Annotated in this window: 57 protein-coding genes, 1 tRNA gene and 1 pseudogene (2 of these 59 only partly in view); 44 read left to right on the top strand and 15 right to left on the bottom strand. The window is 70.2% G+C overall.

The window, feature by feature from the left end:
• The 20 genes from gmk to pyk all read left to right on the top strand — a co-directional run.
• Positions 1-655, top strand: the 3' portion of a protein-coding gene (gene gmk / locus QNO21_RS05770) for a guanylate kinase (protein WP_257518850.1). It extends 242 nt beyond the left edge of the window; only the last 655 of its 897 coding nucleotides appear in the window; its start codon lies off the left edge, out of view; it ends in the stop codon at positions 653-655.
• A 222-nt stretch (positions 656-877) separates the two neighbouring features.
• Positions 878-1,132: a DNA-directed RNA polymerase subunit omega gene (gene rpoZ / locus QNO21_RS05765; RefSeq protein ID WP_257493587.1), complete on the top strand. Its 255-nt coding sequence runs from the start codon at positions 878-880 to the stop codon at positions 1,130-1,132.
• A gap of 105 nt (positions 1,133-1,237) precedes the next feature.
• Positions 1,238-2,431, top strand: a complete 1,194-nt coding sequence (gene metK, locus QNO21_RS05760; RefSeq protein ID WP_257518849.1) for a methionine adenosyltransferase — start codon at positions 1,238-1,240, stop codon at positions 2,429-2,431.
• A 44-nt stretch (positions 2,432-2,475) separates the two neighbouring features.
• Complete coding sequence (locus tag QNO21_RS05755; protein WP_257518848.1) at positions 2,476-4,428, top strand: primosomal protein N' family DNA-binding protein; 1,953 nt, start codon at positions 2,476-2,478, stop codon at positions 4,426-4,428.
• An 8-nt stretch (positions 4,429-4,436) separates the two neighbouring features.
• Entirely contained in the window at positions 4,437-5,357 is a 921-nt protein-coding gene (gene fmt, locus QNO21_RS05750; protein ID WP_257518847.1) for a methionyl-tRNA formyltransferase, read from the top strand.
• Complete coding sequence (locus QNO21_RS05745; RefSeq protein ID WP_257518846.1) at positions 5,354-6,724, top strand: RsmB/NOP family class I SAM-dependent RNA methyltransferase; 1,371 nt, start codon at positions 5,354-5,356, stop codon at positions 6,722-6,724. Before fmt ends, QNO21_RS05745 begins: the two co-directional genes overlap by 4 nt.
• 50 nt (positions 6,725-6,774) lie before the next feature.
• Positions 6,775-7,452: a ribulose-phosphate 3-epimerase gene (gene rpe, locus QNO21_RS05740; RefSeq protein ID WP_257518845.1), complete on the top strand. Its 678-nt coding sequence runs from the start codon at positions 6,775-6,777 to the stop codon at positions 7,450-7,452.
• 16 nt (positions 7,453-7,468) lie between these two features.
• Complete coding sequence (locus QNO21_RS05735; protein ID WP_257517294.1) at positions 7,469-7,732, top strand: phosphoribosyl-ATP diphosphatase; 264 nt, start codon at positions 7,469-7,471, stop codon at positions 7,730-7,732.
• A 42-nt stretch (positions 7,733-7,774) separates the two neighbouring features.
• On the top strand, positions 7,775-8,617 hold the full coding sequence (gene hisG, locus QNO21_RS05730) for an ATP phosphoribosyltransferase (protein WP_257517293.1): 843 nt from the start codon (positions 7,775-7,777) through the stop codon (positions 8,615-8,617).
• On the top strand, positions 8,617-9,396 hold the full coding sequence (gene hisF / locus QNO21_RS05725; RefSeq protein WP_257517330.1) for an imidazole glycerol phosphate synthase subunit HisF: 780 nt from the start codon (positions 8,617-8,619) through the stop codon (positions 9,394-9,396). Before hisG ends, hisF begins: the two co-directional genes overlap by 1 nt.
• Positions 9,393-9,749: a phosphoribosyl-AMP cyclohydrolase gene (gene hisI / locus QNO21_RS05720; RefSeq protein WP_257517331.1), complete on the top strand. Its 357-nt coding sequence runs from the start codon at positions 9,393-9,395 to the stop codon at positions 9,747-9,749. Before hisF ends, hisI begins: the two co-directional genes overlap by 4 nt.
• A complete protein-coding gene (locus tag QNO21_RS05715) occupies positions 9,746-10,339 on the top strand; it encodes a Trp biosynthesis-associated membrane protein (protein WP_257518844.1) in 594 nt (197 codons plus the stop codon). Before hisI ends, QNO21_RS05715 begins: the two co-directional genes overlap by 4 nt.
• Before the next feature lie 60 nt (positions 10,340-10,399).
• Entirely contained in the window at positions 10,400-10,630 is a 231-nt protein-coding gene (locus QNO21_RS05710; protein WP_257517440.1) for a DUF6704 family protein, read from the top strand.
• 2 nt (positions 10,631-10,632) lie between these two features.
• Positions 10,633-11,409: an indole-3-glycerol phosphate synthase TrpC gene (trpC, locus tag QNO21_RS05705; RefSeq protein ID WP_257517439.1), complete on the top strand. Its 777-nt coding sequence runs from the start codon at positions 10,633-10,635 to the stop codon at positions 11,407-11,409.
• Positions 11,406-12,668: a tryptophan synthase subunit beta gene (gene trpB / locus QNO21_RS05700; protein ID WP_257518843.1), complete on the top strand. Its 1,263-nt coding sequence runs from the start codon at positions 11,406-11,408 to the stop codon at positions 12,666-12,668. The genes trpC and trpB overlap by 4 nt, the downstream gene beginning before the upstream one ends.
• On the top strand, positions 12,665-13,459 hold the full coding sequence (gene trpA, locus QNO21_RS05695) for a tryptophan synthase subunit alpha (RefSeq protein ID WP_257518842.1): 795 nt from the start codon (positions 12,665-12,667) through the stop codon (positions 13,457-13,459). The genes trpB and trpA overlap by 4 nt, the downstream gene beginning before the upstream one ends.
• Positions 13,460-13,511: 52 nt before the next feature.
• Complete coding sequence (gene lgt / locus QNO21_RS05690; RefSeq protein ID WP_257518841.1) at positions 13,512-14,501, top strand: prolipoprotein diacylglyceryl transferase; 990 nt, start codon at positions 13,512-13,514, stop codon at positions 14,499-14,501.
• Positions 14,502-14,553: 52 nt separating this feature from the next.
• Positions 14,554-19,131: a glutamate synthase large subunit gene (gene gltB, locus QNO21_RS05685; protein WP_257518840.1), complete on the top strand. Its 4,578-nt coding sequence runs from the start codon at positions 14,554-14,556 to the stop codon at positions 19,129-19,131.
• On the top strand, positions 19,124-20,590 hold the full coding sequence (locus QNO21_RS05680) for a glutamate synthase subunit beta (RefSeq protein ID WP_257518839.1): 1,467 nt from the start codon (positions 19,124-19,126) through the stop codon (positions 20,588-20,590). Before gltB ends, QNO21_RS05680 begins: the two co-directional genes overlap by 8 nt.
• Before the next feature lie 55 nt (positions 20,591-20,645).
• The gene (gene pyk, locus QNO21_RS05675; RefSeq protein WP_257517160.1) at positions 20,646-22,094 is read left to right on the top strand and encodes a pyruvate kinase; all 1,449 of its coding nucleotides are present in this window, start codon (positions 20,646-20,648) and stop codon (positions 22,092-22,094) included.
• A 61-nt stretch (positions 22,095-22,155) separates the two neighbouring features.
• Here the strand turns inward: pyk and QNO21_RS05670 are convergent.
• A tRNA-Leu gene (locus QNO21_RS05670) sits at positions 22,156-22,236 on the bottom strand.
• Positions 22,237-22,322: 86 nt separating this feature from the next.
• On the opposite strand from QNO21_RS05670, the gene QNO21_RS05665 reads away from it, so the two are divergent.
• Entirely contained in the window at positions 22,323-22,910 is a 588-nt protein-coding gene (locus tag QNO21_RS05665) for an ANTAR domain-containing response regulator (protein WP_257518945.1), read from the top strand.
• A gap of 111 nt (positions 22,911-23,021) precedes the next feature.
• Here QNO21_RS05665 and QNO21_RS05660 read toward each other — a convergent pair whose 3' ends face one another.
• Entirely contained in the window at positions 23,022-23,444 is a 423-nt protein-coding gene (locus QNO21_RS05660; protein WP_257518838.1) for a hotdog fold thioesterase, read from the bottom strand.
• Positions 23,445-23,492: 48 nt separating this feature from the next.
• On the opposite strand from QNO21_RS05660, the gene polA reads away from it, so the two are divergent.
• Positions 23,493-26,132, top strand: coding sequence for a DNA polymerase I (polA, locus tag QNO21_RS05655; RefSeq protein ID WP_257518837.1), 2,640 nt, complete (start codon positions 23,493-23,495; stop codon positions 26,130-26,132).
• A 45-nt stretch (positions 26,133-26,177) separates the two neighbouring features.
• The gene (locus QNO21_RS05650) at positions 26,178-27,851 is read left to right on the top strand and encodes a DUF885 domain-containing protein (RefSeq protein ID WP_257518836.1); all 1,674 of its coding nucleotides are present in this window, start codon (positions 26,178-26,180) and stop codon (positions 27,849-27,851) included.
• A 23-nt stretch (positions 27,852-27,874) separates the two neighbouring features.
• Here QNO21_RS05650 and QNO21_RS05645 read toward each other — a convergent pair whose 3' ends face one another.
• Positions 27,875-28,510, bottom strand: coding sequence for a phosphoribosyltransferase (locus QNO21_RS05645; RefSeq protein WP_257518835.1), 636 nt, complete (start codon positions 28,508-28,510; stop codon positions 27,875-27,877).
• 88 nt (positions 28,511-28,598) lie between these two features.
• Between QNO21_RS05645 and QNO21_RS05640 the strand changes: the two genes are divergently transcribed.
• Together QNO21_RS05640 and QNO21_RS05635 are read left to right on the top strand one after the other, a co-directional pair.
• The gene (locus QNO21_RS05640) at positions 28,599-29,969 is read left to right on the top strand and encodes an MFS transporter (RefSeq protein ID WP_257518834.1); all 1,371 of its coding nucleotides are present in this window, start codon (positions 28,599-28,601) and stop codon (positions 29,967-29,969) included.
• A 24-nt stretch (positions 29,970-29,993) separates the two neighbouring features.
• Positions 29,994-30,764, top strand: coding sequence for an SGNH/GDSL hydrolase family protein (locus tag QNO21_RS05635; RefSeq protein ID WP_257517150.1), 771 nt, complete (start codon positions 29,994-29,996; stop codon positions 30,762-30,764).
• On the opposite strand, the gene QNO21_RS05630 is transcribed toward QNO21_RS05635, so the two are convergent.
• A complete protein-coding gene (locus QNO21_RS05630) occupies positions 30,746-31,306 on the bottom strand; it encodes a dihydrofolate reductase family protein (protein WP_257518833.1) in 561 nt (186 codons plus the stop codon). The two genes, QNO21_RS05635 and QNO21_RS05630, sit on opposite strands and share 19 nt — an antisense overlap.
• A gap of 120 nt (positions 31,307-31,426) precedes the next feature.
• Here QNO21_RS05630 and QNO21_RS05625 point away from each other — a divergent pair, with 120 nt between their 5' ends.
• Both QNO21_RS05625 and QNO21_RS05620 read left to right on the top strand, forming a co-directional pair.
• Positions 31,427-31,687 (top strand): DUF6458 family protein, encoded by a 261-nt coding sequence (locus QNO21_RS05625; protein ID WP_257518832.1) that lies wholly within the window; start codon positions 31,427-31,429, stop codon positions 31,685-31,687.
• Between the two features lie 50 nt (positions 31,688-31,737).
• Positions 31,738-32,481, top strand: coding sequence for a formylglycine-generating enzyme family protein (locus tag QNO21_RS05620; RefSeq protein WP_257518831.1), 744 nt, complete (start codon positions 31,738-31,740; stop codon positions 32,479-32,481).
• Positions 32,482-32,489: 8 nt separating this feature from the next.
• On the opposite strand, the gene QNO21_RS05615 is transcribed toward QNO21_RS05620, so the two are convergent.
• Entirely contained in the window at positions 32,490-33,593 is a 1,104-nt protein-coding gene (locus QNO21_RS05615) for a saccharopine dehydrogenase family protein (RefSeq protein ID WP_257514704.1), read from the bottom strand.
• 184 nt (positions 33,594-33,777) lie between these two features.
• On the opposite strand from QNO21_RS05615, the gene QNO21_RS05610 reads away from it, so the two are divergent.
• The 7 genes from QNO21_RS05610 to QNO21_RS05580 all read left to right on the top strand — a co-directional run bounded on the left by QNO21_RS05610 (position 33,778) and on the right by QNO21_RS05580 (position 37,786).
• Positions 33,778-34,284: a DUF2087 domain-containing protein gene (locus tag QNO21_RS05610; protein WP_257514703.1), complete on the top strand. Its 507-nt coding sequence runs from the start codon at positions 33,778-33,780 to the stop codon at positions 34,282-34,284.
• Between the two features lie 39 nt (positions 34,285-34,323).
• Complete coding sequence (locus QNO21_RS05605) at positions 34,324-34,563, top strand: hypothetical protein (RefSeq protein WP_257514702.1); 240 nt, start codon at positions 34,324-34,326, stop codon at positions 34,561-34,563.
• Between the two features lie 103 nt (positions 34,564-34,666).
• Positions 34,667-35,377: a purine-nucleoside phosphorylase gene (deoD, locus tag QNO21_RS05600; protein ID WP_257514701.1), complete on the top strand. Its 711-nt coding sequence runs from the start codon at positions 34,667-34,669 to the stop codon at positions 35,375-35,377.
• A 146-nt stretch (positions 35,378-35,523) separates the two neighbouring features.
• Positions 35,524-35,877 carry a DUF222 domain-containing protein gene (locus QNO21_RS15415; protein ID WP_257518830.1) on the top strand — a complete coding sequence of 118 codons (354 nt, stop codon included), beginning with the start codon at positions 35,524-35,526 and terminating at the stop codon, positions 35,875-35,877.
• A complete protein-coding gene (locus QNO21_RS05590) occupies positions 35,874-36,854 on the top strand; it encodes an HNH endonuclease signature motif containing protein (RefSeq protein WP_257518829.1) in 981 nt (326 codons plus the stop codon). The genes QNO21_RS15415 and QNO21_RS05590 overlap by 4 nt, the downstream gene beginning before the upstream one ends.
• Before the next feature lie 362 nt (positions 36,855-37,216).
• The gene (locus tag QNO21_RS05585; protein ID WP_257514699.1) at positions 37,217-37,426 is read left to right on the top strand and encodes a hypothetical protein; all 210 of its coding nucleotides are present in this window, start codon (positions 37,217-37,219) and stop codon (positions 37,424-37,426) included.
• Positions 37,427-37,474: 48 nt separating this feature from the next.
• A complete protein-coding gene (locus QNO21_RS05580; RefSeq protein ID WP_257514698.1) occupies positions 37,475-37,786 on the top strand; it encodes a hypothetical protein in 312 nt (103 codons plus the stop codon).
• 12 nt (positions 37,787-37,798) lie between these two features.
• On the opposite strand, the gene QNO21_RS05575 is transcribed toward QNO21_RS05580, so the two are convergent.
• From QNO21_RS05575 to QNO21_RS05565, 3 genes and pseudogenes are all read right to left on the bottom strand, one after another.
• Positions 37,799-38,308, bottom strand: coding sequence for a DoxX family protein (locus tag QNO21_RS05575; RefSeq protein ID WP_374113639.1), 510 nt, complete (start codon positions 38,306-38,308; stop codon positions 37,799-37,801).
• 91 nt (positions 38,309-38,399) lie between these two features.
• Complete coding sequence (locus QNO21_RS05570) at positions 38,400-39,245, bottom strand: alpha/beta hydrolase (protein WP_257514707.1); 846 nt, start codon at positions 39,243-39,245, stop codon at positions 38,400-38,402.
• Between the two features lie 220 nt (positions 39,246-39,465).
• Positions 39,466-40,217: pseudogene (locus QNO21_RS05565) on the bottom strand (alpha/beta hydrolase).
• A gap of 413 nt (positions 40,218-40,630) precedes the next feature.
• Between QNO21_RS05565 and QNO21_RS05560 the strand changes: the two are divergent.
• The 6 genes from QNO21_RS05560 to QNO21_RS05535 all read left to right on the top strand — a co-directional run bounded on the left by QNO21_RS05560 (position 40,631) and on the right by QNO21_RS05535 (position 44,973).
• Positions 40,631-40,801: a hypothetical protein gene (locus tag QNO21_RS05560; protein WP_257514697.1), complete on the top strand. Its 171-nt coding sequence runs from the start codon at positions 40,631-40,633 to the stop codon at positions 40,799-40,801.
• Between the two features lie 228 nt (positions 40,802-41,029).
• Positions 41,030-41,722 carry a hypothetical protein gene (locus QNO21_RS05555; RefSeq protein ID WP_257514696.1) on the top strand — a complete coding sequence of 231 codons (693 nt, stop codon included), beginning with the start codon at positions 41,030-41,032 and terminating at the stop codon, positions 41,720-41,722.
• Between the two features lie 280 nt (positions 41,723-42,002).
• Positions 42,003-42,593: a fasciclin domain-containing protein gene (locus tag QNO21_RS05550; RefSeq protein WP_257514695.1), complete on the top strand. Its 591-nt coding sequence runs from the start codon at positions 42,003-42,005 to the stop codon at positions 42,591-42,593.
• A gap of 172 nt (positions 42,594-42,765) precedes the next feature.
• Positions 42,766-43,356, top strand: a complete 591-nt coding sequence (locus tag QNO21_RS05545) for an N-acetyltransferase (protein ID WP_257518828.1) — start codon at positions 42,766-42,768, stop codon at positions 43,354-43,356.
• A gap of 55 nt (positions 43,357-43,411) precedes the next feature.
• Positions 43,412-44,332, top strand: coding sequence for an AEC family transporter (locus tag QNO21_RS05540; RefSeq protein WP_257518827.1), 921 nt, complete (start codon positions 43,412-43,414; stop codon positions 44,330-44,332).
• A gap of 89 nt (positions 44,333-44,421) precedes the next feature.
• Positions 44,422-44,973: an HdeD family acid-resistance protein gene (locus QNO21_RS05535; RefSeq protein WP_257514692.1), complete on the top strand. Its 552-nt coding sequence runs from the start codon at positions 44,422-44,424 to the stop codon at positions 44,971-44,973.
• A gap of 61 nt (positions 44,974-45,034) precedes the next feature.
• On the opposite strand, the gene QNO21_RS05530 is transcribed toward QNO21_RS05535, so the two are convergent.
• Together QNO21_RS05530 and QNO21_RS05525 are read right to left on the bottom strand one after the other, a co-directional pair.
• Complete coding sequence (locus QNO21_RS05530) at positions 45,035-47,026, bottom strand: S9 family peptidase (RefSeq protein WP_257518826.1); 1,992 nt, start codon at positions 47,024-47,026, stop codon at positions 45,035-45,037.
• A 4-nt stretch (positions 47,027-47,030) separates the two neighbouring features.
• Positions 47,031-47,795, bottom strand: a complete 765-nt coding sequence (locus QNO21_RS05525; protein WP_257517494.1) for an SDR family oxidoreductase — start codon at positions 47,793-47,795, stop codon at positions 47,031-47,033.
• Positions 47,796-47,913: 118 nt separating this feature from the next.
• Between QNO21_RS05525 and QNO21_RS05520 the strand changes: the two genes are divergently transcribed.
• The 4 genes from QNO21_RS05520 (at position 47,914) to QNO21_RS05505 (ending at position 50,600) form a co-directional block, all read left to right on the top strand.
• Positions 47,914-48,399 (top strand): NfeD family protein, encoded by a 486-nt coding sequence (locus QNO21_RS05520; RefSeq protein ID WP_257514866.1) that lies wholly within the window; start codon positions 47,914-47,916, stop codon positions 48,397-48,399.
• The gene (locus QNO21_RS05515) at positions 48,392-49,330 is read left to right on the top strand and encodes an SPFH domain-containing protein (RefSeq protein ID WP_257514864.1); all 939 of its coding nucleotides are present in this window, start codon (positions 48,392-48,394) and stop codon (positions 49,328-49,330) included. Before QNO21_RS05520 ends, QNO21_RS05515 begins: the two co-directional genes overlap by 8 nt.
• Positions 49,327-50,103: a glycerophosphodiester phosphodiesterase family protein gene (locus tag QNO21_RS05510; protein WP_257518825.1), complete on the top strand. Its 777-nt coding sequence runs from the start codon at positions 49,327-49,329 to the stop codon at positions 50,101-50,103. Before QNO21_RS05515 ends, QNO21_RS05510 begins: the two co-directional genes overlap by 4 nt.
• Positions 50,104-50,219: 116 nt before the next feature.
• Entirely contained in the window at positions 50,220-50,600 is a 381-nt protein-coding gene (locus QNO21_RS05505; RefSeq protein WP_257514861.1) for an RNA polymerase-binding protein RbpA, read from the top strand.
• Positions 50,601-50,602: 2 nt separating this feature from the next.
• On the opposite strand, the gene lnt is transcribed toward QNO21_RS05505, so the two are convergent.
• The 5 genes in view from lnt to QNO21_RS05480 are tightly spaced (at most 59 nt apart) and all read right to left on the bottom strand, a layout consistent with a single transcriptional unit that may run on beyond the window.
• Positions 50,603-52,207 carry an apolipoprotein N-acyltransferase gene (gene lnt, locus QNO21_RS05500; protein ID WP_257518824.1) on the bottom strand — a complete coding sequence of 535 codons (1,605 nt, stop codon included), beginning with the start codon at positions 52,205-52,207 and terminating at the stop codon, positions 50,603-50,605.
• Positions 52,204-54,690 (bottom strand): DEAD/DEAH box helicase, encoded by a 2,487-nt coding sequence (locus QNO21_RS05495; protein ID WP_257518823.1) that lies wholly within the window; start codon positions 54,688-54,690, stop codon positions 52,204-52,206. The genes lnt and QNO21_RS05495 overlap by 4 nt, the downstream gene beginning before the upstream one ends.
• Positions 54,687-55,448, bottom strand: coding sequence for a twin-arginine translocase subunit TatC (tatC, locus tag QNO21_RS05490; RefSeq protein WP_257518822.1), 762 nt, complete (start codon positions 55,446-55,448; stop codon positions 54,687-54,689). Before tatC ends, QNO21_RS05495 begins: the two co-directional genes overlap by 4 nt.
• 59 nt (positions 55,449-55,507) lie before the next feature.
• Positions 55,508-55,750, bottom strand: coding sequence for a twin-arginine translocase TatA/TatE family subunit (tatA, locus tag QNO21_RS05485; RefSeq protein ID WP_257514857.1), 243 nt, complete (start codon positions 55,748-55,750; stop codon positions 55,508-55,510).
• 47 nt (positions 55,751-55,797) lie between these two features.
• Positions 55,798-56,082, bottom strand: the 3' portion of a protein-coding gene (locus QNO21_RS05480; protein ID WP_257514856.1) for a helix-turn-helix transcriptional regulator. Its footprint extends 675 nt past the window's final position; only the last 285 of its 960 coding nucleotides appear in the window; the start codon falls outside the window, past its right edge; its stop codon occupies positions 55,798-55,800.

Here is a 56,082-nt window from a genome sequence, read left to right as displayed (position 1 = left end):
GCTGGGCATCTCGCCCGTCAAGCGCCTGGGCGGCCTCGGCACGCGCCAGCGCGTGGCGCTGCAGCGCTTTCTCGACGAGCGCTGGCCGGAGCCGGCCGCCCGTGACGGTCGCAGCCGGCTGATCGTGCTGGCCGGCCCCACGGCCGTGGGCAAGGGGACGGTCGCCGCGTACATCAAGGAGCACCACCCCGAGATCATGCTGTCCGTCTCGGCGACCACGCGCGCGCCGCGACCGGGCGAGGTCGAGGGCGAGCACTACTTCTTCGTCGACGACGCCGAGTTCGACCGGCTGGTGCGCGACGGCGAGCTGCTCGAGCACGCCACCGTGCACAACCACCACCGCTACGGCACGCCCCGCGCGCCGATCGACGCGGCGCTGGCCGAAGGGCGCACCGTGCTGCTGGAGATCGACCTGCAGGGCGCCCGCCAGGTGCGTGCGGCCGAGCCGAGTGCGACGCTCGTCTTCCTGCTGCCGCCGAGCTGGGACGAGCTGGTGCAGCGCCTGGTCGGGCGGGGCACCGAGGGCGACGAGGAGCGCGCCCGGCGCCTGCGCACCGCCAAGGTGGAGCTCGCCGCGCAGGGCGAGTTCGACTACCGCGTGGTCAACGACGACGTGGCGCACGCCGCCGCGGAGGTCGCGAAGATCGCGCACTGACGGTGCGGGGGCGGGTGTCCCGCGGCGTCCGGTCGTCGCATATGCGCCCTCTCGCCGCGCCCAGCGGGCCCTTTGCGACCACCGAAGCGCGCGCGCGGCGCGAGCCCGGGGCGCGCCCAGAACGGCTCACCGCGCGACAAGGTAGACTGGGGGGATGCCTCGGCCCGCCGAGCGCCCAGACTTTTTCTCCCCGATCAAGATCACGACCTCAGGAGGTCCCGCATGGCCACTCGCGACCAGGGAATCATCGACCCGCCCATCGACGCACTGCTGGAGAAGGTCGACTCCAAGTACCAGCTCGTGATCTACGCATCCAAGCGCGCGCGCCAGATCAACGACTACTACTCCGACCTGCATGAGGGCAACCTCTTCGACAACGTCGGCCCGCTCGTGGACTCCACGGTCGAGGACAAGCCGCTGACCATCGCGCTGCACGAGATCCACGAGGACAAGCTGCGCCTCCGTCACGTCGACTGAGCCTCACACACACCCGATGACGCCGTGCGGCGGCCCGCTTTCGAGCGTGTCCGCCGCACGGCGCATACTTGTGTCCACCCCCGCCGCCCTCGACCTGGAGCATCGATGACCGACCTGCGCCTGTTCACCTCCGAGTCCGTCACCGAGGGTCACCCCGACAAGATCTGCGACCAGATCTCCGACAGCATCCTCGACGCGATCCTCACCGAGGACCCGAACGGCCGCGTGGCCGTCGAGACGCTGGTGACGACCGGTCTCGTGCACGTCGCCGGCGAGGTGTCCACGAGCGCATACGTCGAGATCCCCGCGATCGTCCGCGACGTGGTCAACCGCATCGGCTACACCTCCAGCGACGCCGGCTTCGACGGCAGCTCGTGCGGGGTCAGCGTATCGATCGGCGCGCAGTCCTCCGACATCGCCGCGGGCGTCGACAAGGCGTTCGAGCGGCGCGAGGACGGCTCCGAGGACCCGCGCGACCTGCAGGGCGCGGGCGACCAGGGCATCATGTTCGGCTACGCCACCGACGAGACCCCGCAGCTCATGCCGATGGCCATCTGGACCGCCCACCGCATCGCCGAGCGGCTCGCCGCCGTCCGCCGCTCGGGCGAGCTGCCGTTCCTGCGCCCCGACGGCAAGACGCAGGTCACCCTCGGCTACGACGGACATACCCCGCGCACGGTCGAATCGGTCGTGCTGTCCACCCAGCACCAGGCCGACATCTCGCAGAAGGCCCTCCGCGCGGCGGTGCGGGCCGAGGTCATCGACCCCGTGCTCGAAGAGACCGGGCTCGAGCTTCCCGACGTCAAGTACTTCATCAACCCCGCCGGTCCCTTCGTCACCGGCGGCCCCAAGGGCGACGCCGGGCTCACCGGCCGCAAGATCATCATCGACACCTACGGCGGCGCCGCCCGGCACGGCGGCGGGGCGTTCAGCGGCAAGGACCCGTCGAAGGTCGACCGCTCTGCGGCCTACGCCATGCGCTGGGTGGCCAAGAACGCCGTCGCCGCGGGCCTCGCCGAGCGCGTCGAGGTGCAGGTGGCCTACGCCATCGGCAAGGCCAAGCCGGTCGGGCTCTACGTCGAGACCTTCGGCACCGGCCGCGTGTCGGACGAGACGATCCGCCGCGCGATCCGCGAGGTGTTCGACCTGCGGCCCAAGGCGATCATCGAGCACCTCGATCTGCTGCGCCCCATCTACGCGCAGACCGCGGCGTACGGACACTTCGGCCGCGAACTGCCCGACTTCACGTGGGAGCGCACCGACCGCGTCGAGGAGCTCCGCACGGCCGCAGGCCTGTAGTGGACGCCGCAGGCGCCGGCGCGACGACCCGTCGCGTCGCACGCGTGCTGATCGATTCGCCGCTGCCACAGCTGGACCGCCTGTTCGACTACGAGGTCCCCGACGAGCTCGCAGAGACGGTGACGCCCGGCATCCGCGTGCGCGTGCCTCTGCGCACCGCGGGCCGCGTCGTCGACGCCTACGTCGTCGAGACCGGCGAAGCGGATGCCGCCGGGCGCCCGCTTTCTCTCGTGGAATCGGTGATCTCCCCGGTCGCGGTGCTGCCGCCTGGTCTGTACGCGCTCGCGCGGCGGGCCGCCGACCGTGCCGCCGGCTCGGCATCCGACATCCTGCGGCTCGCGGTGCCCAAGCGCATGGTGCGGGCCGAGAAGGCGTGGTTCGCACGTGAGCCCGTGACGGCGCCCGAGGTCGCGCCGGCGGATGCCGCGTGGGCCGACGCCGTGCTCACGGCGTTCCCCGGCCTCGCCGACGCGATCGCCGCGGGGGAGCGGCTCGCGGTGGACGCGCCGCCGCACCCGGCCCGCCTCGCTTCGGGCGACGACGTCGGGGCATGGGCCGAGCTCCTCGCGGCAGCGGCGGTGCAGACGCTCGCCTCCGGCCGCAGCGCCGTACTGGTCGTCCCTGACCACCGCGATCAGGCGCAGCTGGAACTCGCCCTGGCGGGACGCGTGCCCGACGACGCCCTGGTGCGCGACGACGCCCGCCGATCGGGACCCGAGCGCTACGCCTCGTACCTGCGGGTGCTGGCCCCGCAGCCGTGCGTCGTCATCGGCAACCGCTCCACCGTGTACGCCCCGGCGCACGAACCCGGACTCGTCGCGATCTGGGACGACGGCGACCCGCTGCTGGCCGAGCCCTTGAGCCCCGGCGTGCACGCCCGTGACGCAGCCCTCGTGCGACAGGAGCTCGACGGCGCGGCACTGCTGTTCGCCGGTCACACCCGAACCTCCGACGTCGAGCGCCTCGTCGCGATCGGCTGGGTGCGCGAGGTCCCCGCCCGCCGCCGCACCAGTCCACGGGTCGTCCTCTCGGCCACGCGCGAGGGCGAATCCCACGGCGCCCGCGTGCCCTCGTCGGCGTTCGCCGCCGCCCGCGAGGGCCTGGCATCGGGGCCGGTGCTCGTGCAGGTCTCGCGCCCCGGATACGCCCCCGTGCTCGTCTGCGCCGACTGCCGCACGCCGGCGCGCTGCCCGCATTGTGCCGGACCCCTGCGCGCACGCCGGCCCGGCGCGACCCCCGAGTGCGCACTGTGCGGACGCAGCGCTCCGGCCTGGAAATGCGCCAACTGCGAGAGCACGCGGCTGCGCATGGCCTCGTCGGGCAGCGAACGCACCGCCGACGAACTCGGCCGCGCGTTCCCCGGCACGCGCGTCATCGTCGCCGACGGGGTGCATCAGGTGACACAGGTGGATGCCAAGCCGGCGCTCGTCATCGCCACCCGCGGCGCCGAACCGATCGCCGCCGGCGGCTACCGCGCCGTCGTGCTGCTCGACGGCGACCGCATGCTGATGGCCGACGACCTGCGCATCGGCGAGTCGTGCCTGCGGTGGTGGTCCAACGCCGCCGCGCTGGCCGCCCCCGGCGCACCGGTGCACCTCGTCGGCGTCACCGGAGCCGTCGCCCGGGCGCTGGCGACCTGGACGCAGTCCGCCTATGCCCGGAGCGAACTGGCCGAGCGCGCGCCCCTGCACATGCCGCCGGTGGTGCGGGTCGCCGCGATCCACGGGTCCACCCAGGCCGTCCGCACCTGCCTCGACACGCTGCGCGAAGACGTGCCGACACTCGGCGACGACGCCGTGCTCGGCCCTGTGAGCGCCGAGGACGGCGCCCGTGCGGTGGTGCGCTTCGACTACGGCGTCGGCCGTGCCGTCGCCGAGAGCCTGCGCTCGGCGATCATCGCCGACGCCCTCCACGCCCGACGCCCCGCGAAGGGACGCCCGGGCCCGACCCGTGCGACCCTGAGAGTGCGGGTCGACGTTCCCGATCTGGATCTGTAAGGAGCCCCATGCGCCTCGTCTTCGCGGGTACCCCCGAACCCGCCGTCCCCTCGCTGCGTGCCCTGGCCGCCTCCGGCCACGAGCTGGTCGCGGTCGTGACCCGCACCGACGCCGTGCTGGGCCGAAAGCGCGTGCTGACCCCGTCGCCGGTGGCGCAGGCCGCCGAAGAGCTCGCCATCCCCACCATCAAGACCGACCGGCTCGATGCCGCCGCGACCGAGGCGATCGAGAGGTTGCAGCCCGATCTCGGCGTGATCGTCGCGTACGGCGGTCTCGTACGCGAACCCCTCCTGTCGATGCCGCCGCACGGATGGATCAACCTGCACTTCTCGCTGCTGCCGCGCTGGCGGGGGGCGGCGCCCGTGCAGCATGCGCTCATCGCGGGGGACCGCACGACCGGGGCCAGCGTCTTCCGCCTCGTGGCAGAGCTCGACGCCGGTGACGTGTACGGCGAAGTCACCTACGAGGTGCCCGAGACCGCGACCGCAGCGGACGTGCTGAGCGACCTGGCGGATGCCGGAGCGCACCTGCTCGCCGACGTCGTCGACGACATCGCCGCGGGCACCGCGCGCGCTGTGCCGCAGGTCGGGGACCCCACTTACGCCGGCAAGCTGACGCTCGCCGACGGCGCCCTGGACTGGAGCCTGCCCGCGCGACGCGTCGTCGACCGCGTGCGCGGCACCACGCCCGAGCCCGGAGCGCACACCACGATCGGGGGAGTGCGTCTGAAGGTGCTGGCGGCGAGCACCCTGGCGGATGCCGCGGGCCTCGAGCCCGGTCGCATCGCGCTGGTCGGCCGCGACGTGACGGTCGGCACCGGCGAGGGCGCGGTGGTGCTTCACCGCGTGCAGCCTGCGGGCAAACCCGCGATGGATGCCGGGGACTGGTGGCGCGGCGCGCGCCTGACCGATGCGGTGGCCGGCTCATGAGCGACGCGACCCTGGCCCGCCGCGTGGCCTTCGAGACCCTGCGGGGCGTGCACGAGTCCGACGCGTACGCCAACCTGCTGCTGCCGCGCGAGATCCGCCTGGCCGGCCTCACCTCCGCCGACGCGGGCCTTGCCACCGAGTTGACCTACGGCACACTCCGCCGGCAGGGCACCTACGACGCGATCATCGCCGAGGTCGCGGGGCGCTCGCCCGATGACATCGACCCCCCGGTGCTCGACGCCCTGCGCCTCGGGGTTCATCAGCTGCTGTCGACCCGCGTCGCCTCGCACGCCGCCGTCAACGAATCGGTCGCGCTCGCGCGATCGGCCGCCGGGCAGGGGGCCGCGGGGTTCGTCAACGCCGTGCTGCGGCGCGTCTCGCGCGAGACCCCCGGCACGTGGATGGAGCGCATCACCGCCGCGGCGCGCTCCGACGACGAGCGCCTCGGCCTGACGTACGCCCACCCGGTGTGGGTCATCCGGGCGCTCCGACGGGCGCTGGCCGCCGAGGGCCGCGCCGACGAGCTCGAAGACCTGCTGGCCGCCGACAACGCCTCACCCCAGGTGACCATGACGGCATTGCCTGGGCTCGCCGAGATCCCCGCAGACGCCCAGCGCACGCCGTACTCGCCCTACGGGTTCCGCCTGGGCGGCGGCGCACCCGATGCCATGATCGCGGGCGCGGGCGGCCGCATCCGCGTGCAGGACGAGGGTTCGCAGCTGGCGGCTCTCGCCCTGGTCGGGGCGGCCCCGGTCGCAGCGGGGGAGCGCTGGCTCGACCTCTGCGCTGGTCCCGGCGGCAAGACCGCCATCCTGGCGGCCGAGGCGCTCGAGCGCGGAGCACGGCTGGAGGCCAACGAACCGTCGGCCATCCGGGCGCGGCTCGTGCGGGACTCCGTCGCGGGCGTGCCCTTGGAGGTCCCCGTCAGCGAGGTCGACGGCCGCGAGCGGGCGGCATCGGCCCCCGGGCAGTACGACCGCGTGCTCGTCGACGCCCCCTGCACCGGGCTCGGTGCCCTTCGCCGCCGCCCCGAGGCGCGGTGGCGCAAGAGCCCGGCCGACATCCCGCAGCTCACCGATCTGCAGCTGGGGCTGGCCACCGCCGCGGTGCAGGCGCTGCGTCCGGGCGGCATCCTCGCGTACGTCACCTGCTCGCCGCATCTGGCCGAGACCGCGGCCATCGGCGCCGAGCTGCGGCGCACCTTCGGCGACGAGGTCGAAGAGCTCGACGCGCGCGCCGTGGTCGAGGACGTCTCCCGTTCCCCGCTGGATCTGCCCGAGCAGGCAGACGGCTCCGGCCGTGCGCAGCTGTGGCCCCACCGCCACGGCACCGATGCGATGTCGATCACGCTCCTGCGGAGGCGCTGACCGCCGCGAGGCGTGGCTGCGCGGGCCGCGGCGGCCCGGATAATGGGACCGTGACCGACACCACCGACGTCCGCATCAACCCGAGCATCCTGGCCGCCGACTTCGTCAACATGCAGAGCGAGCTCGCCCGTATCGCCACGGCGGACTTCGTGCACGTCGACGTCATGGACAACCATTTCGTGCCGAACCTCACCTTCGGCCCTCAGATGGTCGCACGTATCCAGCAGACGAGCCCCGTGCCGCTGGACGTGCACCTGATGATCGACAATCCGGAGCGCTGGGCCCCGGAGTACGCCGAGATCGGTGCGGCTTCGGTGACGTTCCACCTCGAGGCTGCCGCGAACCCCGTCGCGCTCGCCCGCCAGCTGCGGGCGATCGGCGCCCGCGCGGGCGTCGCCGTCAAACCCGCCACCCCGGTGGAGGGGCTCTTCGACAGCCTCGACGAGTTCGACCAGATCCTGGTGATGACGGTGGAGCCGGGCTTCGGCGGTCAGTCGTTCATGCCCGAGACCATGCCGAAGCTGCGTCTTCTGGCCGACGAGGCCCGCCGCCGGGGGAGCGCGGTGTGGCTGCAGGTGGATGGCGGCATCGGCGAGTCCACGATCGCGCAGGCGGCCGAGGCCGGCGCCGACACGTTCGTCGCCGGCTCGGCGGTCTTCGGTGCCGACGATCCGGCGGCCGCGATCGCGGCTCTGCGCACGTCTGCCGGCCGCGCCCACCGGCACTGACCGGTAGCCTGTCAAGGTGAAGACGTTCGACGCCCTGTTCGCTGAGCTGTCCGCCAAAGCGGAGCAGCGCCCCGAGGGATCGGGCACCGTCGCCGAGCTCGATGGCGGGGTGCACGCGATCGGCAAGAAGATCGTCGAAGAGGCCGCCGAGGTGTGGATGGCCGCGGAGTACGAGTCGCAGGAGGCGGCAGCCGAGGAGATCTCCCAGCTGCTGTACCACCTGCAGGTGATGATGCTCGCCAAAGGGCTCACCCTGGCAGACGTCTACCGACATCTCTGAGCCCACCTCGTCGTCCCCTCCACCCCCACACGAAAGCCACACATGCTGCGTATCGCCGTGCCGAACAAGGGCTCGCTCGCCGACACCGCCGCCGAACTGCTCGCCGAAGCGGGCTACATCGGCCGCCGTGACCCGAAAGACCTGCACGTCATCGACCCCGTCAACGAGGTCGAGTTCTTCTACCTGCGCCCCAAGGACATCGCCACCTATGTCGGCTCCGGCGCGCTGGACGTCGGCGTCACCGGCCGCGACCTGCTGCTGGACGCCCGCATGCCCGGCGCCCGCGAGATCGAGGCGCTCGGCTTCGGCGCGTCCACCTTCCGCTTCGCCGGTCCTCCCGGACGGTTCTCCGACCTGACCGACCTGGAGGGGCTGCGGGTCGCCACTGCTTACCCGGGGCTGGTCGACGCCTACCTCGACGAGCACGGCGTGGCCGTGGACCTCGTGCCGCTGGACGGCGCCGTGGAGTCGGCGGTGCAGCTGGGCGTCGCCGACGCCGTCGCCGACGTGGTCTCCACGGGAACGACCCTCCGCCAGGCGGGTCTGGAGATCTTCGGGCCGGTGCTGCTGCAGTCCGAGGCCGTGCTGATCGGCTCGCCCACCGAGGCGGAGGGCACCGAGACGCTGCTGCGGCGCCTCCGCGGCGTCATGGTGGCCCGCCGGTACGTCATGGTCGACTACGACCTGCCCGCGTCGCTCGTCGACGCGGCCGTCGAGATCGCGGGCGGCATCGAATCGCCCACCATCTCGCCGCTGCGCGACCCGTCGTGGGTCGCGGTGCGCGTCATGGTCGAGCGCCGCCGCGTGAACCAGATCATGGATGCGCTGTACGCCATCGGCGCCCGCGCGATCCTGGTGACCGCCATCCACAACGCGAGGCTCTGATGGCTTTGGCGTGCCGCGTCATCCCGTGCCTCGACGTCGCCGCCGGCCGGGTGGTCAAAGGCGTCAACTTCGCCAACCTGCGCGACATGGGCGACCCGGTCGAGCTCGCACGGCTGTACTACGGGCAGGGCGCCGACGAGATCACCTTTCTCGATGTCACCGCCACGGTCGACGAGCGCGCGACGACGTATGACGTCGTGCGCCGCACGGCCGAGGAGGTCTTCATCCCGCTGACGGTGGGCGGGGGCGTGCGCTCGTCCGACGACGTGGCGCGCCTGCTCGGCGTCGGCGCCGACAAGATCGGCGTGAACTCCGCCGCGATCGCGCGCCCCGCGCTCATCGACGAGATCGCCGACCGCTTCGGTGCCCAGGTGCTCGTTCTCTCGCTCGACGTCAAGCGGTCGGCCGCAACGCCGTCGGGTTTCGTCGTCACCACCCACGGCGGGCGCACCGAGACCGAGCTCGACGCCCTCGGCTGGGCGCGCGAGGCGATCGAACGGGGTGCCGGCGAGCTGCTGGTGAACTCCATCGACGCCGACGGCACCAAGGAGGGTTTCGACCTCGAACTCGTCCGTCTCATGCGCGAAGTCTCCAGCGTGCCGGTCATCGCCTCGGGGGGAGCGGGCGCCGCCGCCCACTTCGCCCCCGCCGTGCACGCCGGTGCCGACGCGGTGCTGGCAGCCTCGGTCTTCCACACCGGCCAGCTCACCGTCGGCGACGTCAAGGACGCGCTGGCAGCCGACGGAATCCTCGTGCGCGCCAGAGAGGCCGTGTCATGACCGACACCGTGGACGAGCGCATCGCGCGGGTGAGGTTCGATGACGACGGGCTGGTGGCCGCCGTCATCCAGCAGTGGGACACCCGCGAGGTGCTCATGCTGGCGTGGATGGATGCCGAAGCCCTCCGCCGCACCCTCACCACCGGCCGGGTGACGTTCTGGTCGCGCTCGCGGGGCGAGTACTGGCGCAAGGGCGACACGTCCGGGCACATCCAGCTCGTGCGCGGCGCGCGCCTGGACTGCGACGGCGACGCCGTGCTCATCTCCGTCGAGCAGGTGGGCGCCGCCTGCCACACCGGCACCCGTACGTGCTTCGACGCCGACGACCTGCACCCCGTGACGGCGACGCCATGACCCGCCGCGCACGCCTGCTGGCGGTGCTGGCGTTCATCATCGCCGGCGGCACGGCCGTCATCTCCTCGACCCAGACCTGGCTCGACGTCACCCTGAGCGACGGCGCGGCGCACGTCCTGGCCGTCCCGGGTGCCGCAGCCCTGCCGGTGCTGGCCCCCCTGGGACTGGCAGCGCTCGCGCTCGGGCTGGCGCTCACGATCGTCGGTCGCGTGCTGCGGTACGTCTTCGGCGCAATCGCCATCGCCATCGGCGGCCTGCTGCTGACCCTCACCTGGCCGGTGGCCGTCGACCCGCCCGTGACGGCCGCCGCCTCCACCGTGACCGAGACGACGGGGCTGAGCGGCACCGAGGCGGTCGCCGCCCTCGTGGCCGCCATCACCGTGACACCGTGGCCGTGGGTGACGGTGGTCGCGGCCGTGCTGCTCGTGCTCGGGGGCCTCTGGACCCTCATCTCGGCCCACCGCTGGAAGGGCGCCGGCCGCCGCTATCGCACCGACGCCACGGCCGCCGCCGGCCCCGCCTCGTCGCGACCGCACGACGCCATCGACTCATGGGACGACCTGTCGCGCGGCTCGGACCCGACAGCCTGACCCCGCTAGACTGAGGAAGGCATGCGGCCGCCCTGCCGCCTGCGTACGCGAAGGAGACAGATGAGCAACCACATCGGCGACCCCGGCCACGGACACTCCCCGGCAGCGTGGACCGCCGTCGTCATCATGCTGCTCGCGTTCGTGCTGGGCACCCTGTTCTTCTGGCTCGACATGCCGGCGCTCGTCTGGGCCTCCGCCGGTCTGCTCGTCGTCGGCGCCATCGTCGGCTGGGCCATGTCCAAGGCCGGCTACGGAGCCTACGGCGACAAGTACGCCTCGAAGCAGCATTGAGCATGCTCGCGGGCCTGACGGCCGGCGCGGTCGAGGACGCCGAGGAGCGCGCGCTGCGGCGACCGCTCGCCGAGGTGGAGAAGCTCGCGCTGTCGCAGCCTGCGCCGCGTGCCGCCCTCGACGCGCTGGCACCCGCGGACCGCGTGAGGATCATCGCCGAGGTCAAGCGCGCGAGCCCCTCTCGCGGCGACCTGGCGGCGATCCCCGATCCCGCCCACCAGGCCTCGCTCTATGAGACCGGGGGAGCGAGCGCGATCTCGGTACTGACCGAAGGGCGCCGCTTCAAGGGCAGCCTCGCCGACCTCGAAGCGGTCAAGGCCGCCGTGTCGGTGCCGGTGCTGCGCAAGGACTTCATCGCGACGCCCTATCAGGTGCTCGAAGCACGCGCCTCGGGGGCCGACCTCGTGCTGCTCATCGTCGCAGCCCTCGAGCAGCCCCTGCTGGCGCAGCTGCACGCTCTCGTGCTCGAGCTCGGCATGACGCCGCTGGTCGAGACGCACTCGCTCGACGAGGTGCACCGCGCCGCAGACGTCGGCGCCCGGCTGATCGGCGTGAACGCCCGCGACCTGTCGACCTTCGACCTCGACCGCGACCTCTTCGGCCGGCTCGCCGAGCACATTCCGGCGGATGCCGTGAAGATCGCCGAGTCCGCCGTTCTCACCCCTGCCGACGTCGCGCACTATCGCGGCGCCGGCGCCGACGTGGTCCTCATCGGGGAGGCGCTGGTCACCGGCGACCCCGTGTCGACCCTCACCGCTTTCCTGGAGGCCGGCTCATGAGTCTGCGCGACGCTGCAGGGCCCTATTTCGGCGACTTCGGCGGGCGCTACATGCCCGAGTCGCTCATCGCCGCGATCGACGAGCTGACCGCGGTATACGAGGCAGCCAAGGCCGACCCCGCGTTCGAGGCGGAGTTCCAGAGCCTGCTGCGCTCGTACGCCGGGCGCCCGTCGCCTCTCACCGAGGTGCCGCGGTTCGCCGAGCACGCCGGCGGCGCCCGGGTCTTCCTCAAGCGCGAGGACCTCAACCACACCGGGTCCCACAAGATCAACAACGTCATCGGTCAGGCGCTGCTCACCAAGCGCCTGGGCAAGACGCGCGTCATCGCCGAGACCGGCGCCGGCCAGCACGGCGTCGCCACGGCCACCGCGGCGGCGCTGTTCGGGTTCGACTGCACGATCTACATGGGCGAGGTCGACACCGAGCGTCAGGCGCTGAACGTCGCGCGCATGCGGCTGCTGGGCGCCGAGGTGATCCCGGTCACGACGGGATCGCGCACGCTGAAGGATGCCATCAACGAGGCGTACCGCGACTGGGTCGCGAGCGTCGAGACGACGAACTACATCTTCGGCACCGCTGCCGGCCCGCACCCCTTCCCCTCGATGGTGCGCGACTTCCAGAAGATCATCAGCGAAGAGGCCCGCGCGCAGCTGCTCGACGAGGTCGGCCGCCTGCCCGACGCGGTCATCGCCTGCGTCGGCGGGGGCTCGAACGCGATCGGGATGTTCGATGCGTTCCTCGACGACGAGAGCGTGCGCCTCTACGGCGTCGAAGCGGCCGGCGACGGCGTCGACACGCCGCGCCACGCGGCATCCATCGAACGCGGTCGCCCCGGCGTGCTGCACGGCGCGAAGACCTTCGTGCTGCAGGACGAGGACGGCCAGACCGTCGAGTCGCACTCGATCTCGGCGGGCCTGGACTATCCCGGTGTCGGCCCCGCGCATGCGTGGCTGTCGTCGATCGGCCGCGCCGAGTACATCCCCGCCACCGATGCCGAGGCGATGGAGGCCCTGCGGCTTCTCAGCCGCACCGAGGGGATCATCCCCGCGATCGAGTCCGCCCACGCCCTGGCGGGCGCCATGCGCCTCGGGCGCGAACTCGGTCCGGATGCCGTGATCGCCGTCAGCCTTTCGGGCCGCGGCGACAAGGACATGGACACCGCGGCGCGGTGGTTCGGCCTCTACGGCGACGAGAACCCCGCCCCCGTCGTCACGCCACCAGAAGACGAAGCCGCCGCCGGCGAGGGGATCGAACTGTGACCTCCCGCGTCGCCGCCGCCATCGACGCCGCCGCCGCCCAGGGGCGCGGCGCGTTCGTCGGCTACCTTCCACTGGGGTTCCCCGACCTGCACACGAGCATCGAGGCCGCCGTGACCCTGGCCGAGAACGGTGCGGACATCCTCGAGCTCGGGCCGCCGTACTCCGACCCGGTGATGGACGGCACGGTCATCCAGGAGGCGACCCAGACGGCCCTCGCGGCGGGTTTCCGGCTGCGCGACATCTTCACCGCGGTCCGCGAGATCACGGCCCGCGTCGATGTGCCCGTGCTCGTCATGACGTACTGGAACCCCGTCATGCAGTACGGCGTCGATCGCTTCGCCGACGACCTGCTGGCTGCAGGGGGAGCGGGCCTCATCACGCCCGACATCACGCCCGATTCCGCCGCGGAGTGGATCGCCGCGTCCGAGCGCACCGGACTCGACCGCGTCTTCCTTGCCGCCCCGACCTCGACAGACGAGCGCCTTGACCTGATCGTCGGGGCCTCCACCGGGTTCGTGTACACGGTCTCGACCATGGGCATCACCGGAGAGCGGGCCGATCTGGACGCCGCGGCGCGCACCCTGGTGGGGCGCCTGCGCGACCGCGGATGCGAGCGCGCATGCGTCGGCATCGGTATCTCCACCCCCGAGCAGGTGGCGGGAGTGCTCGAATACGCTGACGGCGCGATCGTGGGCACCGCCCTGGTGCGGGCGCTCCGCGACGGAGGCCTCGACGCCCTCGCCGCCACCGCACGCGCACTCACCGCCGGCTCGGCGCCGGTCGCGAACTAGACTTTCCTGGCCGGCCGCCGCCGGTCATCTGAACGCAAGGACACGGATCCCCATGATCACTGCCGTCGCGCACGTCGTCGCCAGCATCCCGAGCCCCTCCGTCAGTTACTGGGAGCTGGGCCCGCTGCGCATCCACTTCTATGCGCTGTGCATCATCGCCGGCATCATCGCCGCGGTCCTGCTCACCAACCACCGACTCACCAAGCGCGGCGGCGAGCCCTGGGTCGTCATCGACGTCTCGCTGCCCGCAGTGATCCTCGGCATCGTCGGAGCCCGCATCTTCCACGTGCTCACCCACCCCGGTTTCTACTTCGCCGAAGGCCGTGAGTGGTGGAATCCGTTCGAGCAGGACGCCATCTGGAACGTCTGGGACGGCGGCATCGCCATCTTCGGCGCCCTCCTCGGCGGCGCCGTGGGCGCGTGGATCGGATGCAAGTGGACCGGCATCCGGTTCTGGAGCTTCGCCGACGCCCTGGCCCCCGGCCTGCTGCTGGCCCAGGCCCTCGGCCGGTTCGGAAACTGGTTCAACCAGGAGCTCTACGGCGTCCCCACCGACCTGCCGTGGGGACTGGAGATCGACTACCCCAACGCCGCATGGCCCGCCGGCCTGCCCGAGGGAACCCTCTTCCACCCCACGTTCCTGTACGAGGTGCTGTGGAACCTGCTGGGCGTCGTCGTGCTGCTGTGGGCCGGCCGCAAGCTGCGCCTGCAGTGGGGACGCCTGTTCGGCCTCTACCTCGTCTGGTACAGCGCCGGGCGCATCGTGTGGGAGTCGATCCGCATCGACCCGAGCGAGGTGCTGTTCGGGTTGCGCACCAACGTCTGGGCCTCGATCCTCGGCATCGTCGTGGGGCTGGCCATCATCATCGTCCAGAAGCGCCGCCACACCGGCATGGAGCCCTCGGTATACGTGCCGGGCAGGCAGTGGACGCCCGATGGGGCTGTACAATCGCAGGACAACGAAGACTTCGTCGACGTGAGCGCACCCCCCACGTCCGATGTCCCCGAGGAGACAGCCACAAGCGCAGTTCCCCGCACATAGCTTTCAGGGCCGACGTCGTCCCGTCTTGAGACTCAGAGTGAGGACGGCAGGTATGCCTTCGAGCCCCCGTCGCGACGCCGGATCATCCTCGGCGTTCCCGCCCCGTCAGGGCATGTACAACCCGGCGTTCGAGAAGGACGCCTGCGGTCTGGCCATGGTCGCCACGCTGCGCGGTCACGCCGGGCACGACATCGTCGAGCTGGCACTGACGGCGCTGCGCAACCTCGAGCACCGCGGCGCGATCGGGTCCGATGCCGGCACCGGCGACGGCGCCGGCATCCTCACCCAGATGCCCGACGCCTTCCTGCGCGCGGTCGTCGACTTCGACCTGCCGCCGGTGGGGGAGTACGCCGCCGGAATGGCGTTCCTGCCGCGGGAGCGCGATGCCCGCGAGGCGCTCAAGACCGGCATCGAGGAGCTCGCCGCGCGCGAAGGGCTGACCGTGCTCGGCTGGCGCGCGGTCCCGACCGCCGACGACAACCTCGGCAAGCTGGCGTATGACGCCCGTCCCGCGTTCGAGCAGCTGTTCCTCTCGCGGCCCGCCATCGGCGGTGCGCCGGCGTTGTCGGACATCGCCCTCGACCGGCGCGCCTATCGGCTGCGCAAGCGCGCCCAGCACGAGCTGGGCGCGTATTTCGTCTCCCTGTCGTGCCGCACGCTCGGCTACAAGGGCATGGTCACGACACTGCAGCTCGAGCCGTTCTACCCCGACCTGCAAGACGAGCGCTTCGCGTCGGAGCTGGCGGTGGTGCACTCGCGCTACTCGACCAACACCTTCCCGTCCTGGCCGCTCGCGCAGCCGCTGCGCATGCTCGCCCACAACGGCGAGATCAACACCGTCAGCGGCAACCGCAACTGGATGCGCGCCCGGCAGTCCCAGCTGGAGTCCGAGCTGCTCGGCGACATGCGCCCGCTGCTGCCGATCTGCACCGAGGGTGCCAGCGACTCGGCCTCGTTCGACGAGGTGCTCGAGCTCCTCACCCTCTCGGGTCGCAGCCTGCCGCACGCCATCATGATGATGGTGCCCGAGGCCTACGAGAAGCAGGCCGACATCGCGCCCGACCTGCGGGCGTTCTACGACTATCACTCCATGCTCATGGAGCCCTGGGACGGACCGGCCGCGCTGATCTTCACCGACGGCACGCTGGTCGGCGCGACGCTCGACCGCAACGGCCTGCGCCCCGGACGCTGGACCGAGACGACCGACGGCCTCATCGTCATCGGGAGCGAGACCGGCGTGCTCGACTTCGAGCCCTCGCGCATCAAGCGACGCGGGCGGCTGAGCCCTGGACGGATGTTCCTCGTCGACACTGCGGAGCGACGCATCGTCGAGGATGCCGAGATCAAGGCCCGGCTGGCTGCGGCGGAGCCGTGGGAGCTGTGGCTGCGCCAGCGGCTGCAGCTGTCGGAGCTTCCCGAGCGCGAGCACATCGTGCACCCGATCGCCTCGATCACCCGCCGTCAGCGCACGTTCGGCTACACCGAGGAGGAGGTGCGCATCCTGCTGACCCCGATGGGGCAGAACGGCGCCGAGCCCATCGGCGCCATGGGATCCGACACCCCGATCGCCGTGCTCAGCGAGCGCCCTCGCCTGCTTTTCGACTACTTCGTCCAGCAGTTCGCGCAGGTCACGAACCCGCCGCTGGACTCCATCCGCGAAGAGGTCGTCACGAGCCTGCGGGCGGGCCTCGGCCCCGAGCGAAACCTGCTGTCGAACGGCCCCGATCACGCCCGGCAGATCACCCTGGACTTCCCGGTCATCGACAACGACGAGCTGGCGAAGATCCAGAACATCGGGCGCACCATGCCCGGGAGACGCTCCGTCACCCTCCGGGGGCTGTACCACTTCGACGCCGGCCCCGGCACGATGAAGGCGCGGCTCGACGAGCTGTGCGCCGAAGCGGACCTTGCCATCGAAGAGGGTGCGGAGTTCCTCATCCTCTCGGACCGCGACTCGAACAAGGATCTCGTCCCGATCCCGTCGCTGCTCATGGTCTCGGCGATCCACCACCACCTGATCCGCAAGCAGAACCGCATGAAGGTGGGCCTCGTCGTCGAGGCCGGCGACGTGCGGGAGGTGCATCACGTGGCGACGCTCATCGGCTACGGTGCGTCGGCGGTGAACCCGTACCTCGCGATGGAGAGCGTCGAGTATCTGGTGCGCGCGGGCTTCATCACCGGCATCACGCCCGAGAAGGCCGTCACCAACGTCATCTACGCGCTCGGCAAGGGCGTCTTGAAGATCATGTCCAAGATGGGCATCTCCACCGTGTCGTCCTACGCGGGAGCGCAGGCGTTCGAAGCGGTCGGGCTCTCGCAGGAGTTCATCGACGCGTACTTCACCGGCACCGAGAGCAAGCTCGGCGGCATCGGCATCGATCACATCGCCGCCGAGAACCAGGCGCGGCATGACTTCGCGTATCCCGAGGACGGCGCCGCCCGCGCGCACGAGCGGCTGTGGACCGGCGGCGAGTACCAGTGGCGTCGCGACGGCGCACCGCACCTGTTCAACCCCGACACCATCTTCCGGCTGCAGCACTCCACCCGCTCGCGCCGCTACGACATCTTCCGCGAGTACACCAAGCTCGTCGACGAGCAGGCCCACGAGCTCAAGACCCTGCGCGGACTGTTCACCCTCCGCAGCGGCCTGCGCCCACCGGTGCCGATCGACGAGGTCGAGCCGGTCTCGGCGATCGTCAAGCGCTTCTCCACCGGCGCGATGAGCTACGGCTCGATCTCGAAAGAGGCGCACGAGACGCTGGCGATCGCGATGAACCGTCTGGGAGGGAAGTCCAACACCGGCGAGGGCGGCGAAGACGTCGAGCGGCTGCTCGACCCCGAGCGGCGCAGCGCTGTCAAGCAGGTGGCATCCGGCCGGTTCGGCGTGACGAGCATGTACCTCACGCATGCCGACGACATCCAGATCAAGCTCGCCCAGGGCGCGAAGCCCGGCGAGGGCGGGCAGCTGCCCCCGGCGAAGGTGTACCCCTGGGTCGCCCGCACCCGCGGCGGCACCCCCGGCGTCGGCCTCATCTCGCCGCCGCCGCATCACGACATCTACTCCATCGAAGACCTCAAGCAGCTGATCTTCGACCTCAAGCGCGCCAATCCGGCGGCCCGGGTGCACGTCAAGCTCGTGAGCCAGTCGGGCATCGGCGCGGTCGCCGCAGGCACGGCGAAGGCCCTCGCCGACGTGATCCTCATCTCCGGACACGACGGCGGCACCGGCGCAAGCCCCATGAACTCGCTGAAGCACGCCGGCACGCCGTGGGAGCTGGGCCTGGCCGAGACGCAGCAGACCCTCATGCTCAACAACATGCGCGACCGCGTGGTGGTGCAGGCCGACGGTCAGCTCAAGACCGGGCGCGACGTCATCATCGCAGCGCTCCTGGGCGCCGAGGAGTTCGGCTTCGCCACCACCGCCCTCGTGGTGGAGGGCTGCGTCATGATGCGCGTCTGCCACCTCGACACCTGCCCCGTGGGCGTGGCCACCCAGAACCCGGTGCTGCGTGCGCGCTTCACCGGAAAGGCCGAGCACGTGGTGACCTTCATGGAGTTCATCGCGCAGGAGGTGCGCGAATACCTCGCCGAACTCGGCTTCCGCTCGCTGGACGAGGTGGTCGGGCGCAGCGAGCTGCTCGACGTCAACGGGGCGGTCGCGCACTGGAAGGCCGGGGGCCTCGACCTCGAGCCGATCCTGCGCGGACCGGCGTTCGCCCCGGAGGTCGCGCGCCGCAACACCCGCGCTCAGGACCATGAGCTCGAGGAGCACTTCGACGTGCAGCTCATCGAGCGCGCTCAGGACGTCATCGCGCACGGCGGGCAGATCACGATCGACCTGCCCATCCGCAACACCGAGCGGGCCGTGGGCACCATGCTCGGCAACCGGGTGACGCTCGCGCACGGCGTGAACGGCCTGCCGTCGGGGTCGATCGTGGTGAACCTCACCGGTTCGGCAGGGCAGTCGTTCGGCGCGTTCCTGCCCGCCGGCATCACCCTGCGACTCGAGGGCGATTCCAACGACTACGTGGGCAAGGGCCTCTCGGGCGGCCAGATCGTCGTGCGCCCCCCGAAGGATGCCGCCTTCGACGCGTCCCGCAACGTCATCGCCGGCAACGTCATCGGCTACGGCGCGACGCAGGGCACCATGTTCCTGCGGGGGGTCGTGGGGGAGCGGTTCTTCGTGCGCAACTCCGGCGCCACCGCCGTCGTCGAGGGCGTGGGCGACCACGCGCTGGAGTACATGACCGGCGGGCTCGCCGTCATCCTCGGCTCCACCGGCCGCAACCTCGGCGCCGGCATGTCCGGCGGCAACGCCTACATCTACAAGCTGGACCGAGCCCTGGTGAACCGCGAAGCACTGGCATCCGGCGAACTGGCGTTGCTGGAGATGGGCTCCGGCGACGTGGAGATCCTGCGCGACCTGCTGCTGCAGCACCTCGCCGAGACCGAATCCGCTCTGGCTGCGTCGCTGCTGGAGAACTTCGACACCGAGGCGGCGAACTTCGTCCGCGTCGTGCCCCGCGACTACGCCGCGGTGCTGCAGACCCGCCAGCAGGCGGCGGCAGAGGGACTCGACCCCGACGGCGATGTCGTCTGGAACCGCATCATGGAGGTGACGGGTGGCTGACCCGAAGGGCTTTTTGAAGGTCACCGAGCGCGAGCTTCCGCCGCGTCGCCCGGTGCCGGTGCGCATCCTCGATTGGAAAGAGGTCTACGAGCCGGGCGACTCCGCGGTGCTGCGTCGCCAGGCCGGTCGCTGCATGGACTGCGGCGTGCCGTTCTGCCACAAGGGCTGCCCGCTGGGCAACCTCATCCCGGAGTGGAACGACCTGATGTGGCGCGGGCAGGCGCGCAGCGCCAGCGAGCGGCTGCACGCGACGAACAACTTCCCGGAGTTCACCGGGCGGCTGTGCCCGGCCCCCTGCGAGAGCTCGTGCGTGCTGGGCATCAACCAGCCCGCCGTGACCATCAAGCAGGTCGAGGTGTCGATCATCGAGGAGGCGTTCGCCCGCGGCTGGGTCGAGCCCGAGCCGCCCGAGCGCCTCACCGGCAAGACCGTCGCCGTCGTGGGCTCCGGCCCCGCCGGCCTCGCCGCCGCACAGCAGCTCACGCGGGCGGGTCACACCGTGGCCGTGTTCGAGCGGGACGACCGCATCGGCGGGCTGCTGCGCTACGGCATCCCCGACTTCAAGATGGAGAAGCGCCACCTCGAGTATCGGCTCCGCCAGATGCAGGACGAGGGCACGCGCTTCCGCGCCGGCGTCGAGATCGGCCGGGACATCACCTGGGACCAGCTGCGCGAACGGTACGACGCGGTCGTGATCGCCACCGGGGCCACCGTGCCCCGTGACCTGCCCATCCCGGGGCGGGACCTTGCCGGCGTGCACTTCGCGATGGAGTACCTCGTCGAATCCAACAAGGCCGTCGCGGGCGACCAGGTGCCCCACCAGATCAGTGCGGCAGGCAAGCACGTCGTCGTCATCGGCGGTGGCGACACCGGGGCCGACTGCATCGGCACCGCGCACCGCCAGGGTGCCCTCAGCGTCACCAACCTCGCCATCGGCAAGCAGCCTCCTGCCGAACGCCCCGACACGCATCCGTGGCCTATGACCCCGACGCTGTTCGAGATGACGTCGGCCCACGAAGAGGGCGGCGAGCGGACGTTCCTCGCCTCCACCGTGGAATTCCTCGGCAACGACGTCGGCGAGGTGCGCGCGCTGCGCGTAGCCGAGACCGAGTTCGTCGACGGCCGGCGCCTCCCCAAGAGCGGCACCGAACGCGAGATCCCCGCCGACCTCGTGCTCATCGCCATGGGGTTCACCGGACCCGAGCGCGAGAAGCTCGAAGACCAGCTCGACACGCAGTTCACGCCGCGCGGCATCCTCGCCCGCGACGGGGACTATCAGGCCACCCACCCCGGCGTCTTCGTCGCCGGCGACGCCGGCCGCGGGCAGTCGCTCATCGTGTGGGCCATCGCGGAGGGTCGGGCCGCTGCCGCTGCAGTGGACCGCTTCCTCATGGGCACGACAGAGCTTCCTCAGCCCGTGCGACCCACTGACATCGCTATCGGACTGCAGCCCGCGTAGGCTGAACACGGCAGCACTCGACAGCCATCCCCCCAAAGACCGGAGCACACCCACGATGAGACGCGCGAAAATCGTCGCCACTCTCGGCCCCGCCACATCCACCTACGAGATGGTCCGCGCGATCATCGACGCCGGTGTCGACGTGGCGCGATTCAACCTGAGCCACGGCGACTATTCCGTCCACGAGAACAACTTCGCCAACGTGCGCAAGGCGGCCCAGGATTCCGGCCGCGCCGTCGCCGCGCTGGTGGACCTGCAGGGCCCCAAGATCCGACTGGGCAAGTTCGCCGACGGGCCCCACCAGCTCGCCGTGGGCGATGTCTTCAAGATCACCACGGACGACATCGAGGGCACCAAGGAGATCGTCTCGACGACCTTCAAGGGCCTTCCCGCCGACGTCCGCCCGGGCGACTTCCTTCTCATCGACGACGGCAAGGTGCGCGTCGAGGTGACCGAGGTCGACGGTCCCGTCGTCACGACGAAGGTCATCGTCGGCGGCCCGGTGTCCAACAACAAGGGCATCAACCTGCCCGGCGTCGCCGTCAGCGTGCCCGCTCTCTCCGAAAAGGATGAGGCGGACCTGCGCTGGGGCCTGCGCGCCGGCGCGGACCTCATCGCGCTGTCGTTCGTGCGCAGCGCCGAGGACGTCACCCGCGTCCACGAGATCATGGCCGAAGAGGGGCGCCGCGTGCCCGTCATCGCCAAGATCGAGAAGCCGCAGGCCGTGGAAAACCTCGAGGAGATCATCGACGCCTTCGACGGCATCATGGTCGCCCGCGGAGACCTGGGCGTCGAGCTGCCGCTCGAGGCCGTTCCGATCGTGCAGAAGCGCGCGGTCGAGCTCTGCCGCCGCATGGCCAAGCCCGTCATCGTCGCGACGCAGATGCTCGAGTCGATGATCAACAACCCGGTGCCGACCCGCGCCGAGACCAGTGACGTCGCCAACGCCGTGCTCGACGGCGCCGACGCGGTCATGCTCTCGGGCGAGACGAGCGTGGGGGACTACCCCGTCGTCGTCGTCGAGACCATGGCGCGCATCATCGAATCCACCGAAGAGCACGGCATGGAGCGCATCGCGCCGCTGAACACCAAGCCGCGCACGCAGGGCGGGGCCATCACGCTCGCCGCGATGGAGGTGGCGGAGTTCGTCGAGGCGAAGTACGTCTGCATCTTCACCGAGTCCGGCGACACCGCCCGCCGCATGTCGCGCCTGCGCCCCAAGTTCCCCATGATCGGGTTCACCCCCGAGCCGGCGATCCGTCGCCGCATGGCGATCACGTGGGGCGTCCAGTCGGCCATCGTCGAGCACGTGGCCCACACGGACCTCATGTTCATCCAGGTCGACGACTACCTGCTCACGAACAAGCTGGCCGAGGTCGGTGACCGCGTCGTCGTGATCTCCGGTTCCCCTCCCGGAATCATCGGCTCGACCAACGACATCCGCATCCACAAGGTGGGCGACGCCGTGCACGGCAAGGCGCCGATCTACAAGGCCGAGCAGTAAGGCCGGAAGCGAAAAGGAGAGGGATGCCGCGATGCGGCATCCCTCTCCTTTTTCGTGTGCGTACCGGTGGTGGGAGTCGAACCCACACGTCCGAAGACAACCGAGTTTGAGTCGGTCGCGTCTGCCATTCCGCCACACCGGCAAGTGCCTCCACGACGATACCGCAGGGAACGGCCCCGCCTGACCTAGAATGGTGTCGTGACTGAGCTCGACGATACCGCCACCCCCATGGCCACAGCCCCGCGACGCGTTGTCGTCGCCGAGGACGAATCGCTGATCCGCCTCGACATCGTGGAGATTCTCCGCGACGCCGGGTTCGACGTGGTCGGCGAGGCCGGTGACGGTGAAACGGCCGTGCAGCTGGCCACCGAACTGCGCCCTGACCTTGTGATCATGGACGTGAAGATGCCCGTGCTCGACGGCATCTCCGCCGCCGAGAAGCTCAGCAAGGCGCACATCGCGCCGGTCGTGCTGCTGACGGCGTTCAGCCAGAAGGAGCTCGTGGAGCGGGCGACCGAGGCCGGTGCGCTCGCATACGTCGTGAAGCCCTTCACCCCCAACGACCTGCTGCCGGCGATCGAGATCGCCCTGGCCCGCTACGAGCAGATCATCACGCTCGAGGCCGAGGTCGCCGACATGGTCGAGCGCTTCGAGACCCGCAAGCTCGTCGACCGGGCCAAGGGCCTGCTCAACGAGAAGATGGGCCTGACCGAGCCCGAGGCGTTCCGCTGGATCCAGAAGGCGTCGATGGACCGTCGCCTGACCATGCAGGACGTCGCCAAGGCGATCATCGAGCAGCTGGCCCCCAAGAAGTAACGAGACACCACTTTTCCGATGAGACCCCTCGCGATGCGGGGGGTCTCATCCGTTTCATGGTGTCTCGCCGTCGCGCGGGCCCGTATGCCGCGCCGCCGCTCGGGCGGGGGGTCAGCGGTCCTTGATCAGGTTCGTGATGCGCACGGTCGAGCAGCGCCTGCCCGCCTCGTCTGTGATGGCGATCTCGTGCACCGTCATCGACCGGCCGAGGTGGACGGGCGTGCACACCGCCGTGACGCGGCCGCTCGTCGCCGACCGTGTGTGCGTTGCGTTGATGTCGGTGCCCACCGCCAGGCGTCCGGGCCCCGCATGCAGGTTGGCCGCCATCGACCCCAGCGACTCGCCGAGCACGACGTACGCGCCCCCGTGCATCAGCCCGACCGGCTGCGTGTTGCCCTCCACCGGCATCGTGGCCACGCAGCGGTCGATCGCGAACTCCGTGAACTCGATCCCCATCTTCTCGGCGAGGGCGCCGATGCCGCGGCTGGCGACCCATTCGAGGCCGGTTTCGGTCGCGGTCCGCTGGTCGGTCATGTCCTGCTCTCGGTTCGGGCTGTCCCACCTGCTCGTTAGGCTGGATGGGTGACGGATGCCGCAAAGCCTACCCTTCTGATCGTCGACGGCCATTCCCTGGCATATCGGGCGTTCTTCGCCCTTCCGGTGGACAACTTCACCACCAAGGACGGTCAGCACACCAACGGGATCTACGGGTTCCTGTCGATGTTCGTGAACCTGTTGAAGGCCGAGAAGCCCACGCACGTGGCGGTCGCCTTCGACACCTCGCGGCAGTCGTTCCGCACCCGCGAGTACGCGGAGTACAAGGCGAACCGCTCGGAATCGCCGGCGGAGTTCAAGGGGCAGATCCCGCTGCTGCAGGAATGCCTGCAGGCCATGAACATCACGGTGCTGCAGAAGGAGGACTTCGAGGCCGACGACATCCTCGCCACCCTCGCCACCGAGGGGGCCGCCGCCGGTTTCCACGTGCTCGTGTGCTCCGGCGACCGCGACACCATCCAGCTCGTGAACGACGACATCACCCTGCTGTACCCGAGCGTGCAGGGCGTGTCGCAGCTGAAGCGCTACGACCCCGCAGCGGTGGTCGAGAAGTACGGTCTGCCGCCGGAGAACTACCCCGACATCGCGGCCCTCGTGGGCGAGACCAGCGACAACCTCCCCGGCGTGCCGAAGGTGGGGGAGAAGACGGCGGTCAAGTGGCTCACCCAGTACGGCACGCTCGACGCGCTGCTCGAGCGCTCGGGAGAGATCAAGGGCGTCGTCGGGGGGAACCTGCGCGACCACCTCGACGATGTACGCCGCAACCGCACCCTCAACCGCCTGTTGCGCGATGTCGAGCTGCCCGTCACTCCGCAGGACCTCGCGGTGCAGCCCATCGACGCCCAGGCCGTGCGCGACATCTTCGCCCGCCTGGAGTTCCGCACGCTCCTGCCGCGGGTGTTCGAGGCCGCCGGCGCCATCGACCCGGGGCCGGGCCCCGACGCCGTGCCCGCAGCCACCGCTCCGACGCCTGCCGAGACCGATGCAGCGGGACTCTCGGAATGGCTGGATGCCACGAGCGGCGAGGTGGCCGTGACCGTCACGGTCTCCGGCGGCCTGCCGCAGCGAGTGGGTCTTGCCACCGCCGACGCCGCCGTCGAGGTCGCCTGGAACGACGAGACCGCCGCCGTGCTGACCCCGTGGCTGGCCTCGGACGCGCCGAAGGTGCTCTCCGACGCCAAGCCCCAGGTCAAGGCGCTCCGCCGCGCCGGTGCCGCGCTCGGCGGTCTCGTGTTCGACGCGATCGTCGCCGGATGGCTGCTGCGCCCGAGCTTCCCCGACAAGAACCTCTCGGACCTCGTCGACCGGTACCTGGGCGAGAAGCTCCCGGAGGCCGATCCCACCCAGCTGGTGCCCGAGACCGAGGGCGCGACCCCCGGTCAGGTGTCGTGGTTCACGCTGCGGGTGGCCGATGCGCTGCGTGACGAGCTGCCGCAGAGCGTGGCATCCGTCCTCGCCGACATCGAGCTGCCGACGCTGCTGACCCTCGCCGACATGGAGCTCGCCGGCGTCGCGGTCTCGCACGAGAAGCTCTCCGCGTTCTCGGGCGAACTGGCTGCCCGGGCCGACGCCATCGCTCAGCAGGCCTACGCGACCATCGAGCGCGAGGTGAACCTCGGCTCGCCCAAGCAGCTGCAGGAGGTGCTGTTCGAGCAGCTGCAGCTGCCGAAGACCCGTAAGACCAAGACCGGGTACTCCACGGATGCCGCCGTGCTCGCGGACCTGCAGGAGACCAATCCGCACCCGTTCCTCGACCAGCTGCTGCAGCACCGCGAGGCCACGAAGCTGCGGCAGATCATCGAGTCGCTCGACACCGCGATCGCCGCCGACGGACGCATCCACACGACCTACGTGCAGACCGGCAGCCAGACCGGGCGCCTGTCGAGCACCGACCCGAACCTGCAGAACATCCCGATCCGCACCTCCGAGAGCCGCCGCATCCGCGCCGCCTTCCAGGTGGGGGAGGGATACGAGACGCTGCTGACGGCGGACTACTCGCAGATCGAGATGCGCATCATGGCGCACCTCTCCGGCGACCCCGGCCTCATCGAGGCCTTCAACTCGGGCGAGGACCTGCACCGCTTCGTGGGTGCCCGCGTGTTCCACGTCGCGCCCGAAGACGTCACGCCGGCCATGCGCACCAAGGTCAAGGCCATGTCGTACGGGCTCGTGTACGGCCTGTCGGCGTTCGGCCTGTCCAAGCAGCTGCGCATCGAGCAGTCCGAGGCGAAGGGCCTCATGCTGGAGTACTTCGCCCGTTTCGGCGCCGTGCGCGATTACCTGCGCTCGTCGGTCGAGCAGGCAAAGATCGACGGCTACACCGAGACGATCTTCGGCCGCCGCCGCCCGTTCCCCGACCTCTCGAGCCCCAACAGGGTGCTGCGCGAGAACGCCGAGCGCGCCGCGCTCAACGCCCCGATCCAGGGGAGCGCGGCGGACATCATGAAGATCGCCCTCTTCCGCATCCACGCCGAGTTCGCCCAGCAGCAGCTGCGGTCGCGGGTGCTGCTGCAGATCCACGACGAACTGGTGGTCGAGGTGGCTCCGGGGGAGTGGGATGCCGCCGAGCGGATCGTGCGCGAGCGCATGGGCGATGCCGCAGAGCTCTCGGTGCCGCTGGACGTGCAGATCGGCCGCGGCGCGGACTGGGACGAAGCAGGTCACTGACCGCCCGGTTCGTGTGCACGCCCCCGGGCGTTCTAGGCTCAAAGGATGACTGACACCTCGCGCCCCACGACCCGGATCGACGAGATCGCGGACGCGTGGGTGGACACCCTCGCCGAACTGTCCCCGATGCTGGCCACCTACATCGGCCGCACCGAGTACAACGACCGCTTCGACGACCTGTCGCCGGCCGGCACCGAGCGCGCCGCCCAGGCCGCGCGCGCCACCCTCGCCGAGCTCGAGACCGCCGACACCGTCGACGAGATCGACGTCGTCACGAAGGCGGACCTCAGCCGCGAGCTGCGCCTGCAGCTCGAGCTGCACGATGCCAAGGCGCACCTGCGCGACCTCAACGTCATCGCCTCGCCCGCCCAGGATCTGCGGTCGGCGTTCGACCTCATGCCGACCGACACGGTCGAGGACTGGGGCGTCGTCTCGGCACGTCTGAAGGCGCTCCCGCAGGCGATCACCGGGTACATCGAGACCCTGCGTGAGGGCATCGCCACCGGCGTTGTGCCGGCACGCCGCCAGGTGCTCGAGGTCGTCACTCAGATCGGCCGTTACACCGAGGACCGCGGCTTCTTCTCGACCTTCGCCGCCGAGGCCGCTCCCGCCGAGGGGCACCTGCCGGCATCCCTCGCACGGGAGCTCACCGACAACGCCAACGCCGCCCGCGTCGCCTATGAGCGGCTGTCGTTGTTCCTGTCCTCGGAGCTCGCCCCCGAGGCGAGCGAGCAGGATGCCGTGGGCCGCGAGCTCTACGCCCTGCACTCGCGCCGCTTCCTCGGCGCCGAGATCGACCTCGACGAGACGTACGAGTGGGGGATCGAAGAGCTCGCGCGCATGGTCGCCGAGCAGGAGTCCATCGCCCGGCAGATCTCGCCCGACGCCACCGTCGAAGAAGCGGTCGCCCTCCTCGAAGCAGACCCCGCGCGCCAGCTGCACGGCACCGAAGCGCTGCAGCGGTGGATGCAGGAGACCAGCGACCGCGCCGTCGAGGAGCTCGGACGCACCCACTTCGACATCGCCGAGCCCATCCGGCGCCTGGAATGCATGATCGCCCCGACCAACGAGGGCGGCATCTACTACACCGGGCCGACCGACGACTTCTCCCGTCCGGGCCGCATGTGGTGGTCGGTGCCCGAGGGCGTGGACCGCTTCGACACGTGGCGTGAACTCACGACGGTGTACCACGAGGGGGTCCCGGGTCATCACCTGCAGATCTCGCAGGCGGTCTACAACCGCGCGCAGCTGAACAGCTGGCGGCGCCTCTTGGCCGGCACGAGCGGCCACGCCGAGGGCTGGGCGCTGTACGCCGAGCGCCTCATGGAGCAGCTCGGATACCTCGATGACCCGGCCGACCGCCTCGGCATGCTCGACGGACAGCGCATGCGCGCGGCCCGCGTCGTGCTCGACATCGGCGTGCACCTGCAGAAGCCGCGCCTGGACGGCACCGGTACATGGGACTACGACTACGCGCTGGAGTTCATGATGCGCAACGTCAACATGCCCGAGGAGTTCGTGCGGTTCGAGGTCAACCGGTACTTCGGCTGGCCCGGCCAGGCGCCGGCGTACAAGGTCGGTCAGCGGATCTGGGAGCAGCTGCGCGACGAGGTCGCCGAGCGCGAGGGCGAGGACTTCTCGATCAAGCGGTTCCACAAGCGCGCCCTCGACATCGGCGGCGTGGGACTGGACACGCTGCGGGCCGCCCTGCGCGGCTGAGTGTCCGGAGCGCCGACCGGGCGTCAGTGACCGCGGGCGCGGGGGTCGTGCAGCAGAGCCACGACCTCCGCGTCATCGGTCTGCGCGAAGTCGTCGTAGTGCGCACCCACCGCCCAGAAGTCGCGCGGCTGAAACGGACACACCCACTCGTCGGCCGCGTCGGCCGGCGGACGCCATCGTGCCGGCGCGACCGGCGCCGCCAGCACGATGCGCGCTGCACCCCGTGCGCGCAGCGCGCGGCAGGCTGCCAAGGCCGTCGCGCCGGTGGCGACGCCGTCGTCCACGACGATGGCAGTGCGTCCTGCGACGGCCGCGACGTCAGCGCCGTAGCGCGCCGTGCGCCGCTGCAGCTCCGCCGTCTCGATGCGCTCGATGTCGGCCAGCTGGCCGGGAGTCACCCCCCCGGCGCGAACCGCGTCGGGGTTGATGACCCTCGCATCGGCGGCGATCGCTCCCGCCGCGACCTCTGGCTGCGACGGGATGCCGAGCTTGCGCACCGCCACCGCGGTCAGCGGCAGGCCGAGCGCCCGGGCGACGGCCGCAGCCACCACGATGCCGCCGCGGGGGATGCCGACGACTATCGCGTCGGAACCACGCCATGCGGCGAGGCTCTGCACCAGGGCGGCGCCCGCTGCTGCCCGGTCGGCGTACTCGGCCACGCGCCCACCGTACGCCCGCCGCATGGTTCGGGAACACCGCCGTCGTCATACGTGCATCGCTGCCCCGCTGCCTCCGTACGATGTCGGTATGACCGACGCGCCCACCACTCCCGCAACCGCGTCGGAGCGCCTGGACCGTCTGCCGTTCACCCGCCCCCACCTGCGGGTGCTCACCGGATCCGGCATCGGCTGGGCTCTGGATGCGATGGATGTCGGCCTCATCTCGTTCATCATCGCGGCGCTGGCGGTGCAGTGGTCGCTGGAGCCCGGCGAGACGGCGTGGATCGCGTCGATCGGGTTCGTCGGCATGGCCATCGGCGCGAGTCTGGGCGGCCTGCTGGCCGACCGGTTCGGGCGCCGGCAGGTGTTCGCCCTCACTCTGCTGGTCTACGGCATCGCCACCGGCGCGAGCGCCCTCGTCGGCGGCCTGGCGATGCTGCTCGTGCTGCGGTTCTTCGTCGGCCTCGGCCTCGGCGCCGAGCTGCCGGTGGCGAGCACGTACGTCAGCGAGTTCGCGCCGGCGCGCATCCGCGGTCGGCTGATCGTGATCCTCGAGGCGTTCTGGGCCGTCGGTTGGACCGCCGCCGCCCTCATCGGCTACCTCGTGATCCCCGGGTCGGACGACGGCTGGCGCTGGGCGTTCCTCATCGGCGCGATCCCCGCCGTCTACGCCCTCATCGTGCGGTGGCGTCTGCCCGAATCGCCCCGCTGGCTCGAGCGGCGGGGGAGGACCGAAGAGGCCGACGCGATCGTGCGGACCTTCGAGGATGCCGCAGGCGTCCCTGCCGACTCGGCTCCCGTCCCGACGAGCCGCCCCGTCGCCGGCTCGTCCGTCCCGGCTCCGGCGGCCGTGGGTACCGGGCAGCGCCTGGCGGGGCTGTGGGCACCGGAGTTCCGCCTGCGCACCGCGAGCCTGTGGGCGGTGTGGTTCTGCGTCAACTTCTCGTACTACGGCGCCTTCATCTGGATCCCGACCATCCTCGTCGCCCAGGGGTACGACCTCGTGCGGTCCTTCGGCTTCACTCTGCTGATCACCCTCGCTCAGCTTCCCGGCTACGCCGTCGCGGCGTGGCTCATCGAGGTGTGGGGGCGGCGCATGACGCTTTCGGTGTTCCTCGTGGGCTCGGCCGTCTCCGCGGTGCTCTTCGGCACCGCCACGGGTGAGGTCGCGATCATCGCCACCGGCATGGCACTGTCGTTCTTCAACCTGGGCGCATGGGGCGCGCTGTACGCCGTCACACCCGAGATGTATCCCACGTCGCTGCGCGCGACAGGATCCGGCTGGGCCGCCGGAGTCGGCCGCATCGCGTCGATCATCGCGCCGCTCACGGTCCCGCTGCTGCTGGGCCTGGGCGGAGCGCCGGTGCTGTTCGTCGTGTTCGCGGCCTTCTTCGTCATCGCCGCCGCGGCCGCGTGGGGGCTCGCGGACAGACGCGGACTCGCCCTCGACGACCGGTGACGCCGCGCCGCGTAGGCTGAGCCGATGGCATCCGTACGCTACGTCGCAATCGGCGATTCATTCACCGAGGGAGTCGGCGACGACCTGCCCGACGGCCGGCCGCGTGGCTGGGCCGACCTCGTCGCTCAGGGGTGGGCGGATGCCGTGGGGCAACCGATCCAGTACGCCAACCTGGCCATCCGCGGCAAGCTGATCGACCCCATCATCGCCGAGCAACTGGAGCCGGCGCTCGCGCTGAAGCCGACGCATCTGTCGTTCAACGGCGGCGGCAACGACATCCTGCGGCCGCGCGCCTCTGTCACGCGCGTGGTCGATTCCTTCTCACAGGTGCTGCGCCGCTGCGACGAGGAGGGCGTGCAGGTCATCCTGCTCTCCGGCGCGAACCCGTCGGGTCAGCTTCCCCTCAGCCGCGTGATCCAGCGCCGCGGGGACCTGCTGTCTGCGGCCGTCGTACAGCGCGTCGCCGATCGGCCCGACATCATCCGGGCGCTCAACTGGCCCGACCGGGAACTGTCGACCCCGCCGTACTGGTCGGAGGACCGGCTGCACATGAACCATCGCGGACACCACCGGGTTGCCGCCCGCGTACTGGACGCCCTCGGCCTCGCCGTTCCCGACGACTGGTGGTCGCTGCCCGACCTGCCGCCGCCCGGGCTGAGCGGGGCGGCCTACTACCGCGCCCACGTCGCTCCGTGGGTGCGCCGTCGGCTCACCCGCACGTCCTCCGGAGACGGCCGCCAGCCGAAGTACGCGGAGTGGACCGAGATCAGCCCGACTCAGGACCGCACGGCGTAGGTCAGCTCGGCGAACTGGCCCGCGCGGCGCACCCCGGTGAGCGTGAGCCGGTCGGGTCCCAGCCGGCGGGGAAGCAGCGGCTTGCCCTCACCCAGCGTCGCAGGGGCGACCGATACCCGGATCTCGTCGAGCAGCCCGGCGTCGGCGAACTGGCCGGCGAGATCTCCACCCCCCACCACCCAGACGTCCAGGTCGCCTGCCGCGTCACGGATCTGCGGCCAGGCGTCGGACACCGGGCCGGATGCGAACCGGATGTCGGCACCGGGTACGTCGGGAAGGGTGCGCGAGGTGAACACCCAGGTCGGGCGCGGCCCGTAGAACGTGGGCCAGCGCTCGGGGTGGTCGAGCAGGTCCTCGTGCCCCAGTACCCATTCGTAGGTGGCCGAGCCCTGCACGAGCACGCCGATGCCGTCGAGGAAGGCGTGGAAGTCGGCGTCGCCGCCCTCGCCGCCGGGGACGGCGAAGAGCCAGTCGAGGGAATCGGACGCGTCGGCGAGGTACCCGTCGAGCGTCGTCGCCGTGTAGAAGATCACGCGTGCCATGAACGCAACGCTAGCGCTCGGGCCCGGCAGGGCACATCACCGGTGCCGGTGTCAAGTAGTCCTTGCTCCCGCAGCGCCTCGGCCAGTATTCGGAAGTCACCTGACCCGAAAGGAACTGCCATGAGCATCGGAGCCGGAATCGCGCTCTTCGCCATCGGAGCGATCCTCGTCTTCGCCGTCAACGTCGAGATCGACTTCGTCAACCTCGACATGATCGGCTACATCCTGATGGGCGCCGGGGCGCTGGTCTTGCTCATCGGCATCGTGCTGCTCGCGCGTCGCCGCTCGACCGAGACCGTGTCGCGCACGGCGGTCGACCCCGCCGGCGGCAAGCGCGTCACGCGCCGCTCGACGACGACCTCGGGCGACGAGGTCCTCTGACCCATCCTGCACGACCGGTGCCCCCGCGCGACCGCCGTTAGAGTGCCCCTGTGGGCGACATCGAAATGGCACGGATCGCCGGGGGCACCGTCATGCTCCACGACGCGCGGCGCGAGCGCCGGTGGACGATCCGGCTCGAGCCGTTCGAGATCGGGGTGTACCCGGTCACCCGCGAACAGGTCGCCGAGCTGCTGGGGGAGCAGGCGCCCCACCCGCGGCGGCCGGCGACCGATCTGAGCTGGCTGCGCGCGGTGCGACTGTGCAACGCGGCATCCGAGTGGGAGGGCCTCGACCCCGCCTACACGTTCGAGGGCGAAGACGTGACGTGGCACGTCGACAGTGACGGCTACCGCCTGCCTACCGAGGCGGAGTGGGAGTTCGCCTGCCGCGCCGGCTCGACCGGGCCCCACTACGGGCCGCTGGCGGAGGTCGCGTGGACCGCTGCCGACGGCTGCACGACCCCGCAGAACGTCGGCGGCAAGCTGCCGAACCTCAACGGCCTGTTCGACACCCTCGGCAACGTCTGGGAGTGGTGCTGGGATCTGCTCGATCCCGCCCGCTACGGCGACTACCGGGTCTTCCGCGGCGGCGGGTTCGCCGACGACGCATGGAGCGTGCGCGCTTCGACGCGCCGCGGCGGCGCCCCGCGCATGCACCACGACGACGTCGGTCTGCGCCTCGCGCGCGGCGGGTTCGACGCGGTGGATGCCGCGCAGGGCTGGTCGGCCGCGGCAGACCGTGAGCGCGCGCTGACGGACGAGCCGCTGCCGCCGGGGTGGACGCCGCGGCGGTAGGCAATGCGTCAGCGGGGGAGCTCCGCCAATCCCACGTCGCGGCACAGGCTCTCGAGGCCCGACAGACCGTAGGCCTGCAGGGGGCCGGTCACCCCGGCGGCGTTCACGCGCCCGTCCAGCAGCGACTCCGCCGCCTTCGCCATGAGCTCCGCGGTCAGGCTGTAGGCGCTCGGCCCCTCCAGGTGCACTTCGGCCACTGTGGCGTCGTTCTGGTCCGCAGCGATCGCGACGACGTGACTGCGGGTGCGCGCGCGCTCCTGCTCGTCGGGCCCGGGGGAGGCGTCGTCGTCCGCGGAGGTGAGGCGCTCGATCAGCGGGCGCCCGCCGGGAATGGCGGCGACAGCACCGAGCACGCGCGAAGCCACCGGCATGACCCGCGCCATGCCCGAGAACCAGCCGTTGTAGTCCTCCACCGTCTGCACCCCGGGGTAGTGCTCGGGGAGGAACAGCGCCTCGGTTCCTGAGACGAGGATGCCGGTGCGCTCGTCACCGCGCACCTGGAAAGGCTGCGTGCGGCTGCCGGTGCGCACCTCCTGCAGTTGACCGTCGCGGCGCACCACCGTGGGCAGCAGCATGCCCTCGGCCATCGTGGCCCGCGTGCCGCGGCTGATGCCGTTGCGCATCGATCCGGTCGCGAAGTAGCCGATGCGCACCGCGGTCGCCGCGACACCGGCTCGTTCCAGGGCCAGCGCGCCGGCCAGCATGCCGGGAACGTAGTCGTAGCCGAACGCCGGCAGCATCGCGATGCCGGCGGCACGCGCCCGCTCATCGTGGCGGCGCTGCAGCTCGCGCACGAACCCGACCTCGCCGGTGGTGTCGATGTAGTGGGCGCCGGCGTCGACTGCGGCCTCCGCGGCTGCCCAGCCGAGGCGCTCGAAGGGGCCGACCGTCGTGATCAGCACGTCGCCCGGTTCCAGCAGCCTCGTCACGTCGGCGGCGTCGGTCGCATCCACCGTCTGCGTCGGAAGGTCTGCATGCCGCGCCGACAGCGCCGACAGCTTCGCGGCATCACGGCCTGCGAGCAGTGGCTGCTCGCCGCGGCGCACCAGCGCCTCGACGATGAGCGCCCCGGTGTATCCCGTCGCTCCCAGAACCACGATCTTGGACGACATCGATCCTCCTCGTCGGCGGCTCACGAGACGACGGCGTCGTGAGTCCCGCCCTCCGGGAATCGTGCCCGCTCCGGTGCGTGAAGTCCAGCGTCGCCCGCGGATCGGGGGCTGTGGTTGCATCCGCGCTGGCCTGAGTCGACCGTCCGGTTCTCGGGCCGCCGCTCCTCGCCGCTATCGTCGCAGGATGGCGAACGACGCAGCCGATCCCGATATCCGGCCGGTCCTGGCCGCCCTCAACAACCCCGCCACACGCCGTGTGTACGCCCAGATCGTGCTCGAGCAGGGCGACCCCGGCGATGACCTCAGCCCGTCCCGGCGGAAGAGCGCCCTGGAAACGCTGCTGTCGGCCGGGTTGGTCGCTCACGGCGAGGGCCGCTGGACCGCGACCGACGTGTTCCGGGGGCTGCTGGCGGCCGCGCCGCGGCGGGCTCGTCCGACGGGGGTCGAACGCTTTCTCACCCCGAACGGAGTGATCGACCGCTACCCGGCCAATGCGAAGGATCGTCGGGATCTTCTGGCCCACGTCGCCGAGCAGATACTGCCGGGGGGTGAGGTGCTGACCGAGCGCGAACTGAATGAACGGCTGGAGCGGCATTCCACCGACGTCGCCACGCTGAGGCGCTACCTCGTGGACCACGATCTCGTCCGAAGGTCCCCGGACGGGTCGCGCTACACCGCAGCACCCGCGTAGCGTGGCGACGGTCGGGACTGTGGAGATCAAGGGATGCCGATGAACCGGGACCATCGCAGGCGCCTGCTGTTCATCGTGGTGCTTGTCTTCACGGGGCTGGGGAGTACCGCCGTCGGCATCGGCAACAGCCAGGGCGCGCTGGTGGGGCTCACCGTATTCGTCGTGGCCGCTGTCTTCCCCGCGGCGCTGTTCGCTGTCTTGGCATACGTGTGGTCGGCGAACGACAGGGAAGTTGCCGCGCGCGGCCTGCCGCCGCTGGACCCCGACCACCTGCCCTGACCCGGCGGGGCGATCGCGACACGTCCTTGCGGGTCGGCGCACGGGCTGGCGTGGCATTCGCGGCTCTGCCGGGGCGTCCAGGTCGACTCGCTACGGTGAGCGGATGAGCACCCACATCGCGGCCGAACCCGGCCAGATCGCCCCCATCATGCTGTTTCCCGGAGACCCGCTGCGGGCGAAGTGGATCGCCGAGACCTTTCTCGACGGCGCCGAGCTGTACTCGCAGACCCGCGGGATGCTCGGCTTCACCGGCACGTGGGAGGGGCGTCGCGTCTCGGTACAGGGTTCGGGGATGGGGCAGCCGTCGATGGCGATCTACGCCAACGAGCTGATGGAGTCCTACGGCGTGGAGACGATCGTGCGCGTGGGGTCGTGCGGAGCGCTCACCGAGCGGGTCGCGCTGCGCGACATCATCATCGCCAACGGAGCCAGCACCGATTCGGCGATCAATCGGGTGCGCTTCCACGGACTCGACTACGCCCCCGTCGCGGACTTCGGTCTGCTGCGGGCCGCCGTCGCTGCGAGCGAGGCAGAACCGCCGGCATCCGCCGTGCACGTCGGCCCCCTCTTCTCGAGCGATCAGTTCTACACGACACGTGCAGAGCTGACAGAGCCGTTGGTGCGCCACGGCGTTCTCGGTGTGGAGATGGAGACGAGCGGCCTGTACACCCTCGCCGCGTACTACGGACGGCGCGCGCTGAGCATCTGTACCGTCTCGGACCATCTCGTCACCGGCGCGGAGACGACGGCCCACGAGCGTGAGCAGACGTTCGGGGACATGATCCGCATCGCCCTGCGGGCGGCTACGAGCTGAGGGTTGGCGGGGCGGCTCGGGGCTCGGGGCTTCGGGTCGTCGGCGTTTCCTCCACAGGCGGATGCCGAGAGAAGTTATCCACAAACCCGCGTTGGCCTGGGCTTTAGCGCCGTCCAATGTCGGTGGCCCTCGGCAGAATTGTGGGTATGAGCACCCGACCGGCAGCCCCCAGGAGACGCGATACGCGGTCGCGTGGTGCGGTGCTGCGGGAGTTGGAGCGCATCCGGGCGCGGATCGCGGCGTTGCAGGCCGAGGAACTCGGATTGCTGGCCCGGGCGGACGCGATCGCCGCCGAGCAGACCGCCCGGGTGCCGTCCAGCGCGGGCCGGGAGCGGGAGATGCCGCTGCGGGAGATGGCCGCCGAAGTCGGCACGGTGCTGCGCCGGTCCGACCGTGTGATCCAGGACCGGTTGCATGACGCCACCGTCCTGGTGACCGGGTTCCCCGCGACCGTCGCGGCGCTGCGGTCGGGGGCCATCGACACTTCGCACGTGCGTTGATTCAGGATGCCGGCGCCCGCATCACCGACCCCGACGCGCGCGCCCGATTCGAACAAGCCGCCCTGGTGGTGTGTGAGCGGGAGACCCCGGGGCGGGCGAAGCCGATCATCGCGATGATCGCGCAGAAACTGCACCCCGTACCCCTCGCCGAGCGTCACGCCGAGGCCGCCGCCGGGCGCCGGGTGTGGGTGCGGGACCTCGACGACGGCATGGCGGAACTTGCCGCGGTACTCCCCGCGGCGCTGGCGTACGCGATCCGCGACCGGCTCACCCAGCACGCCCGCGAGGTGATTGCCGCCCGGCGCGCCACGGCGGATCCTGTGGCGGAAGAGCCGGCGGACACCGTCTCTGCAGCGACGGATGCCCGCACCGCCGACCAGGTCCGGGCCGACGCCCTCACCGACCTGCTGCTCACCGGCCACGCGACCACACCCGTCTCCTCGAGCAGCACCCCCGCCGGGCAAGCTATCACCGCCCACGTGCAGATCATCATCCCCGTCGACACCCTCACCGGCGAAGGCACCGCACCGGCCGAACTCATCGGATACGGGCCCATCGACCCCGACACCGCCCGCCGCCTGGCCGCGACCGCCGACCTCTGGGAACGGGTGTTCACCTCCCCGACCACCGGCGCCGTGCAGCACGTCGACACCTACCGGCCCAACCGGGCACAGCGCAGGCACCTCGACGCCCGCGACGAGCACTGCCGGTTCCCCGGATGCCGAAGGCCCGTGTACTACTGCGACCACGACCACACCCTCGACCACGCCCGAGGCGGACCCACCGACGTGTGCAACCTTGCCAACCTCTGCGTCCGCCACCACACCCTCAAACACGCCAGCGCCTGGACCGTGACCCAGAAACCCCACGGCATCCTCGAATGGACCAGCCCCACCGGGCGGATCCACCTCGACATCCCACGACGCGTCCTCGAATTCACCGCCCTGACGGCCACCGAAGACCCACCCCCGTTCTGAGGTCCGGGCGCCCGAGACGGTACCTTCGCACCACGGACGACGACGTCACAGGTCTGACACGAGAGGGCTCGCCCAGCGCTGCGCGAGAGTTCGTTCCGCGATCACACCGCGAACTGCCGATGCTGAGGCTTTTTCTGCCGTTCACCGATCTCCACCGGCCGCAGGGTCAGCTGCACAACGATCCGCGGCTGGACGTCGTCTCCGTGCGCGGGGAGCGGGACGTCCTGCCGCCGAGCGCGGGGGACTGACCGAGCCGGCAGGGGAGTGGGCTGCGTCAGCGCGTCGACGCCCACCGCCAGTACGGTGGCCGGGTGGGTCAGCAAAGGCGCGAGATCGAGGTTTCCGTGGTGCATGCTTGTGCCATGGCGGGGAGACCGAGCGGTTTCGAGTTCACGGTGCGCGGCGACCAGGTTGTGATCCGGCATAACGGCCGGCTCGCGACGACGCTCCGAAAGTCGGCTGCCAGCAGATTCCTTGACGACGTCCAGCGGTCGGACCCCCAGCAGCTGATGGCTCGGGTCACCGGCAACTACAAGCACGGCAACGAGCGTGCGACGAGCGGCCGGAAGTGACGGCATGAAGGGTCACCCCGCGCGACCGGCGGTCGCTATCGTTGCGCCATGCCTTCGGTGACGGACTGGATCTCGAGCATCGGCTCCTTGGTGGGCGCCCTGACCGGCGTCGGCGCGCTGATCGTCGCTGTGCTCAGCTATCGCAAGTCGAACAGGGCTCTGGCCGCCGACGCGCAGACCAGGGGAGCGGTCACCTCGACCGTGGACGCGATCGAGGCGCTCGGGCGGACCGAGGTGTTCGTCGCCGAACCAGGTGCCGAAGGCTATGGCATCCGTCGCGAACGGCCCGAGGCTCGGGAGCAGAAGGAGGCATACGAGTCAGCGTTGAAGGCCGCCCGACGCGAGCTGGGGCGAACGTAGGGAGCGGGGGAGTCAGAGCTCTCGTGCTTCGTGGTCCGAACGATGGACGCGTGGCCTCGTGCGTCGGGCACGCCACGCTCGCCACGCGCCGGTGGACCAGAGCGCCCAGATCACCAGCAACGGCTGGAAGAGCAGGCGGATGCCACGGGAGAGATCTGTGTCCAGCCCGAAGGCATCCGTGCCGCTGACGAACTGTTCGATGTTTCCGGGGAAGATCGCGACGAAGAAGGCCGCGGTGAGCCACCCGATCAGCACGCGCTGGCGCGCCCACACCAGCAGCGCGAGACCCAGCGCGATCTCGACGACGCCTGACGCGAGGACTACGAAATCGACCGGCAGCGGGAGCCACGTGGGAACCTGCGCGACGAACGACGCGCGGGCGAAGGTGAGGTGGCCGACTCCGGTGAAGAGAAGAAACGCGCCCAGCATCCATCGGGCGATCATCCGCGGAAGGCTCGTGCCCGGGCGCTCGCCTGTGGGCGACGCGGACTCGCGATCTGCGCGACGGCGCGCTGCGTTCATGTCATCACCTCACGATCCGCTCGGTGCCGCGTTGGTACGCCCAACATACGGTGGGACGCGGCTCGGCGAGAGACGTGGTTCCCTACCGCCCTCAGCGCGCGGCCCCAGCCCAGAGCCAGCGCAACGCGTCGGGGAGCAGCACGCCGCCGTGGTTGGGGGAGTGTCCGCCGTCTCCGACGACGAGCCGAAAGTCGTATCCGGCACGGGCGAGCGCCGCAGCTGTTTCGAGGTTCTCGGCGAACCAGTTGTCCTCGGGAGCGTTCCAGTTCAGGTCACGGTGAGCCGCGTGCAAGAAGATCCTCGTCGGTCTGCGCGGTTCGGTCTTCAGCAAGGCGGGGAAGGGGTTGCCGTCAGGCATCTGAGCGAAGCTTGCGTTGAAGGCGACCACCCTTCCTATTCCGTCTGGGCGGCACCATGCGGCTGTCATGGCCGCGTTGCCACCGCTGCTCCCGCCGCAGATTCCACGCATCATCGGGTCCGACGAGACCGCGAAGCGGTCCTCGATCAAGGGCAGTACCTCCTCGAGGAGGAAGCTGCCGTAGGCCTCGTCGAAGGAGTCGTACTCGGCGTTGCGGTGCTTCATCGGCACAGCGTCGACGTGGAGAACCCCGGGGTCAACGAACACACTGACCATCGGCGGGAGGTCGCCTGCCGCAGAGAGATTGTCGAGAACGGTCGCGCCACGGACATCCCCGTCGGGGTCCAGATACCACCAACCGTCATTGAAGAACATCACGGCGCACTCGGCGGAGGTGCGCACACCGGCCGGACGGTGCACCCAGATGGTCCTGGATGTTCCGGGGAATCTCGCGCTCGTGTCGATACGGATCGCCTCGATGGAGCCAGGCTGGACACCGAGTCGCGTGAAGGAATCAGGACCGTACACGTAATCGACGTCGGCCTGCTCAAGAGGCAACGGAACGAACGGCATCATCATCGGCACGCCATGACCTTACGACGACAGGGCATTGCTCTTGGGCGAGGCGGCGTGGATTCGGGACTTCGCCGCGGCGAGGGCGCCAGCCGTTCGGGTTTCTCTTGGCGCAGCCGGTCAGCGGGACCAGCGGGTGAGCCGCGCCGGAGCCGGACCAGGGCGCGCGCCGGAGAAGGCGAGCACCCCGCCGACGCCCCACGGTGCCGTCACGATGGGTCACCGGTCAGGCGAGTGCGACGCCCTGGGAGTCGATGACGGCCTGGATGCCCCGTTTCCCATCCTTCGCGAACCGCGGGAAGTTCAGGAATCCGTGCGGCATCGCGGGGAAGTTCACCAGCTCCACGGCGACTCCCGCATCCCGGAGCGCTTCCACATAGAGAACTCCGTCGTCGTGAAGCGGGTCGTGCTCGGCGACCTCGGTGATCGCGGGTGGCAGCCCGGCGAGCGAGGGGGCGAGGATCGGCGCATACCGCCAGTCGGCGCTGTCTGCCGCGTAGTACTCTCCGAACTTGGTCATGTCCGCGTTGCTCAGGATGAACGCATCCGCATTCACGCGGCGAGACTCCGTGCCGGCGGTGCCGATGGCCGGATACAGCAGCGCCTGATGACGGATGCTCGGATCCTGCGCATCCCGTGCCATCAGTGCGACGACTGCGGCAAGGTTTCCGCCAGCGCTCTTGCCCATCACACCGATCCGGGCGGCATCCGCTCCCAGTTCGTCCGCACGGCGCGCTGCCCACATCAGGCCCGCGTAACTGTCGTCGACGGCGGCGGGGACGGATGCTCCGGAGCCAGCCGATACCCGACCGACACCACGACGGCGCCGACGCCCGCCGATACCGAACCGCAGATCCAGTCGCCACCTCGGAGGTCGCCGAACACGAAACCGCCGCCGTGTAAATAGACGATGAGCGGACGGGGTGCGGCCGGGGCGTTCGCGGGTGCGGATGTGGGCGTGTAGATCCGAACCGGCATTCCGTCGACAGCACGGCTCGCCGAGTCGCCGCATTCCGGGGGCATGAGGCTCCATGCGACCACCCTAAGTGGGAGCCTGCTTGCCGGCGTCGGCGTGGTGGAGACGGCTCGCCCTCGTGTGTAGACGTCAGGGCCAGTGCTGCCCAGCGCCATTCTCGCTGGATCTCTGCGATTCCGCGCGGGGGAGTAGGCCCGTTCGCACGTCGCTCGTCTTCTCCTCGACCTGCGCCAAGACCGTGTCAGCGTCCCTGCCAGTCTCGATGCCGACGTCCGTCAGACACTCGCGGAGCTCGATGAACGTTTCGGACTCGTATTACTGCGCGATCTGCCAGCGGAAGTCGACAAGTGTGAAGTCGACATAACACTTGTCGTACACCGGCTGGCTTTCATCGAATGGGAGCTGAAAAGCAACGGTGACCTCGATTAAAGCGACCCGCAGCACGGCTGGTACGCCGTTCTATGTAACCATCATGGTGCACGGCATGATGACCGTGTCGTGGTTCGGCATGACGGATCACCAGACCAATGATGGCGAGCGCCGTTATTTCGAGCGGGACTTCAACGGCAACTGGCTGGAAAGCTGAACTGAGCTGACCTGAACTTACATCGCAAGGAGACCGCATATGCGTACTGATCGACTGATACGCGCTGCCGCTATCGGAGTCCTGACAACTCTTGCTCTGACTGGTTGCAGCGCGAGCACCATCGACCTGGGCAGCCTGGATGGTGCGCGAGGTGCAACCGGAGCCGAACCCGAAGCGGTAGACAGCCAGCCGGTCGCCGTGTTCGACTTCCGATCCGAGGAGCCAGTCGTGGCCGAGGGGAAGATCACCGCCCGTCTCCCTGAGGACTTCCTCGAGGCGTTCGGCGAGGAGAATGTCTCGACCCTCGTTGCAACCGCGTACACGATCACCTCGCGTGAACTGGACACCGCCCAGAAATGCGCCTTCGATGTGGTCATCGAGTACACGGACCCCGACTCCTTCGCCAAGGGCCTTTCCTTCACCCGAACAGAGGCGCTGAACGCGGAAGGGGATCAGGTCGGAGAGTTCAGCTACACGCTGTCGGCTGATGACCTCGCCCCTGAGGCAGTCGGAGGGCCCAACGCATCCCTCCTTCACGGATCGCTGTACTCCGGCGCCAAGTTCGACAAGCCCTGGGAGGTGAGGAAGACCGAGACACTGGATGAGAGCAAGCCGGAGAACGGCTGGTACGTCACTGACTTCCAGAACCTCACCTATGTGTCTGACTGCGCCGAAGGCGCGGGTGGTGGTGTCGGGCCCGTTATGAGCTTTGCTACCTGGGCCACCAAGGAGCAGACCGACAACACCAACTCGCAGCCCTGGGACTACCGCTTTGCATCCATTGCAGCGTTCGAGGTGTCTCCGGCAATCGACGGCACCCTCACGCTGACGTGGACCAGTGACACCATCACTCACCACAGAGGCTACGGCGATGTCACCTGGTACTTCCGGGGCGAGGATGGCAACTGGATTGCTGGCTGACCTCTGAGTGAGCGGCCCTGCGATGAGCGATCATTTGCACGCCGCCGACCTCGCGCTGGGGGACAAGTGCGACACCGTTTCTTTCAAGTACGCCTCGACATTGACATAATGTGCATTATCGGCGTTCTTTCGATTCGGTTATCCGCGCGGCGGAGAGCCCGCGCCGCGCCGACGACCAATCCGAGTCCTGCTGCATCCAAACAGCCCGCTGGTCCGGAATACCTTTGTGGCGCCCGACGGCCGTCGCCGAGCGCACTCGTCCCATCGAAGGAGCTGGACAATGAAGAAGAAGCTCTCCATCACCCTTGCGGCCGTCGTCGCCACGGCGCTCACGCTGACCGCCTCACCGGCATCGGCATACGGCGGCCCGCCGGCGGGGTCGATCGTCGACGTCGCAGTGGCAGCCTCCGGCGGAGGAACCCCCGACGCCAACGGCCACGATTACGACCTGCTGGTCCAGGCCCTCGTCGCGACGGGCTTGGATGCCACACTGGCGGACACGAGCACGAAGTACACCGTGTTCGCGCCCAACGATCGCGCCTTCATCCGCCTCGTCACCGACCTCACCGGCGCGACGCCCGCGTCCGAGGCCGAGGCTCTGACGACGATCACATCGACGTTCTCGGCGGAGCAGATCTCCAACATCCTGCTGTACCACGTGGTGCCCGGCAAGAAGCTCGGGCCCCTGCAGGTTCTCCTGTCGAAGAACATCACCATGGCCAACGGCGGGGTCATCAAGCCGCGCGCCACCACGCTGCGAGACGAGACCCCGTCGCTCACCGATCCGCGCCTCGTGCTGTGGGCGATCAACATCCAGGCGACCAACGGGGTGATCCACACCATCGACCGCGTCCTGGTACCCGCGTCCTGACGCACACCGACGAGAACGAGGGCCGGGGGCGGCGGCGTGGCTGACCCCGGCCCTCCCTTGTCCGCAGGCAATCACCCACCCCTATGCCACCGATCCCCACCGACATCCGGAGAGCGCTTGTCCACAGCCCTCCCTCGCACCACACTGGGCACATCGAGGCGAGGAGGCCGCCATGGTCAACGCGGCGCACGTGATCAAGCCGCTCACGCCGGACACCTACCCGGCCTGGCTTGCGCTGGCCGAGAAGCACAACGGCGTCTGGGGCGGATGCTGGTGCTCGTACTTCCACGGCGACACCGACCGCACGGTCAAGATCCAGTACGACGGGCCGACGTTCAAGAAGCGTCTCGTGGCGGAGGGCGTCGCGCACGCGGCGCTGGTCTTCGACGGAGACGCCGCAATCGCCTGGTGCGAGTACGGCAGCCCCGCCGAATTGCCGGGCATCTACCACCGCAAGCAGTACGACGCCGGCGAGACGCGTCCGGCCCCCTGGCGCATCACGTGCTTCTTCGTCGACCGTGACCATCGGCGCGGCGGTGTGGCGCGCGAGGCGCTCGACGGCGCGCTCGACCTGATCGCTCGGGCCGGCGGCGGCGAGGTGGTGTCGTTCCCCAACGAGCTCGCCCCGGGCAAGCGCACGTCGTCGTCGTTCCTGCACAACGGCACTCGGGCGATGTTCGAGAAGGCCGGTTTCGTGTTCGAGCGCCACATCGGCAAGAGCAAGACCGTCATGCGCAAGACGATCCCTGCGGCGCTCCCCTGACACGAACTGTCGTCGAGCGAGCCGAGCAGTCGCGTCCCACCCCTAGGCTCAGAGGGTGCTGGATGTCGCCACCGGATTCGTCGTCATCGGTGTGGCGATCCTGATCGGCTACATCATCGGCCGCGTCGACCTGCTCGGCCCCCACGGCCGCCACGTGCTCAACCGGCTCACGTTCTTCGTGCTGTCGCCGTTCCTGCTCTTCGTCGTGCTGTCCCAGGCCGACGTGCAGACGCTCTTCTCGGCGCTCTTGCCGGTCTCCGCGATAGCCGCCCTGGTGGTGATCGCCGCACAGGCGCTCTTCTCGCGCTTCCTCTGGCATCGCTCCACCGCCGAGACGACCATCGCCGCGCTCTCGGCCGGTCAGGTCAACTCCAACAACATGGGCATCCCGCTGTCGCTGTACCTGCTCGGCAGCGCCGCGTTCCCCGCTCCCGTCATCCTGCTGCAGCTGCTGGTGTTCACGCCCATCTCGATGGCGGTTCTGGATGCCGCGACCACCGGCCAGCGCTCCCCCCGCCGCATCCTCAAGCGCACGGCGACGAACCCGATCGTGCTCGGCTCGGTGCTCGGTGTGGCGGTGTCGTTGTCGGGCTGGGAGCTTCCGCCGCTCATCCTCGATCCTGCGCAGCTCATCGCCAACGCGTGCGTGCCGGTGATGCTGATCGGCTACGGCATGTCGCTGTACGGCCAGCGGGTGCTGGGCACGGCCGGGCACCGGCGAGATGTGATCCTCGCCACCGCCTTGAAGCTGGTCGCCATGCCGCTGGTCGCGTGGGCGACGGCGGCCTACGTCTTCCAGCTACCCCCTGAAGGAATACTGATCGTCACGGTGCTGGCCGCACTGCCGACGGCGCAGAACATCTTCACCTACTCCCAGCACTACGGCGTCGGCGAGACCATCTCGCGGGACACGATCTTCCTCACGACGGTGGGATGCGTCCCCGTGCTGCTGCTCATCATGGTGCTGCTGGGGTAGCACTCCCCCGCCGTGTTCCCCCTTCACACGCGGGCGCGCGGGGCTACAATGGCGCCGTCCTCACAGAAAATTCTCAGAAAGGACGCACGATGGCCTACAACTCCTCCATCGACAGACCGCTGCTCAACGGCATCCGCACGGCCCTCGGCGTCAGCGGCGTGCTCGCGCTGATCCTCGGCATCCTCATCCTCGTCTGGCCCGGCCGAACAGCCATGGTCGTCGTGGCGGTGGTGGCGATCTACGCCGTCGCTGCCGGCCTCGTCTACGCGGGACTCGGGATCTTCAGCGCGCAGCGGGGCGGGTGGGCCCGGCTCGGCCACATCGTGCTGGGCGTGCTGTTCATCGTCGCCGGCATCGTCGCCTTCATCAACCTCCCCGCGGCCACCGCCTGGTTCGGGACCTTCGTCGGCGTGCTCGTCGGCGTCATGTGGATCGTCGAGGGCATCGTCTCGCTCTCGACGCTCGGATGGGCGGCGTCGAGCGGGTGGACCATCTTCTTCGCGATCCTCTCGATCATCGCCGGCATCGTGCTGCTGTTCGCCCCGCTGTGGGGCGCGACGACGCTGTGGCTGCTCATCGGCATCTCGGCCATCGTGCTGGGCGTGGTGCAGATCATCCGCGCCTTCACGTTCGGCAAGTGACATATGACGAAGGGCCTCGGGACCGACTCCCGGGGCCCTTCGTCATGCCGTCGTCACCGGGTCAGGAAACGATCGGCAGGTAGCGGTGCCACCAATCCAGCACCGCCGCGAATCGCTCGACACGGTGGCGGGGCCGGCCGCCGCGGGTGAGCTCGTGGTCCTCGCCGGGGAAGAGGAGCATCTCGGCCACAGTCCCCTGCCGTTTCAGCGCGGTGTAGTAGCGCGTGGCCTGCTCGAGCGGGCAGCGGAAGTCGAGTTCCGAGTGCACGACGAGGGTGGGAGTGCGCACCTGTGAGACCACGGCCATCGGGCTCTGCGCCGCCATCGCCGCGGGGTCGGTGCCGACGTACTCGTCGCCGAAGAACGAGCCGATGTCACTCGTGCCGGCGAAGGCGACCGGGTCGAGAAACCCGCGCTCAACGATGGCGGCGGCGAATCGATGGTCGTGCGCGATCGTCCAGGCGGTGAGGTAACCGCCGTACGACCCGCCCATGATGCCGACGCGCTCAGCGTCCAGGCGCTCGTCTGCGGCGAGCACCCCGTCGAGCAGGTCGATGACGTCGGTGAAGTCGACCGTCCCCATCGCCCGGCGGATGCTGCGCCCGTGCGCACGCCCGTAACCGGCCGACCCTCGGGGGTTGCCGTACACCACGGCGTAGCCGGCGTCGACGAGCATCTGGGTCTCGTCGAAGGCCTGGATGCCGTAGGAGGCGAACGGCCCGCCGTGGATCTGCAGGATGACGGGGAACGGGCCGCTGCCGTCCGGCACCGCGACCCAGCCGTGCACGGGGTAGCCGTCGCGGGCGGGGACCGTCACCTCGACCGGTTCCACAAGGCCCGCAGCGACGAGGGCCTCACCGAACGCGGTGAGCACGCGCGGGCGACCCTCTACGACCTCGGCCAGCTCTCCGAACGATGTGGCCGTGCCGATCGCCGTGACGATGCGGCCGCCGCCTGCCGCGTGGCCGAGCACCTCCACATCGCCGCCCAGCACGACCGAGGCCCGTCCCTTGCGCGAGACCCGCACCAGGTGCACGCGGCCACGCGTGCGGTTCTGCACGAGGACATCCTCGCCGTCGAACCCGATGTGGCTCCCGACCTCCCCGAGATCGACGGTCTCGGGGTCGGTCAACGGGCGGGCACCCGCGGCATCCAGGTGCCAGAGCCCCGTGCCGGGCGCGACGAAGTCCCGACCGTCCTCGCCGACGTCGTAGGCGAGCAGGAACAGCGCGCCGTCGGGGGCCACGGCCACTTCCGAGACGGCGAGACCCGCCTCGGGTCCGAGCACGGTGCGCTCCCCTGCGCCGTCCACCGCCACGGCGACGACGCGACTGCGCAGGTCGCGCGCCGCGTCCTCGATCGCGTCGACGACGGCGAGCAGATGGCGGCCGTCGGCGGTGAACACCGGGGCGCCGTACGAGGCCGAGCCGCGCGTCAGCTGCTCGGCATCCGCCGGCACCACGCGCGCGTGCGGCCCGTCGTCGCCCTCGGCACGCACCCGCGCGGCGGGCTCGTAGAGCGGCTCGGCGTCGAGGTCGGGAGCGGGCACGATGAACAGTTGTGACGGACGATCGCCGATGTATCCGAGTCCGTTGGCATGCCATCGGATGCCGGTGATGCGCCGCGGCGCCTCGGCTGCGGCATCCAGTCCGTCGATCGAGCCGTAGCGCCCCCGGTCCGGCACCCTGGCCGTGAAAGCGAGGGTGTCGCCGTCTGGCGACCAGGCGAAGGCACCTACCCCGAGCGGGGCGTCGGTGGCCTGCACGGGCTCGCCTCCCCCGGCCGCGACGGCGAAGATCTGCCGGCGCCCCTTGGCGTCCTCGCGCAGGAAGGCGACGACCGCGCCGTCGGGGCGGAGCCGTGGCGAGGCGTCGGCGACGCCGCGTGTCAGCCGGCGCGGGGCGCCGTCGGGCAGGTCGAGGCGCCAGAGCTGTCCGACGTCGCGGTTCGCGGACACATCGGGCCGCGAGGTGGCGAAGATCGCGAACGCACCGTCGGGCGAAAGGGCGGGCCTTCCCACCGAGCCGAGCGCGTCGATGTCCTGGGCCCGCATGAGGTCACTCGCCCTCGAACGAACCGGTGTCGCCCACGAGACGAGTGTGGTCCTCCGGTACCGGGTCGACCGCCGCCCGCGCGACCTCGGCGGCGAACTCCGACACGTTGTAGAGCTTGCCGGCCGACTCGCGCCGCGAGGCGATGGCTCCGGGGTTCGCCCGTTCGAGCAGGGTGGCGGTGATGGTGCCCTCGATCATGTCCCCCGAGACGACGACGAAGCCGATGCCGCGCTCGTCGAGCTCACCGATCCGCTCGCGCAGGGCATCCTCGCCGGCCCGCTTGGACAGAGCCACGACCTCGTACTCCGCCATCGTCGGCGTCGTGCGGATGAAGTGCGCCTGGTGGCTTGTGACGAACACGACGCGGGAACCCTCGTGCAGCAGCGGCAGCGCCGCCTGCAGCGCGCCGACCTGGGCGTCGCGGTTGAGGGTCAGTGCGTAGTCCTCCGCCATGCCGGACTCCATGCCGCCGGAGGCATTGAGCACGAGGATGTCCAACCCGCCGAAGGTGCGCTCCACCTCGGCGAACATCGCCCGCACGGCGTCGGCGTCGGTGAGGTCGGCCCCGACGACGAGCACCTCGACGCCGAGCTCACGCAGCTGCGTGGCCAGCTTCTCGGCGCGCGGCGCCTTGTTTCGGAAGTTTATGACGACGTTCGCGCCGGCCTCCGCGAGGTACCGCACCGTGTCGGCGCCGATTCCTCGGGACGAGCCGGTGACGAGCGCCGTCTTTCCACGAAGGGAGCCGGCAGGCAGGATCTGGGACATGGGCGGCGCTCCTGTCTCGGGGACCCGGAACGGGCGTCGCCGGGCCATCCGAGCCTAGCAAGCACCGGCGTCCTGACCCGGTGTTAGGGTTCCCTCAAGGACCGATGGAGGGACCGTGATGCTGCCCGATCTGACGCAGTACATCTGGATCGCCTGGCTGGTGCTGGCTCTGCTCTTCGTCATCATCGAACTGCTGACCCTGGAGTTCACGTTCCTCATGCTGGCGGCCGGCTCGGTGCTGGGCGGCCTGGGTGTCTACCTTCTCGGTGGCCCGTGGTGGCTGCAGATCGTCGTCGCCGCGGCGGTGGCGGCACTGCTGCTGTTCACGATCCGCCCGCTGCTGCTGCGCGCCCTGCGCCGCGGCGACGAGCCCGCCCGCACCAACGTCGATGCGCTGTACGGCATGGGCGCGCGCGTGGTGGCGCCGTTCGTCGACGACCGAGGCTCTGTTCGGCTCGACAACGGCGAGACCTGGACCGCACGCCTCGACCCCGACGCCGATCCGGCGCAGGTCGGCGACCGCATGCGCGTGGTCCGCGTGCTCGGCTCCGCCGTTGAGGTCGCCCCCTTGCCCGCACGAGAAAGGACCTCGGACGATGGTTGACGTCAGCGCGTTCATCGGACAGATCTTCGTGATCGTCCTGCTGGTGGTGCTCGCGATCTTCGTGGTCGTGGTGATCTTCCGCTCCATCCGCATCATCCCGCAGGCATACGCCGGGGTGGTCGAGCGCCTGGGCCGCTATCAGCGCACACTGAGCCCGGGACTCAACCTGCTCATCCCCTTCATCGACCGAGTGCGCCCGCTGGTCGACATGCGTGAGCAGGTGGTGTCGTTCCCGCCGCAGCCGGTCATCACCGAGGACAACCTCGTGGTGTCGATCGACACGGTGGTCTACTTCCAGGTGACCGACGCCCGGGCGGCGACCTACGAGATCGCCAACTACCTGGGAGCGGTGGAGCAGCTCACCACCACGACCCTGCGCAACGTCGTCGGCGGCCTCAACCTCGAACAGGCGCTGACCAGCCGCGACAACATCAACAGCCAGCTGCGCATCGTGCTCGACGAGGCCACCGGAAAGTGGGGCCTGCGCGTGTCCCGCGTCGAGCTGAAGGCGATCGACCCGCCGGTGTCGATCCAGGATTCGATGGAGAAGCAGATGCGCGCCGAGCGCGAACGTCGCGCCACGATCCTGACCGCCGAGGGCTCGAAGCAGGCGCAGATCCTCGAGGCAGAGGGCCGCCGACAGGGTGAGATCCTGCGCGCCGAGGGCGACAAGCAGGCCGCCGTGCTGCGCGCCCAGGGCGAGGCCGAGGCCATCGAGACGGTGTTCCACGCCATTCACCGGGGCAACCCCGACGAGAAGCTGCTGGCCTATCAGTACCTGCAGACGCTGCCCAAGATCGCCGACAGCGCGTCCAACAAGCTGTGGATCATCCCGAGCGAGTTCACCGAAGCTCTGAAGGGTGTCAGCGGCGCATTCGGGTCGAACACGACGGATGCCGCGAATCGCGGCCCCCGCCCGACGTCGCTGTGACGCACCCCTGGTTCGCGGGGCGCGCGCCTCGCATCCTCGCTCATCGGGGTTTCGTCCCCCCGGATGCCGAAGGCATCGTGGAGAACAGCTTCGCGGCGATCGCGGCCGCCCACGCCGCCGGCGCGGGGTACATCGAGTCCGACTGCCATCTCACCGCCGACGGCCACGTCGTGCTGCTGCACGACGCCGACCTCAGCCGCACCCTCGGCGACCCGCGACCGGTGGCGGAGGTCACCCTCGCCGAGCTGGAACGACTGATGGGAGACAGCGGCGGCCTCATCACCCTGCGCCAAGCCCTCGAGGGATTCCCGGACGTGCGGTTCAACCTCGATGTCAAAGCCGAGGCGGCCGCCGTGCCCGTCGGGCGCACCGTCGCCCCCCACGCCGAGCGCGTGCTGCTGGCGAGCTTCTCCGACGCCCGGCGGCGCGCGGCGCTGCAGGCCGCCGACCGCTTCGGCCGCGGCATCCGCCCTGCAACGTCCGCCGGCACCGCCACCATCGCGCGCGTCCTCGCGGGCGTGCGCGCCCACTCCCCCTGGGTGGTGCGCCGCGCTCTCGACGGCATAGACGCGCTGCAGATTCCGGAGCGTCGCGGGCCGGTGCGGGTGGTCACCCCGCGGCTCATCGAGGCCGCACATCGCTGCGGCGTCGAGGTGCACGTGTGGACGGTCAACGACCCGATGGACATGGCGCGGCTGCTGGACCTCGGTGTTGACGGCCTGGTCACCGACCGCGTCGACCTCGCGTTGCGAAGGGTCGCCGAGGGCCGCTGAGACCACGCGTCAGCGGGCCTGGGATTCGGCTGTGAAAGCCCTATCGGTCGTGCCGGTTTGGAGTATGCGCACAGGTCCCGGCGTTATACCTGAACAGGCGACGAGAGGACCACACAATGGCAGACCGCAGTTTGCGCGGCATCCGACTCGGCGCGTCCAGCCTACAGAGCGAGGACGGCGTCGTTTTTCATGAGCGGACCACACACACGTACGTGTGCAACACGTGCGGCCGTGAGTCCACTCTTCCCTTTGCGGTCGATGCCGAAGCGCCCGAGACCTGGGAGTGCCGCACGTGCGGCGCCGAGGCCGTGCTGCGCGTCGGCGGCAAGACCGTCGAGGTGGACCACAGCGGCGACAAGGTGCCGCGTACGCACTGGGACATGCTGCTGGAGCGGCGCACGATCCCCGAGCTCGAGGAACTGCTCGAGGATCGGCTCACGTTCATCCGTGAGCGGCGCGGTGCAGGCCAGAGCGCCACGGCGAAGAAGAGCGCCTGAGCTCAGACCGATTCGGTGACGCCGGTCCCTTCGGGGGCCGGCTTCGTCGTTTGTGCGGCACGACGTCGCGCCGACATGAGGTGGGCCCCGGCGAGCACGGCGAAAGCCAGCACACTCCCCCAGCCCAGCACGAGCTTCACGGCGCCGCCGATGACGACGGCAGGGGTCAATCCGGTGCGCAGCGGAACGTCGGTGACCATCGCACCGGCTTCGCCGGCAGCAAGCCCGTCGATCACGGTGCCGTCGGGGGCGATCACCTGGCTGGTGCCCACGGTCGAGAGGTTCACCACGGCACGCCCGGTTTCGATCGCACGCATGCGGGCGAAGGCCAGCTGTTGCAGGTTCTCGTCGGTGTCGCGGAAGTCGGCGTTGTTGGTCTGCATCATGTAGACCTCCGCTCCGTCGCGCGCCCCCTCCCACACCACGTCGTCGTAGATCACGTCGAAGCAGATCGCCAGACCCACGTTCACGCCGTCGACATCGAAGACGGGCGGGTTCGTGCCCGGGGTGTACTCGCGCTGGATGAGCCCGACGAGGTCCGGCACGATCGCCTCGAAGAACCACCGGTCGGGGACGTACTCCCCGAAAGGCACCGGAGTGCGCTTGTCGTGGAGCGCGACGGGGTTGTCTGCGTCCGGCTCCCACAGCATCGAGGTGTTGTAGACCGCGTCGTCGCGCTGGGTGGCGGCGTTGACGATGAGGGGCGCGTCCAACGACGCGGCGAGCTGGTCGAGCACGCGCGCCACCGACTCGTTTCGCAGCGGGTCGGCGTCGATTCCCCCTTCGGGCCACAGCAGCACGTCCAGGTCCTCGCCCAAGAGCGGCTCGGTGGCATCGAGCTGGGACTGGAAGACGTCGTACGACTCCCGCTCGTCGAAATACCCCGCCGGGCCGTTTCCCTGCACAGCGCCCACGCGCATCGTGCCGGCGGGGGTGGTGGGAAAGGCCGGAGTGAGCAGCAGCACCGCGACCGCCACCGCCGCGGGCAGCGCCGTGCGCCAGGCGCGCCAGGCACCGAGGCGCGCCCATTCCACGGCGGCCGCGGTGGCGAACACCATCAGGAACGTGAGTCCGGCGACGCCCGTCCACGAGGCGATGTGGGCGAGCGGACTCTCGGACTGGCTCATGCCCAGCCGACCCCAGGGGAAGCCGGTGTAGGGCCAAGAGCCCATGATCAGCTCCCGTGCGGTCCACAGGCCCGCCACGAGCGCAGGAAGGGCCACCAGACGCGCCCACCGGCCGCCGCGCACCTGTGGCATCCATCGGTACGCCAGGGCGATCGGGATGGACCCGAGTGCCCAGAAGAGGGCCTGCAGCCCTCCGAGGCCGAACCAGGGCAGCAGCCCCAGGTAGCGCGTGATCCAGATGATGTGCGTGAAGTAGAACGAGACGCCGAAGACGAGGCCGACGGCCAGTGCTCCCCAGACCGACCGGCCGATGAGCGACACGAGGGCGAGCGCGACACCGACGAACGCGAGCGGCCACCATCCCACGTCGGGGAAGGCGAGGTCGAGCACCGGGCCGCCGACGAGCGCGGCCACGAGGGCGAGCCACAGCGGCAGCAGCGGCCGCTCGGCCGTGCTCTGCTTTTCCGGCGCCCCGCTCATACCGCGCTGTAGGCGACGATCCCGCGTCGCACGGCGTCGAGCGCCTTACGCGCTGTGGTGGCCACCGGGGCGTCGGCCACGAGCGACAGCTGGTCGAGCAGGTCGATGGTCTGCTTTGCCCAGCGCACGAAGTCGCCCGCGGCGAGGTCCGCCTCGGTCAGCACGCGGTCGAGCATGCCCCCGCGCGCCCAGGTGTACATCGCCTGGGCGAGGCCCGTGGCGACCGACTCGGTGCCCGGCAGGTGGTGTTCGCGTTCGAGGTCGTCCAGCTGCGCCCACAGCAGCTGCGTCTCGGTGAGGGCGGTACGGAAGGCCCCGCGGGGCAGCCCGTACTCTCCGGGCCCCTCGGAATCACGGCGCGGTTCGTAGACGAGGCAGCACGCAAGGGCCGCGAGCGAAGCGGCATCCAGGTTGTTCCAGATGCCACGGCGCAGGGCCTCAGCCACGAGCAGGTCGCGTTCGCCGTAGATGCGCCGCATCGTGCGGCCGGCGGCGGTGAGGGTGGTCCGCCCCTCCTCGTCGACGACGACGTAGTCGAGCTCCGTGAGCACGTCGACGACGCGGTCGAACACCCGCGCGACGGTGCCGGTGCGGGTCTGGATCTGGTTGCGCAGCTTGTCGGTGCGACGCTTGAGCTTCCAGTAGCGCTCGCCCCAGCGCGCGTGGTGCTCGCGGTCGGGGCAGCTGTGGCAGGGGTGGCGCTGCATTCGGCGACGCAGCGCCTCCATCTCCTGCTGGCGCTGCTTGCGGATACGTGCGGGGGCCGTGCGGTCGGCCCGGTTGAGCTTCTCGAGGTCGCTGAGCTCGCGACGGATGGCGGCGTACTCGGTGAAGTCCCCGCGCTCGCACGTCTGCGCCTGCCGGTAGCCGGCGAGCGAGTCCTCGGCCTCGCGCACCTGGCGCGCGAGACCGACCACCGACCGGTCGGCCTGGAACTGCGCGAACGACGACTCGAGGATCTTGCGGGCCTCGGCGCGGCCGAACCGATCGATGAGGTTGACCGCCATGTTGTACGTCGGGCGGAAGCTGGAGTTCAGCGGATAGGTGCGCCGCGAGGCCAGGGCGGCGACGGCCTGCGGATCGAGGCCCTCGGTCCACTGGATGACGGCGTGGCCCTCGACGTCGATGCCGCGGCGCCCGGCGCGGCCGGTGAGCTGGGTGTACTCCCCCGAGGTGATGGCGACGCGGGCCTCGCCGTTGAACTTCTCGAGCTTCTCGAGCACGACCGTGCGGGCCGGCATGTTGATGCCGAGGGCGAGCGTCTCGGTGGCGAAGACGGCCTTCACGAGCTTGCGGCGGAAGAGCTCCTCGACGACCTCCTTGAAGGCCGGGAGCAGACCCGCGTGGTGCGCCGCGATGCCGCGCTCGAGGTTCTCGCGCCACTCCCAGAAGCCCAGTGCATCCAGATCGTCGGCGTTGAGCGCCGCGGTGCGCTCGTCGACCAGACGGCGGATCTCGGCGCGCTCATCGGTGTCGGTCAGGCGCAGACCCGAGCGGCGCACCTGCTGCACCGCGCCGTCGCAGCCGGCGCGGCTGAAGATGAAGAAGATCGCCGGCAGCAGGTTCGCCCGCTGCAGCAGCTGTACGACGGCGGGGCGGTCGAGCCGCTCCACGCGCTGCACGTTGCCGGGCCTGACCGGTCGTCTGCCGCCGCGCTGGGGCCGCCGGTGGCCGGGCTCGTAGCCGGCCTGGCGCGCACTGTTGTGTCCGTGCACACGACGGTTCTCCTCGAACGTCTGGCCCTTGACGGACCGGATGCGCATGAGCTCCTGATTGACCTGCGCGGTGGCGATGCCGGCGCGGTCGTCGAACAGGGGCAGCAGGTCGCCGCGCACGAGCACGTGCTGCTCCAGCGGCACCGGCCGGGTCTCCGACACGATGACGTCGGTGTCGCCGCGCACCGTGTCGAGCCAGTCGCCGAACTCCTCGGCATTGGAGACGGTCGCCGACAGCGACACCAGCCGCACGCTGGGCGGCAGGTGGATGATGACCTCTTCCCACACCGCGCCGCGGAACCGGTCGGCGAGGTAGTGCACCTCGTCCATGACCACGAACCGCAGGCCCCGCAGCGCCGGCGAGTCGGCATAGAGCATGTTGCGCAGCACCTCGGTCGTCATGACCACGACCCGGGCGTTGCCGTTGATGTTGGTGTCGCCGGTGAGAAGGCCGACCTCGTCCTCGCCGTACACCTCCTGCAGCTCGCGGAACTTCTGGTTCGACAGCGCCTTCATCGGTGTGGTGTAGAACGCCTTGTCGCCGGGCTCGCGCATCGCCAGATGCACGGCGAACTCGCCGACGATCGTCTTGCCCGCACCCGTGGGCGCGGCCACCAGCACGCTGCGGCCATCCTCGAGCGACTGGCATCCGGCGATCTGGAAGGGATCGAGCGTGAAGCGCTGCTGCTCGGCGAACTCCGCTGTCAGCGGATGCCGCCGCGCCTCGGACGCGGCGGCGAACCGCTCCGCGGGGCTGGGAGAGGTCACAGGGCGTGTCCCGGCTGCAGCAGGGCGGCGGCGCGCTTCGCTCGTCGCCGGTCGAGCAGCAGCGCGAGGCCCGCTGCGGCGAAGTACAGCACGAGGAGGATCCCCATGATGAGGAACGTCGTGGCGACGTCGGCGGGCGGGGTCGCGATGGAGGCGAAGATCGCACTGACGAGCACCGCCGCACGCCACGACGACAGGATCGCCTTGCCGGTGATGACTCCTGCGAAATTCAAGGCGATGAGGAAGACCGGCACGATGTAGGCCACACCGACGAACAGCATCAGCTTGAACACGAAGTCGTAGTAGTAGTTCGCGTCGTACATCGCTGACGCGCCCGCAGTGAGGAACTCCGCCATAAGCCTGACGATGTTCGGCATGACCAGAAGCCCGGTCGCACACCCGGCGAAGAAGAGCGGGACCGCGGCGGCGATGAACCCCACCGTGTAGCGCTTCTCGCGCTTGGTCATCGCGGGCATCACGTATGCCCAGACCTGCCAGATCCAGATCGGCGCCGACAGCAAGAACCCGATGGCGAATGCCATGCGCATGCGCAGGTCGAACGCTCCGGTGACGCTGGTGTACATCAGCTCGACCGCGGCCTGCTCGCCCCGCTCCTCGGCGAGCATGCGGATCGGTGCGGTGATCAGGTGCATCACCGGTTCGGTGATGAAGAACGCCGCGACCATCGCCGCGATCACGGCGACCGCGCTGATCATCAGGCGGCGCTTGAGCTCGATCAGATGCTCGGCGAGCGACATCCGCTTCTCACGCCGAGACTCGTCCCCTGCGACCCTCGACGGCCGGGTCATGACCACGCTCAGCGAGAAGAGGGCGGATCAGTGCGCTTGTCTGCGTCCAACGTCGATGCGGGGTCCGCCGTGGGAGCGGTGGTGCCGGAGGAGACCGTTGCCTGGTCGTCTTCCTTCATCGCCTTCATCTCGGTCTTGAACACGCGCGCGGACTGCCCCATGCTCTTGGCCAGCGCAGGAAGCTTCGCTGCGCCGAACAGCAGCAGGATGATTGCCAGAATCAGCAGCCATTGCCAGCCGTGAATACCCATGAGAGTCCTTTCGTCGTAACGGACGACCGCCTCAGTCTAGACGGCGCTCATCGGTATTGGGTCAGACCCGCGGCAGCCCACGAAGCCGCCGCCCTGCGCGCGCCGACGGGCGCGAGCACCTCGACGTCGCCGCCGAGGCGCGCGGCCACGCGCTTGAGGCTCTGCTCGTCGGCGACCCGCATGGCGGCCGTCTCGAGGTCGCCGGCCGCGGTGATCTGCGCACCGCTGAGATACTCCCCCAGCAGTGGCGCGATCTGACGCGGGTAGCGCACCTGGGCGAGGACATCCCCGGCGCCCGGTTCGAACAGCTGCGGCACGGGCTCGCCGCTGTG

Source organism: Microbacterium sp. zg-Y818 (genome assembly GCF_030246905.1).
Taxonomy (GTDB): Bacteria; Actinomycetota; Actinomycetes; order Actinomycetales; family Microbacteriaceae; genus Microbacterium.
This window is presented reverse-complemented; position numbering and strand designations above follow the sequence as displayed.

Excerpts from the sequence above, each read along its gene's own strand:
- rpoZ (WP_257493587.1), top strand. The coding sequence starts at position 878 with ATGGCCACTCGCGACCAGGGAATCATCGACCCGCCCATCGACGCACTG.
- metK (WP_257518849.1), top strand. The coding sequence starts at position 1,238 with ATGACCGACCTGCGCCTGTTCACCTCCGAGTCCGTCACCGAGGGTCAC.
- fmt (WP_257518847.1), top strand. The coding sequence starts at position 4,437 with ATGCGCCTCGTCTTCGCGGGTACCCCCGAACCCGCCGTCCCCTCGCTG.
- QNO21_RS05745 (WP_257518846.1), top strand. The coding sequence starts at position 5,354 with ATGAGCGACGCGACCCTGGCCCGCCGCGTGGCCTTCGAGACCCTGCGG.
- hisG (WP_257517293.1), top strand. The coding sequence starts at position 7,775 with ATGCTGCGTATCGCCGTGCCGAACAAGGGCTCGCTCGCCGACACCGCC.
- hisF (WP_257517330.1), top strand. The coding sequence starts at position 8,617 with ATGGCTTTGGCGTGCCGCGTCATCCCGTGCCTCGACGTCGCCGCCGGC.
- hisI (WP_257517331.1), top strand. The coding sequence starts at position 9,393 with ATGACCGACACCGTGGACGAGCGCATCGCGCGGGTGAGGTTCGATGAC.
- QNO21_RS05715 (WP_257518844.1), top strand. The coding sequence starts at position 9,746 with ATGACCCGCCGCGCACGCCTGCTGGCGGTGCTGGCGTTCATCATCGCC.
- QNO21_RS05710 (WP_257517440.1), top strand. The coding sequence starts at position 10,400 with ATGAGCAACCACATCGGCGACCCCGGCCACGGACACTCCCCGGCAGCG.
- trpC (WP_257517439.1), top strand. The coding sequence starts at position 10,633 with ATGCTCGCGGGCCTGACGGCCGGCGCGGTCGAGGACGCCGAGGAGCGC.
- trpB (WP_257518843.1), top strand. The coding sequence starts at position 11,406 with ATGAGTCTGCGCGACGCTGCAGGGCCCTATTTCGGCGACTTCGGCGGG.
- lgt (WP_257518841.1), top strand. The coding sequence starts at position 13,512 with ATGATCACTGCCGTCGCGCACGTCGTCGCCAGCATCCCGAGCCCCTCC.
- gltB (WP_257518840.1), top strand. The coding sequence starts at position 14,554 with ATGCCTTCGAGCCCCCGTCGCGACGCCGGATCATCCTCGGCGTTCCCG.
- pyk (WP_257517160.1), top strand. The coding sequence starts at position 20,646 with ATGAGACGCGCGAAAATCGTCGCCACTCTCGGCCCCGCCACATCCACC.
- QNO21_RS05665 (WP_257518945.1), top strand. The coding sequence starts at position 22,323 with ATGGCCACAGCCCCGCGACGCGTTGTCGTCGCCGAGGACGAATCGCTG.
- QNO21_RS05660 (WP_257518838.1), bottom strand. The coding sequence starts at position 23,444 with ATGACCGACCAGCGGACCGCGACCGAAACCGGCCTCGAATGGGTCGCC.
- QNO21_RS05650 (WP_257518836.1), top strand. The coding sequence starts at position 26,178 with ATGACTGACACCTCGCGCCCCACGACCCGGATCGACGAGATCGCGGAC.
- QNO21_RS05640 (WP_257518834.1), top strand. The coding sequence starts at position 28,599 with ATGACCGACGCGCCCACCACTCCCGCAACCGCGTCGGAGCGCCTGGAC.
- QNO21_RS05635 (WP_257517150.1), top strand. The coding sequence starts at position 29,994 with ATGGCATCCGTACGCTACGTCGCAATCGGCGATTCATTCACCGAGGGA.
- QNO21_RS05630 (WP_257518833.1), bottom strand. The coding sequence starts at position 31,306 with ATGGCACGCGTGATCTTCTACACGGCGACGACGCTCGACGGGTACCTC.
- QNO21_RS05625 (WP_257518832.1), top strand. The coding sequence starts at position 31,427 with ATGAGCATCGGAGCCGGAATCGCGCTCTTCGCCATCGGAGCGATCCTC.
- QNO21_RS05615 (WP_257514704.1), bottom strand. The coding sequence starts at position 33,593 with ATGTCGTCCAAGATCGTGGTTCTGGGAGCGACGGGATACACCGGGGCG.
- QNO21_RS05610 (WP_257514703.1), top strand. The coding sequence starts at position 33,778 with ATGGCGAACGACGCAGCCGATCCCGATATCCGGCCGGTCCTGGCCGCC.
- QNO21_RS05605 (WP_257514702.1), top strand. The coding sequence starts at position 34,324 with ATGAACCGGGACCATCGCAGGCGCCTGCTGTTCATCGTGGTGCTTGTC.
- deoD (WP_257514701.1), top strand. The coding sequence starts at position 34,667 with ATGAGCACCCACATCGCGGCCGAACCCGGCCAGATCGCCCCCATCATG.
- QNO21_RS15415 (WP_257518830.1), top strand. The coding sequence starts at position 35,524 with ATGAGCACCCGACCGGCAGCCCCCAGGAGACGCGATACGCGGTCGCGT.
- QNO21_RS05585 (WP_257514699.1), top strand. The coding sequence starts at position 37,217 with ATGGCGGGGAGACCGAGCGGTTTCGAGTTCACGGTGCGCGGCGACCAG.
- QNO21_RS05580 (WP_257514698.1), top strand. The coding sequence starts at position 37,475 with ATGCCTTCGGTGACGGACTGGATCTCGAGCATCGGCTCCTTGGTGGGC.
- QNO21_RS05575 (WP_374113639.1), bottom strand. The coding sequence starts at position 38,308 with ATGAACGCAGCGCGCCGTCGCGCAGATCGCGAGTCCGCGTCGCCCACA.
- QNO21_RS05570 (WP_257514707.1), bottom strand. The coding sequence starts at position 39,245 with ATGATGATGCCGTTCGTTCCGTTGCCTCTTGAGCAGGCCGACGTCGAT.
- QNO21_RS05550 (WP_257514695.1), top strand. The coding sequence starts at position 42,003 with ATGAAGAAGAAGCTCTCCATCACCCTTGCGGCCGTCGTCGCCACGGCG.
- QNO21_RS05545 (WP_257518828.1), top strand. The coding sequence starts at position 42,766 with ATGGTCAACGCGGCGCACGTGATCAAGCCGCTCACGCCGGACACCTAC.
- QNO21_RS05535 (WP_257514692.1), top strand. The coding sequence starts at position 44,422 with ATGGCCTACAACTCCTCCATCGACAGACCGCTGCTCAACGGCATCCGC.
- QNO21_RS05530 (WP_257518826.1), bottom strand. The coding sequence starts at position 47,026 with ATGCGGGCCCAGGACATCGACGCGCTCGGCTCGGTGGGAAGGCCCGCC.
- QNO21_RS05525 (WP_257517494.1), bottom strand. The coding sequence starts at position 47,795 with ATGTCCCAGATCCTGCCTGCCGGCTCCCTTCGTGGAAAGACGGCGCTC.
- QNO21_RS05520 (WP_257514866.1), top strand. The coding sequence starts at position 47,914 with ATGCTGCCCGATCTGACGCAGTACATCTGGATCGCCTGGCTGGTGCTG.
- QNO21_RS05515 (WP_257514864.1), top strand. The coding sequence starts at position 48,392 with ATGGTTGACGTCAGCGCGTTCATCGGACAGATCTTCGTGATCGTCCTG.
- QNO21_RS05505 (WP_257514861.1), top strand. The coding sequence starts at position 50,220 with ATGGCAGACCGCAGTTTGCGCGGCATCCGACTCGGCGCGTCCAGCCTA.
- lnt (WP_257518824.1), bottom strand. The coding sequence starts at position 52,207 with ATGAGCGGGGCGCCGGAAAAGCAGAGCACGGCCGAGCGGCCGCTGCTG.
- tatC (WP_257518822.1), bottom strand. The coding sequence starts at position 55,448 with ATGTCGCTCGCCGAGCATCTGATCGAGCTCAAGCGCCGCCTGATGATC.
- tatA (WP_257514857.1), bottom strand. The coding sequence starts at position 55,750 with ATGGGTATTCACGGCTGGCAATGGCTGCTGATTCTGGCAATCATCCTG.